At 64.1% G+C, this 54,080-nt stretch carries 59 protein-coding genes, 1 other RNA gene and 1 pseudogene (2 of these 61 running past the window's edge); 39 read left to right on the top strand and 22 right to left on the bottom strand.

Features of this window, described 5'->3' with window-relative positions; all coding sequences use genetic code 11:
• The 7 genes from HFGMBDPB_RS12205 to HFGMBDPB_RS12175 all read right to left on the bottom strand — a co-directional run.
• Positions 1-121 carry the 5' portion of a hypothetical protein gene (locus HFGMBDPB_RS12205; protein ID WP_212645464.1) on the bottom strand. It extends 782 nt beyond the left edge of the window, so only the first 121 of its 903 coding nucleotides appear in the window; the start codon lies at positions 119-121; its stop codon lies off the left edge, out of view.
• Complete coding sequence (locus HFGMBDPB_RS12200) at positions 114-413, bottom strand: hypothetical protein (RefSeq protein WP_212645463.1); 300 nt, start codon at positions 411-413, stop codon at positions 114-116. The genes HFGMBDPB_RS12205 and HFGMBDPB_RS12200 overlap by 8 nt, the downstream gene beginning before the upstream one ends.
• A complete protein-coding gene (locus HFGMBDPB_RS12195; protein WP_212645462.1) occupies positions 410-562 on the bottom strand; it encodes a hypothetical protein in 153 nt (50 codons plus the stop codon). The genes HFGMBDPB_RS12200 and HFGMBDPB_RS12195 overlap by 4 nt, the downstream gene beginning before the upstream one ends.
• Positions 555-845: a hypothetical protein gene (locus HFGMBDPB_RS12190; protein WP_212645461.1), complete on the bottom strand. Its 291-nt coding sequence runs from the start codon at positions 843-845 to the stop codon at positions 555-557. Before HFGMBDPB_RS12190 ends, HFGMBDPB_RS12195 begins: the two co-directional genes overlap by 8 nt.
• Positions 846-989: 144 nt before the next feature.
• Entirely contained in the window at positions 990-1,262 is a 273-nt protein-coding gene (locus HFGMBDPB_RS12185; RefSeq protein ID WP_212645460.1) for a hypothetical protein, read from the bottom strand.
• 151 nt (positions 1,263-1,413) lie between these two features.
• On the bottom strand, positions 1,414-1,773 hold the full coding sequence (locus HFGMBDPB_RS12180) for a hypothetical protein (protein ID WP_212645459.1): 360 nt from the start codon (positions 1,771-1,773) through the stop codon (positions 1,414-1,416).
• Positions 1,766-2,026 (bottom strand): hypothetical protein, encoded by a 261-nt coding sequence (locus HFGMBDPB_RS12175; RefSeq protein ID WP_212645458.1) that lies wholly within the window; start codon positions 2,024-2,026, stop codon positions 1,766-1,768. Before HFGMBDPB_RS12175 ends, HFGMBDPB_RS12180 begins: the two co-directional genes overlap by 8 nt.
• Positions 2,027-2,102: 76 nt before the next feature.
• On the opposite strand from HFGMBDPB_RS12175, the gene HFGMBDPB_RS12170 reads away from it, so the two are divergent.
• The 12 genes from HFGMBDPB_RS12170 (at position 2,103) to HFGMBDPB_RS12115 (ending at position 9,240) form a co-directional block, all read left to right on the top strand.
• Positions 2,103-2,483: a hypothetical protein gene (locus HFGMBDPB_RS12170; protein ID WP_212645457.1), complete on the top strand. Its 381-nt coding sequence runs from the start codon at positions 2,103-2,105 to the stop codon at positions 2,481-2,483.
• Positions 2,484-2,937: 454 nt separating this feature from the next.
• On the top strand, positions 2,938-3,660 hold the full coding sequence (locus HFGMBDPB_RS12165) for a hypothetical protein (protein ID WP_212645456.1): 723 nt from the start codon (positions 2,938-2,940) through the stop codon (positions 3,658-3,660).
• 141 nt (positions 3,661-3,801) lie between these two features.
• Positions 3,802-4,281 (top strand): helix-turn-helix domain-containing protein, encoded by a 480-nt coding sequence (locus tag HFGMBDPB_RS12160; protein ID WP_212645455.1) that lies wholly within the window; start codon positions 3,802-3,804, stop codon positions 4,279-4,281.
• A gap of 324 nt (positions 4,282-4,605) precedes the next feature.
• Positions 4,606-4,902: an excalibur calcium-binding domain-containing protein gene (locus HFGMBDPB_RS12155; protein ID WP_212645454.1), complete on the top strand. Its 297-nt coding sequence runs from the start codon at positions 4,606-4,608 to the stop codon at positions 4,900-4,902.
• A gap of 223 nt (positions 4,903-5,125) precedes the next feature.
• On the top strand, positions 5,126-5,467 hold the full coding sequence (locus tag HFGMBDPB_RS12150) for a hypothetical protein (protein ID WP_212645453.1): 342 nt from the start codon (positions 5,126-5,128) through the stop codon (positions 5,465-5,467).
• A complete protein-coding gene (locus tag HFGMBDPB_RS12145) occupies positions 5,457-5,729 on the top strand; it encodes a hypothetical protein (RefSeq protein ID WP_212645452.1) in 273 nt (90 codons plus the stop codon). The genes HFGMBDPB_RS12150 and HFGMBDPB_RS12145 overlap by 11 nt, the downstream gene beginning before the upstream one ends.
• Positions 5,726-5,887, top strand: a complete 162-nt coding sequence (locus tag HFGMBDPB_RS12140; RefSeq protein WP_212645451.1) for a hypothetical protein — start codon at positions 5,726-5,728, stop codon at positions 5,885-5,887. Before HFGMBDPB_RS12145 ends, HFGMBDPB_RS12140 begins: the two co-directional genes overlap by 4 nt.
• Before the next feature lie 108 nt (positions 5,888-5,995).
• On the top strand, positions 5,996-6,952 hold the full coding sequence (locus HFGMBDPB_RS12135) for a YqaJ viral recombinase family nuclease (RefSeq protein WP_212645450.1): 957 nt from the start codon (positions 5,996-5,998) through the stop codon (positions 6,950-6,952).
• 3 nt (positions 6,953-6,955) lie between these two features.
• On the top strand, positions 6,956-7,990 hold the full coding sequence (recT, locus tag HFGMBDPB_RS12130) for a recombination protein RecT (protein ID WP_047471952.1): 1,035 nt from the start codon (positions 6,956-6,958) through the stop codon (positions 7,988-7,990).
• Complete coding sequence (locus HFGMBDPB_RS12125; RefSeq protein WP_212645449.1) at positions 7,987-8,214, top strand: hypothetical protein; 228 nt, start codon at positions 7,987-7,989, stop codon at positions 8,212-8,214. Before recT ends, HFGMBDPB_RS12125 begins: the two co-directional genes overlap by 4 nt.
• On the top strand, positions 8,204-8,902 hold the full coding sequence (locus tag HFGMBDPB_RS12120; RefSeq protein WP_212645448.1) for a hypothetical protein: 699 nt from the start codon (positions 8,204-8,206) through the stop codon (positions 8,900-8,902). The genes HFGMBDPB_RS12125 and HFGMBDPB_RS12120 overlap by 11 nt, the downstream gene beginning before the upstream one ends.
• A 53-nt stretch (positions 8,903-8,955) precedes the next feature.
• Positions 8,956-9,240 carry an H-NS histone family protein gene (locus HFGMBDPB_RS12115; RefSeq protein WP_212645447.1) on the top strand — a complete coding sequence of 95 codons (285 nt, stop codon included), beginning with the start codon at positions 8,956-8,958 and terminating at the stop codon, positions 9,238-9,240.
• Between the two features lie 82 nt (positions 9,241-9,322).
• Here HFGMBDPB_RS12115 and HFGMBDPB_RS12110 read toward each other — a convergent pair whose 3' ends face one another.
• A complete protein-coding gene (locus tag HFGMBDPB_RS12110; protein ID WP_212645446.1) occupies positions 9,323-9,946 on the bottom strand; it encodes a hypothetical protein in 624 nt (207 codons plus the stop codon).
• An 86-nt stretch (positions 9,947-10,032) separates the two neighbouring features.
• Here HFGMBDPB_RS12110 and HFGMBDPB_RS12105 point away from each other — a divergent pair.
• Positions 10,033-10,431 (top strand): annotated as a pseudogene (locus HFGMBDPB_RS12105) (DUF5131 family protein); the annotation flags it as partial.
• Between the two features lie 203 nt (positions 10,432-10,634).
• Here HFGMBDPB_RS12105 and HFGMBDPB_RS12100 read toward each other — a convergent pair.
• Positions 10,635-10,928, bottom strand: a complete 294-nt coding sequence (locus HFGMBDPB_RS12100) for a hypothetical protein (protein WP_212645444.1) — start codon at positions 10,926-10,928, stop codon at positions 10,635-10,637.
• 232 nt (positions 10,929-11,160) lie between these two features.
• Between HFGMBDPB_RS12100 and HFGMBDPB_RS12095 the strand changes: the two genes are divergently transcribed.
• The 3 genes from HFGMBDPB_RS12095 to HFGMBDPB_RS12085 all read left to right on the top strand — a co-directional run bounded on the left by HFGMBDPB_RS12095 (position 11,161) and on the right by HFGMBDPB_RS12085 (position 14,324).
• Entirely contained in the window at positions 11,161-12,999 is a 1,839-nt protein-coding gene (locus tag HFGMBDPB_RS12095) for a DNA cytosine methyltransferase (RefSeq protein WP_212645443.1), read from the top strand.
• Positions 13,000-13,068: 69 nt separating this feature from the next.
• On the top strand, positions 13,069-13,299 hold the full coding sequence (locus tag HFGMBDPB_RS12090) for a DUF4224 domain-containing protein (protein ID WP_212645442.1): 231 nt from the start codon (positions 13,069-13,071) through the stop codon (positions 13,297-13,299).
• Positions 13,296-14,324 (top strand): tyrosine-type recombinase/integrase, encoded by a 1,029-nt coding sequence (locus HFGMBDPB_RS12085; RefSeq protein WP_212645441.1) that lies wholly within the window; start codon positions 13,296-13,298, stop codon positions 14,322-14,324. The genes HFGMBDPB_RS12090 and HFGMBDPB_RS12085 overlap by 4 nt, the downstream gene beginning before the upstream one ends.
• A gap of 248 nt (positions 14,325-14,572) precedes the next feature.
• Here the strand turns inward: HFGMBDPB_RS12085 and trhA are convergent, their stop codons facing one another.
• On the bottom strand, positions 14,573-15,226 hold the full coding sequence (gene trhA / locus HFGMBDPB_RS12080; protein ID WP_052151651.1) for a PAQR family membrane homeostasis protein TrhA: 654 nt from the start codon (positions 15,224-15,226) through the stop codon (positions 14,573-14,575).
• Between the two features lie 204 nt (positions 15,227-15,430).
• Between trhA and HFGMBDPB_RS12075 the strand changes: the two genes are divergently transcribed.
• A complete protein-coding gene (locus HFGMBDPB_RS12075) occupies positions 15,431-15,850 on the top strand; it encodes a ribbon-helix-helix domain-containing protein (RefSeq protein ID WP_212645440.1) in 420 nt (139 codons plus the stop codon).
• Positions 15,851-15,860: 10 nt separating this feature from the next.
• On the top strand, positions 15,861-16,970 hold the full coding sequence (locus HFGMBDPB_RS12070; RefSeq protein ID WP_160852258.1) for an extracellular catalytic domain type 1 short-chain-length polyhydroxyalkanoate depolymerase: 1,110 nt from the start codon (positions 15,861-15,863) through the stop codon (positions 16,968-16,970).
• A gap of 644 nt (positions 16,971-17,614) precedes the next feature.
• Here the strand turns inward: HFGMBDPB_RS12070 and HFGMBDPB_RS12065 are convergent.
• Positions 17,615-17,902, bottom strand: coding sequence for an H-NS histone family protein (locus HFGMBDPB_RS12065; protein WP_016449500.1), 288 nt, complete (start codon positions 17,900-17,902; stop codon positions 17,615-17,617).
• Between the two features lie 655 nt (positions 17,903-18,557).
• On the opposite strand from HFGMBDPB_RS12065, the gene HFGMBDPB_RS12060 reads away from it, so the two are divergent.
• A complete protein-coding gene (locus tag HFGMBDPB_RS12060) occupies positions 18,558-18,992 on the top strand; it encodes a YbaY family lipoprotein (RefSeq protein ID WP_209802853.1) in 435 nt (144 codons plus the stop codon).
• A gap of 71 nt (positions 18,993-19,063) precedes the next feature.
• Here HFGMBDPB_RS12060 and HFGMBDPB_RS12055 read toward each other — a convergent pair whose 3' ends face one another.
• On the bottom strand, positions 19,064-19,687 hold the full coding sequence (locus HFGMBDPB_RS12055; protein WP_209802854.1) for a glutathione S-transferase: 624 nt from the start codon (positions 19,685-19,687) through the stop codon (positions 19,064-19,066).
• 101 nt (positions 19,688-19,788) lie between these two features.
• Here HFGMBDPB_RS12055 and HFGMBDPB_RS12050 point away from each other — a divergent pair, with 101 nt between their 5' ends.
• Positions 19,789-20,253 (top strand): ribonuclease HI family protein, encoded by a 465-nt coding sequence (locus HFGMBDPB_RS12050; RefSeq protein WP_074931549.1) that lies wholly within the window; start codon positions 19,789-19,791, stop codon positions 20,251-20,253.
• An 18-nt stretch (positions 20,254-20,271) separates the two neighbouring features.
• On the opposite strand, the gene HFGMBDPB_RS12045 is transcribed toward HFGMBDPB_RS12050, so the two are convergent.
• Positions 20,272-20,598, bottom strand: coding sequence for a tetratricopeptide repeat protein (locus HFGMBDPB_RS12045; protein WP_017406945.1), 327 nt, complete (start codon positions 20,596-20,598; stop codon positions 20,272-20,274).
• Positions 20,599-21,558: 960 nt separating this feature from the next.
• Positions 21,559-25,380: an ExeM/NucH family extracellular endonuclease gene (locus HFGMBDPB_RS12040; RefSeq protein WP_212645439.1), complete on the bottom strand. Its 3,822-nt coding sequence runs from the start codon at positions 25,378-25,380 to the stop codon at positions 21,559-21,561.
• 466 nt (positions 25,381-25,846) lie between these two features.
• Here HFGMBDPB_RS12040 and HFGMBDPB_RS12035 point away from each other — a divergent pair, with 466 nt between their 5' ends.
• Positions 25,847-26,143 carry an H-NS histone family protein gene (locus tag HFGMBDPB_RS12035; RefSeq protein WP_212645496.1) on the top strand — a complete coding sequence of 99 codons (297 nt, stop codon included), beginning with the start codon at positions 25,847-25,849 and terminating at the stop codon, positions 26,141-26,143.
• Between the two features lie 62 nt (positions 26,144-26,205).
• Entirely contained in the window at positions 26,206-26,424 is a 219-nt protein-coding gene (locus tag HFGMBDPB_RS12030) for a hypothetical protein (protein ID WP_047326836.1), read from the top strand.
• 76 nt (positions 26,425-26,500) lie between these two features.
• On the opposite strand, the gene ssrA is transcribed toward HFGMBDPB_RS12030, so the two are convergent.
• The 4 genes from ssrA to ompA all read right to left on the bottom strand — a co-directional run bounded on the left by ssrA (position 26,501) and on the right by ompA (position 29,029).
• Positions 26,501-26,878, bottom strand: a transfer-messenger RNA (tmRNA) gene (gene ssrA / locus HFGMBDPB_RS12025).
• Positions 26,879-26,890: 12 nt separating this feature from the next.
• Positions 26,891-27,556: an HAD-IA family hydrolase gene (locus HFGMBDPB_RS12020; protein ID WP_016449508.1), complete on the bottom strand. Its 666-nt coding sequence runs from the start codon at positions 27,554-27,556 to the stop codon at positions 26,891-26,893.
• 5 nt (positions 27,557-27,561) lie between these two features.
• Complete coding sequence (ubiG, locus tag HFGMBDPB_RS12015) at positions 27,562-28,284, bottom strand: bifunctional 2-polyprenyl-6-hydroxyphenol methylase/3-demethylubiquinol 3-O-methyltransferase UbiG (protein ID WP_017406940.1); 723 nt, start codon at positions 28,282-28,284, stop codon at positions 27,562-27,564.
• 85 nt (positions 28,285-28,369) lie between these two features.
• Positions 28,370-29,029 (bottom strand): outer membrane protein OmpA, encoded by a 660-nt coding sequence (gene ompA / locus HFGMBDPB_RS12010; protein WP_016449510.1) that lies wholly within the window; start codon positions 29,027-29,029, stop codon positions 28,370-28,372.
• Positions 29,030-29,258: 229 nt separating this feature from the next.
• Between ompA and gyrA the strand changes: the two genes are divergently transcribed.
• The 17 genes from gyrA to HFGMBDPB_RS11925 all read left to right on the top strand — a co-directional run bounded on the left by gyrA (position 29,259) and on the right by HFGMBDPB_RS11925 (position 49,342).
• Complete coding sequence (gyrA, locus tag HFGMBDPB_RS12005; RefSeq protein WP_046238042.1) at positions 29,259-31,925, top strand: DNA gyrase subunit A; 2,667 nt, start codon at positions 29,259-29,261, stop codon at positions 31,923-31,925.
• 123 nt (positions 31,926-32,048) lie between these two features.
• On the top strand, positions 32,049-33,158 hold the full coding sequence (gene serC, locus HFGMBDPB_RS12000) for a 3-phosphoserine/phosphohydroxythreonine transaminase (protein WP_016449512.1): 1,110 nt from the start codon (positions 32,049-32,051) through the stop codon (positions 33,156-33,158).
• Positions 33,159-33,175: 17 nt separating this feature from the next.
• The gene (gene pheA / locus HFGMBDPB_RS11995) at positions 33,176-34,276 is read left to right on the top strand and encodes a prephenate dehydratase (RefSeq protein WP_016449513.1); all 1,101 of its coding nucleotides are present in this window, start codon (positions 33,176-33,178) and stop codon (positions 34,274-34,276) included.
• Positions 34,276-35,154, top strand: coding sequence for a prephenate dehydrogenase (locus HFGMBDPB_RS11990; protein WP_016449514.1), 879 nt, complete (start codon positions 34,276-34,278; stop codon positions 35,152-35,154). Before pheA ends, HFGMBDPB_RS11990 begins: the two co-directional genes overlap by 1 nt.
• A 102-nt stretch (positions 35,155-35,256) precedes the next feature.
• The gene (locus HFGMBDPB_RS11985) at positions 35,257-37,284 is read left to right on the top strand and encodes a bifunctional 3-phosphoshikimate 1-carboxyvinyltransferase/cytidylate kinase (protein WP_016449515.1); all 2,028 of its coding nucleotides are present in this window, start codon (positions 35,257-35,259) and stop codon (positions 37,282-37,284) included.
• Between the two features lie 145 nt (positions 37,285-37,429).
• The gene (rpsA, locus tag HFGMBDPB_RS11980) at positions 37,430-39,154 is read left to right on the top strand and encodes a 30S ribosomal protein S1 (protein ID WP_255247313.1); all 1,725 of its coding nucleotides are present in this window, start codon (positions 37,430-37,432) and stop codon (positions 39,152-39,154) included.
• A gap of 90 nt (positions 39,155-39,244) precedes the next feature.
• On the top strand, positions 39,245-39,583 hold the full coding sequence (locus HFGMBDPB_RS11975; protein ID WP_017404723.1) for an integration host factor subunit beta: 339 nt from the start codon (positions 39,245-39,247) through the stop codon (positions 39,581-39,583).
• Between the two features lie 80 nt (positions 39,584-39,663).
• Positions 39,664-39,981 (top strand): LapA family protein, encoded by a 318-nt coding sequence (locus HFGMBDPB_RS11970; RefSeq protein ID WP_017404724.1) that lies wholly within the window; start codon positions 39,664-39,666, stop codon positions 39,979-39,981.
• Complete coding sequence (gene lapB / locus HFGMBDPB_RS11965) at positions 39,971-41,146, top strand: lipopolysaccharide assembly protein LapB (RefSeq protein WP_016449519.1); 1,176 nt, start codon at positions 39,971-39,973, stop codon at positions 41,144-41,146. The genes HFGMBDPB_RS11970 and lapB overlap by 11 nt, the downstream gene beginning before the upstream one ends.
• 260 nt (positions 41,147-41,406) lie before the next feature.
• Positions 41,407-41,808, top strand: a complete 402-nt coding sequence (locus tag HFGMBDPB_RS11960) for a ComEA family DNA-binding protein (protein WP_034363686.1) — start codon at positions 41,407-41,409, stop codon at positions 41,806-41,808.
• Between the two features lie 139 nt (positions 41,809-41,947).
• On the top strand, positions 41,948-44,926 hold the full coding sequence (locus HFGMBDPB_RS11955; RefSeq protein WP_212645438.1) for a monovalent cation/H+ antiporter subunit A: 2,979 nt from the start codon (positions 41,948-41,950) through the stop codon (positions 44,924-44,926).
• Positions 44,926-45,291 carry a Na+/H+ antiporter subunit C gene (locus HFGMBDPB_RS11950; RefSeq protein ID WP_016450499.1) on the top strand — a complete coding sequence of 122 codons (366 nt, stop codon included), beginning with the start codon at positions 44,926-44,928 and terminating at the stop codon, positions 45,289-45,291. Before HFGMBDPB_RS11955 ends, HFGMBDPB_RS11950 begins: the two co-directional genes overlap by 1 nt.
• Positions 45,288-47,084 carry a monovalent cation/H+ antiporter subunit D gene (locus HFGMBDPB_RS11945; RefSeq protein ID WP_017404727.1) on the top strand — a complete coding sequence of 599 codons (1,797 nt, stop codon included), beginning with the start codon at positions 45,288-45,290 and terminating at the stop codon, positions 47,082-47,084. Before HFGMBDPB_RS11950 ends, HFGMBDPB_RS11945 begins: the two co-directional genes overlap by 4 nt.
• Positions 47,081-47,572 carry a Na+/H+ antiporter subunit E gene (locus HFGMBDPB_RS11940; protein WP_016450497.1) on the top strand — a complete coding sequence of 164 codons (492 nt, stop codon included), beginning with the start codon at positions 47,081-47,083 and terminating at the stop codon, positions 47,570-47,572. Before HFGMBDPB_RS11945 ends, HFGMBDPB_RS11940 begins: the two co-directional genes overlap by 4 nt.
• A complete protein-coding gene (locus tag HFGMBDPB_RS11935) occupies positions 47,569-47,847 on the top strand; it encodes a K+/H+ antiporter subunit F (RefSeq protein WP_012206532.1) in 279 nt (92 codons plus the stop codon). Before HFGMBDPB_RS11940 ends, HFGMBDPB_RS11935 begins: the two co-directional genes overlap by 4 nt.
• Entirely contained in the window at positions 47,844-48,230 is a 387-nt protein-coding gene (locus tag HFGMBDPB_RS11930; RefSeq protein WP_017404730.1) for a monovalent cation/H(+) antiporter subunit G, read from the top strand. Before HFGMBDPB_RS11935 ends, HFGMBDPB_RS11930 begins: the two co-directional genes overlap by 4 nt.
• Positions 48,231-48,472: 242 nt before the next feature.
• Positions 48,473-49,342 carry an LOG family protein gene (locus HFGMBDPB_RS11925; RefSeq protein WP_016450495.1) on the top strand — a complete coding sequence of 290 codons (870 nt, stop codon included), beginning with the start codon at positions 48,473-48,475 and terminating at the stop codon, positions 49,340-49,342.
• A 70-nt stretch (positions 49,343-49,412) separates the two neighbouring features.
• Here the strand turns inward: HFGMBDPB_RS11925 and HFGMBDPB_RS11920 are convergent, their stop codons facing one another.
• From HFGMBDPB_RS11920 to HFGMBDPB_RS11905, 4 genes are all read right to left on the bottom strand, one after another.
• Entirely contained in the window at positions 49,413-50,594 is a 1,182-nt protein-coding gene (locus HFGMBDPB_RS11920) for an MFS transporter (RefSeq protein ID WP_016450494.1), read from the bottom strand.
• Between the two features lies 1 nt (position 50,595).
• A complete protein-coding gene (locus HFGMBDPB_RS11915) occupies positions 50,596-52,086 on the bottom strand; it encodes a DNA recombination protein RmuC (RefSeq protein ID WP_016450493.1) in 1,491 nt (496 codons plus the stop codon).
• A gap of 110 nt (positions 52,087-52,196) precedes the next feature.
• Positions 52,197-53,204 carry a 2-hydroxyacid dehydrogenase gene (locus tag HFGMBDPB_RS11910; protein WP_016450492.1) on the bottom strand — a complete coding sequence of 336 codons (1,008 nt, stop codon included), beginning with the start codon at positions 53,202-53,204 and terminating at the stop codon, positions 52,197-52,199.
• Positions 53,205-53,241: 37 nt separating this feature from the next.
• Positions 53,242-54,080 carry the 3' portion of a sodium:proton antiporter gene (locus tag HFGMBDPB_RS11905; RefSeq protein ID WP_016450491.1) on the bottom strand. The gene runs 589 nt beyond the window's last position, so only the last 839 of its 1,428 coding nucleotides appear in the window; its start codon lies beyond the right edge, outside the window — the gene reads right to left on this strand; the stop codon is at positions 53,242-53,244.

Genomic DNA, 54,080 nt, shown 5'->3' with positions numbered 1-54,080 from the left:
TGGAGTGCGGCGAGGTCATCAGGTACAGCGCGACCAGCGTGGCCTCGGTGCCCTTCTTGCGGATTTCCTTGCCGGTCTTGCCGGTCCAGAACTGCGGGCCGACCTTCGAGTAGTCACGCATTGGGAGCACCTCCCAGCGCACGCGCCATTTCGGTCTGACGCTCAGGCGAGCGGCGGCCGATCAGCGCATACATGGCCTTCTTGCCCTGGTCGGCACAACGGCGGTACATCAGGTTCTTGGTGCGCTCGAACGCCAGCATGTCGGCGCTCATCAACAAGGCCTGGGCCTGGATGCGCAGCTCCAGCTCCTGATCTGCGAGTGGCATGGAAACCGGCGTGGCCGCGAAGTCCACCACCAGCATGGGCTGGGGCGGCTGGCCATCGACACCGGCGAAACGGATCTGGATGTTCATGCCAGCTCCTGGCCCTCATAGGCGCGGGCGAAGGCCTGGCCAGCGGGCGTGGTGGCCGGCCAAGGGCATGCCTGTTCGATGGGCTGGCCAGCGGCGCGCGCGGCAGCCGCCAGGGCCTTGATGCGGTCGAGGCTGACGACTTCAGACATTGCCGCCCTCCCCGCCCTGCTCCGATTCCTGCAGCAACGGATTGATTGGCGCCAGGGCTACGGTCATAGTTGCCCTATGCCATTGCTCAGAAGCCCACGCCTCCAGGATCTCGTTGATGACCATGTTCCGGCTCGCGCCCGCGTCGGTGTGGCGGATGCGGTAGTTCACCTCGGCATCGATGACGTCCATGGTGAATTTGCGGACCGTGGCGCGCAGATCAGTGCGGTCCAGTTCAGGGTTGCGACTGCGCGCGAACTGCGGCATGGGGTTGTTCTGGTTCATGTCTTTGTCCTGGTGGCTGTGGTGGTCGTGGAGGACGAGGCCCTGGACGACGAATGGGACGTCAGCCGCAGGGAGCTGGATGCGTTGCTGTATGGGCTGGCGCGGCGGCGGGCTGGAGGTGTCGGTTGAGACATGGGCAGCACCTCAGGGCTTGGCCAGCGGGCGGTATGCCCAGGCATGGGCGATCAGGGAGGCGGGCAGCGCAGTCAGTACGATCAGCGCTTCGTCAACTGCTCCCCATGCGCCCAACATGAAGGCAATCACCAGGTGGCCAGCCAACAAGATGTCAGCCGCGTACCGGCGCAAGCGCTTCGTGCGCGCAGCCTTCATTCGGGCTTGGAGCCGGGTGCTTTCCCTGGCTTCGGCATTGGTGGTGCTGTTGTTCTTCATGAAGCCCACCGCGACAGGAATTGCCATTCAGGCTTGCTACGTCCTGGTCGCCATTGGCTACCTGTGGACGGACGTGCACTACGGATCAGAGGGGCTGCGCTTCCGCTACGAGAGCCGGAAGTCGCCACGCGAAGAGCGCGGCCCGTACCTGGAGCTGTAGGCATCAGGCACCTCCGTTCTACTGCGGCTTGCCGCCGAAGTCGCGCCCCATGGCGAACAGGCGCGCGGCCTCTTCAGGGGTCAGGCGCAGCTCGGAGAAGCCCACCTTGATGACGATGCGGTCGTCGAAGTCGGTGATGGAGATGGCGCGCGGCGGCAGAGATTCCGGAGCTGTGTAGCTCGCGCTCTGCAATGCCGCATGAACCGCTTCGTGGGCAGCACAGGCAGCATCAGCAGCTGCCTTTTCCGCCGCCCAACGAACCTCAGCTGCGCGCCACTCAGCCGTCTTGGCATCCCAGACTCGGTCCATTCGCTTCATCCTCAGCTTTGCCTGCCACGGCAGACGCCCGAAACGACGGGGCATGTTGGGCTTAAGCATGGCCGGGCTCCTGGGCGGGAGCTGGGGCCGGGGCTGCAGATGGCAGTTCGGGAAGTTTCCGTTCGCCGAGGTCAACGAGGCGGAAGTAGTCCAGAAGAGGCTGGATGGTCTGCACGCCGGGGTTGTCTCGGTCGTTGCAAGCGATCTTCCGGGGCAGCGTTTTCGCTACGCCGGCATCCGCCGCAATCAACTCCCAGCGCGCGGCGCCCGCCTCGCGAAGACGACGCTTGAGGAAAGAGATGATGGGTTCCATGGCTGCCGAGGATAATCCCAAATTTGGGACGAAGTCAATCCCATGTCTGGGATTCCGACTTCGGCAAACTTGTGGGATGAGTTCGGAACCAAGGCACATCCTTGCCAAAAACGTGCGCGCGCTGATGCAGGCCAACCCTCGGCTGGGAACGATCGTGCGACTGTCTGCTGCCTCTGGCGTATCTAAGGGAGTAGTCGAGAGGATGACCAAGGCCGAGGCCAACACGGGCGTCGATCACTTGGCGGGAATTGCGCGTGCCTTCCAATTGCCTATATGGGCATTGCTCTCTGAGGAGCTTGATCCGCTGCACGGGGTAGGCGCCTCGCCGTGGCCATTCGAGGACTTGACGCCGCAGCAATTCTCCGCGCTGCCAGACCGCCGGAAAGGCATGATTGAAGCGAAGGCGATCGATGTCTATCAGGAGTGGGAAGCCTCCAAAAAGGACGACACCTCGTAAATTCCACCGCAGCCATTCGGCCAAGCCTGGATCAAATGCCCGCACCAGCGGGCATTTCTTTGTCCCAAGGCCCCCGACTCACCCCCCATACCCAGTTACGGGAAAAAATTTGCATCAACTTCCCAAATTTGGGTTGACTTGCATCCCACATTTGGGAAGAATGCAACTCAACGGCTCACAAGCCGCTGACCGCGAAGACCCCGTCGACCCCAAAGACGGCCGAGTGCGAGAGGGGAGAAGGTTGAGCTGCGTGACCGCAAAGAACGCAGCAGACGCAGGGACGGTTCTGGAAGCCGGATAGATCTGCAGCGGTGCACGCCCGGGGGTCCGGGCACTGGATAGCCAAGGATGCGCCGCAGCCCAAACCTCAGTCTTGCGCGCAGGGCTGAGTTTTGCGAGAGTCCAGCGGCATGCAGACGCGCCAAGCATTGAAAACCACAAACCAGGAATTCCAATGATCTGGGACACGAAGCAACTGGAGGATCACGTCCGATCCTTGTATGGAGACCGCCTGAGCCGTCAACTGACGCCATCACTTCAGTCATGGAAGTGGCGGACCGGCTTTGCCCAGTACCACTACGACTCCGCGCAAAAGGAGATGCAGACGGGCCTCGGGGAACGGGATTCACAGGAAATTGTGAGCCTAATTCTGGGCTTTGAAGATGATGAAGCCTTGCACGCTTATCACGTTGCCCAGAGGAAAGCCTTGGCCAACTATGTCGCCTGCATTCAGAGCATGCATGCCCTCGCGGACACCTTTGCTCACGTCATCTACTTCGGACTTGCGCTGGAGTTGAACGAGGACACACGTCTCGAAGAGCGGAACATCAGTCTCTACCGTGTGGAGAAAAAGCTGGCCAATGTGCCGGATGCAGTCCACCTTTACGCGCTGGTTCAAGAGCTCAAGGATCATCCAGAGTTCAAGTATCTCAACCGCCTCACCAACCTTGCCAAACACCGCGCCATCGTAGATGCGCGCTACACCGTCTCTTGTGTCGACGGTGTGCCAGACGGTTTTCAACTGCCGGCCTTCTCAACAGACGGTGTCGCCTATCCAGCACGGACACTTGAAAATGTTCTGTCGGAAGAATTCCGTAGGCAAAACGTTCTGCAAGTCGATATCGGCTGCGAGCTGAACGATATCTTGGCCAAGCGTCTGAGCGCTTGCCCCCCATAGCAATCGCACAGAAACGCTCTACCCTAGCGCCACCAGCACTACGGATCTACGCCCGCCCCGAGCGTCATCGGGGCAAACAAAAGAGGCTTCTCGATTCGGGAGGCCTCTTTTGTTTCTCAACCACCACCACAAAGGAAAGCCATGGCGAACACCTTCGGGGCGCGCCTGATCCGCGCTCGAATCGAAAAGGGGCTGAGCCAGTCGGACCTGGCCGCGATCAGCAGCATAGCGCCCGCGCAGGTCTCGCGATACGAGGCCGACAAGAACCAGCCCCGCCTGCACATCCTGCACAAGCTGGCGGCGGCACTGTCGGTGGAGCCCGACTGGCTTTTGGCCGGAGAGGAGGGAGACGCCAGCGAGGACAGCGAAGGCACCGTGCGCTCCCAGTTTCGCGTGCCAGCGCCTATCCACGAAGCCATAGCGCGTCTGGCAAAGGCCTCAGGCCGCAGCCTCAACGCCGAGATCGTCCACCGCCTGGCCCAGACCCTGGGCGAGGGCTTCGCTGCAGAGCAGCCAGCTGCGCAGCCGGTGCTGTCCGAGATGCTGGCCCAGATGCGCGTGCAGACCGAGTATTTGCGCATGCTGGTGGAGCTGGCGCGCGACGCTGCCAATCCCGATTGAGCGGATTGACAGCGGGATCAAAACGTCCCGGCCAAGTGCCAGGGCCATCACAGATAGGGAATGCGCAGGCTGATGCGACAGAAGGAACCTCGGGCGGATAGGACAAACGGGTCGCAACCGTACCTTGTAACGCCGCCAAGCCGGAGATCAGCACCGGCCCCTATCTGTGATGGCCAATCGTGACGGGTAGTTGCCCACCCGCAAGCGTTGAGAGTCCGCCAAACCGTTGTAGAGGGAAAGCCGGGGCGAATACGGCCGGCCATCTTCATTTCCGACTGCGATACGATGCCCGACATATCAATCACAACAAGAGAGGGGCATTCAATGCTGAGGCTCATTGTTTACGTGCTGATCGCGGTGGCGGCCTGGAAAGCGTACACGGCATATCAAGCCAAGACTGGCGGCCTATCGCCCACCCTGCTGCTGACGGAGCCACGGCCTCGCAGCATCGACGTGGGCAGCAGCACATCCAGCACGCCCAAATACACCTGCGACGGGCGCACGCACTGCTCGCAGATGACCTCCTGCGAGGAGGCAAAATTCTTCTTGCGCAACTGCCCCAACACGAAGATGGACGGGGACAACGATGGCATCCCTTGCGAGCGTCAACTCTGCAACTGATGCCAACGATCTTTTACCTCCCGTACATGTTTTCCTGATCATGTCCGGGCCATACTGAGTTCAACAGTTTCACGCCGAGCCTGGGTTTCCTCCTCCCTCCCTCTCTAATTCTCAGGCACGCCTTTCAGGCATCGGCACTTTCCACCAAAGGCCCGCAGCTATTCAGCTCGCGGGCCTTTTTCATTCCCGGCCCGCAGCGGCCGCCACCACAGGAGATTCAGCCATGCTGATGAGCGCCAACCCCTGCGCGGATGCGGAGCGCTGGGAGAACGAGATGGACCGCCGCGCCGCTGCGGCTGATGAAGACAGGGCCCGCGCAATGCAGAAGCTGCAGCGCGCCGCGGCCTTCATGACGCCCACCGACTGGTTCCACGAGCGCATGCCCGGCCCCTTCGGCCTGCCCATGTCGTTCGACGAGATGCTGGCCGAGGCCATCGCTGACGGGGACCACGACAGCATAACGGCGCTCGGCACGCTGATGGTCAGCCAGCCGGCCCTGCAGCTGCGCACCGCCGTCATGGCCCACATCGCCAACCGCTACCCGGAGGGCATCAATGCTGCCTGATACCCGCCCTCCCATCCAGCTGCAGCAATTGCCCCGCCGCAAGAAGCCCGCCCTCAAGCGGGCTTCGCTGCTTCTGGGCCTCGCCTCCCTGGTCGTGCTGCTACTGCTGGCCCTGGCCGGCTGCAGCCAGGCCGGCGCGCAGCAGCCCCAGCCCACGCCGCAGGAGCAGCGCACTGCGCGCGCCGCGGCCCGGGCATGCCAAGGCCTCACCCCCGTCTGGCAAGACGACGGCTCGCACATCTGCCTGAAGGAGCGCCCGTGATCAATCTGGCCGAACTCACCGACACCGAGAAAGTCCCGCTCCTTCTCGAATGGCTTGAAGAAGCCGCACAAAAGCTGGATAGGGCCTGGCCCGCTGGCGGCAGTCGCTACCTGGAATTCGTCAGGGAAATGCGCGGCGAACCTCAGGACCCCGAATGAACGCCCTACTCCACCTCTTCCTCTGGCTCGGCCTGAGCACCGTCTCGTTCGGCCTGGCCGCCCTCACTTCCGGCGCCTTCTGAGCGCCGCTTTCATTTGGAGGCCTGTATGGCACTGCAAACCATCGCGCCCGGACATGACCGGGCCAAGTACCTGGGCGGCTCCGACATCGCCGCCGTGCTGGGCATCAGCCCCTGGAAGACCCCGCTGGACCTGTACCTCGACAAGATCAAGCCCAGGGCCGAGGGTGAGCGCAAGCAGGTGCTCACGCGGGGTATCCGCTGGGAAGGCGTCGTGTCGGAGATGCTGGTCGAACGCCTGGAGGCTGATGGTCACTCGGTTGAAATCGTTGGAAGCAACAACCGCTACCGTGACCCGCAGCACGATTTCATGGCCGCCGAGATCGATTTCGAGGTCCGGCTCGACGGCGCCGAAGAGATCACCAATGTCGAGTTGAAGACCGTGCACCCCTTCAAGATGAAGGAATGGGGCGAGTCCGACACGGACCACATGCCCACGCACTACACGGCCCAGGTGATGTGGGGCCTGGGCGTCACGGGCAGGAAGAACGGCATTCTCGCCGCGCTCTTCGGCGCCGACGAGCTGCGCGCCTATCCGGTGGACCGGGACGAGGAGACCGTGCAGGCCCTGCGCAGCCGTGGCGCTGACTTCTGGGGCAATCACGTCCGAGCCGGCGTGCCGCCTGAGCCCATCAGCATCCGCGACACCGACCGCCTCTTCTCCGAGGACGGCGTGGCCGACGCGTTGCAAGCCGACCCAGCGTTGTCCGAATGGCTGATGCGCATGCGCTTCATCCGCGCCGAGATCAAAGCCCGGGAGGCCGAAGCCGAGGTCCTGGAGTTCCAGATCCGCAAGGCCATGGGCACGAATACGCAGGTTCTCATGCCCAACGGAAAGGCCGCGTGCGAATGGAAGGTCCGTACCGGCAGCTACATCGATGAGGCCGAGCTCAAGAAGGCCCATCCCAAGATCGCCCGCCAGTTCACGCGCAAATGGGAAAAGCGCGTGTTCAACCTCAAGCACTTCGACACCACAGGGATTTAAGCCATGTCCACCCAAGCTCTCAAGGCCGCCGCGACCGGCGGCGTGACCCGAAACACCAAGCCCCAGACGCTGGCCGACCTGATCACCGGCGACAGCATGAAAAAGCAGTTCGCCCTGGCTCTGCCAAAGCACCTAAATGCAGAACGCTTCACCCGCGTGGCGCTGACCGAGCTGCGCAAGGTGCCCAAGCTGATGCAGGCCGACCCGGCTTCGTTCATGGGCGCCGTCATGCAGTGCGCGCAGCTCGGCATCGAGCCAGGCGGCGCCCTGGGGCATGCCTACCTGCTGCCGTTCGACAACCGTCGTTCCGGCAAGACCGAGGTCCAGTTCATCCTCGGCTACAAGGGCATGATCGACCTGGCCCGCCGCAGCGGCCAGATCGTCAGCATTGAGTCTCGGGCCGTGTATGAGCGGGACATGTTCTCCGTGAAGTTCGGCCTGGACCCGGACCTGCAGCACGAGCCCGCCTGGGAAGACGATGACCGGGGCGCCCTGCGCGCCGTGTATGCGGTCGCCAAACTCCAAGGCGGAGGCGTCCAGTTCGAGCTGATGGGCCGCGCCGAGATCGAGCGGATCATGCGCGAGTCCCAGGGCTGGAAGGCGGCCGAAGCCAGTGCGCGCAAATACGGCCGCGAGCCGAACTCGCCATGGCACACGAATTTCGATGAGATGGCGAAGAAGACGGTGCTGCGCCGGCTCTTCAAGTACCTGCCCGTCAGCATCGAATACATCGACGCTCAGGAGCGCGAGGACCGGGACAGCAGCCTGGCCGACATCGAAGTCGATGCGCACACGATCATCGACAGCGGCGCGACCGAGATCATTGACACCCCGGCGGGTGAAGACGCAACAGCCGCAGCCCCGCCAGCAGCCATCGGCTACACCGCTCCTGAGCTGCTGGACCAGATGCTCAAGGCGAAGACCCCGGAGCGTCTGGACGAGGTAGCCAGCTTCATCGGCGACCTGCCCGACCAGGAAGACCGGAAGAACCTGAACGCCAAGTACGAGGCCCTGCGCGCGGAGATGCCCGGGGCATGACCGCCGCCACCATCCCGGCCGCCGAGTTCGCCGCTCGGCTGGCAGGCCTGATCACGGGCCTGCCCATCGGCGCGGACAACTTCACGCATGAGCAGGTCGCCCGCGCATTCCTGCGCGTCTCCCTGGAGGCCGAAAAGCTCGGCCGCGAGTACGCCGCCCAGGCCCTGGGCCAGCCCATCCCTGTTTCCACCACCACCACCGAGGACCATCCCCATGGCATTTGAACTTGCCGAATCCACGGCCGTCACCATCACCAACGCCAACCCGCGGCGCGAGCTGCACGGCGATGAAAAGGTGCGCGCCATCGACATCTCGTTCACCCTCAAGGGGGAGAACATCCTGCTGGACCTTCTGGAGCCCGGCCTGCGTGAGCACCACTACTTCAACAAGGCGGTAAAGGACGGTCAGGTCGCACTGCCGGGCGTGCTTATCCCGTTGCCGAACCTACGCCACCCCCTGCTGCCCACCAGCTTCGAATACGCGCGCAAGCAGCGGTGGCGCGGCTACCGTTTCATTTGGGACTGGGGCATTGAAGGCGCGCGCGTGGACTTCTCGGACGCAGTGCTGACCGGCCTGCACTACGACCTGTTCGAGGGTGGCAGCGTCACCATCAAGGGCAAGGTCCAGTACAACGGCGACGAGTTGCTGGACAACGACCTCTTCGGCGAGCTGTCCGGCCTGGCAGCCGAGGGAGAGATCTACATCAAGCTGCTGGCCCCGGCCGAGCTGCTGCAGGCCAAGAAGGGCTACCGCGCCGGCAAGCCGGACACGCCCGCCAGCCAGCCGGACAACGAGGACCAGCAGGAGCTGCGCGAGGAAGGCGAGGACGAGCCGCCGACCGACCCGAACCACCCTGTGAACCAGACACCGGAAGACGCCTTCGCGGCGGCCGTGACCGGCGAACCGGCCTGAACCATCCACTGAACCATCCACGGCGCCCGCGCGGCGCCACGAAAGGAAACCCGATGTCCGAATATCACAACCTGCTGGCCCGCAAGGCCGAACTCGACGCCCAGATCGCAGCTGCTCAGGCAGAGGCCAAGGCGCAAGCCGTCGCCCAGGCCCGCGCGCTGATCGCAGAGCACGGCCTGACCGCTGCCGATGTCTTCCCGCCATCGAAGGCGAAGGGCACCGTGGGCGCCCCGAAGTACCGCGACCCTGCCACGGGCGCCACCTGGACCGGAAGGGGCAAGCCACCGAACTGGATAGCCGGGAAGGATCGGGTGCCATTTCTGATCACGCCCACTTGACCAAACGCATCCGGCCGGAGCCCTGCCTGGGCTCTGATTGCTTCAGTACCTATAAATTGAGAACCGTAGTTACAAGAATATCTCACCTAAACACTCGATGCTTTCTCTGAAACGCTTCAAGTTCTTTCTGTGCAATAGAACAGAACTTACCAGCTTTAGCAGCTGAATCGCTAACATTCCACATCGCCTGTACTCCACGCTCAGTAGACTGGTTATTTTCCGAGAAAAAAGAATCTACATATACTCTAGTCTGCTTAACGTGGGCTGCAGCTTCAAATGCTTTTTGAAGATATTTAACACCAAGTGGCGAGAGGGTGGCATGATCATCCAAGCTCGGAAATGCCATTCCTGGAACGTTGCGAATCACTTTAATCGGGTCATCGAATCCTGGTATTTTCAGAATCCAATTTTCACTTTCCTCCGCGAGCTGATTCAATTTTCTGCAAAGATCTTTCAACTGTTCATCTACAGACATCGCAAGTAAAAGGGCATTCACATTTTCTCGCCTTGCCGCGATATTGTGCTGCAAAAGTGGCACGGCTATAGCCACGCATATGGCCAAAACACTGAAAACCGCTTGAGCCCACGCAGCCCACTCCGATCTATTCATGCACCAAAAAGCCCAGCACACATCCGCCGGCGGAGGCACTGCCTTCATTGCTTTCATCGCCTGAATAGAGCTATCCATCCATTGATAAACATCCATCGCCCTCTCCTTTCATGAGCGGCGAATCCTAACCTCGCATAGCCCGTTTGGCAGTCGCCTCTCGGGCTTTTTGCATGGAACCCACAATGTCCGAGAACAGCAAGATCGAATGGACCGACCACACGTTCAACCCCTGGGAAGGCTGCCAGAAGGTGGGACCGGGCTGTGACCACTGCTATGCCGAGACCCGCAACGCGCGGTTTGCCGGCGGCCAGGCCGTGAACTGGGGCCCAGGCGCGCCGCGCCGTCGCACCAGCCCTGCCACCTGGGCCATGCCGCGCCGCTGGAACGCGCAGGCTGATGCATTCATGGCGCATCATGGACGCCGCCAGCGCGTGTCCTGCGCATCGCTGGCAGACGTGTTCGACAAAGCTGTGGACCCGCAGTGGCGCGCGGACCTGTTCACCCTGATCCACCAGACGCCGAACCTCGACTGGCTGTTACTCACGAAGCGCATCGGGAACGTGGTGCCCATGCTGGCCGAACTGGCCCATGGCAATGACCATGACCTGAAGCTGCTGGCAGTGCCGGCGCGCGCGCCCTTCACCTCGCACCCAAAGTGGCACGCCTTCCCTGACGGCCAGCAGCTGGCACGCATCGGCAAGAAGGCCGCCGGCCGCCAGTTGGAAGGCCGCACCTGGGACGAGACGCCCGCCACCTGACCCCAGAGGCATGAGAACAGGGCTGCCTATTTCACATAGACGACACCGAATTCGCGCATGTGGGTCTCAATTGCTGACCAAACTTCCTGAGCGGAACGGAACTCCTTCTTCGCCCAAGACAATGGCACATATAGGTGGCCTTTGAAGGAAGCAATTGATACGCCATCAAAGTTGGCTGCCATCAGCACTTTATCTTCGCTACCAGCAGCTGCCGCCGGCACGTAGTATTCGCCATCCGCACTGACGCCATAGCTGCGCTGCCAAGCAGTTAATTTAGGCGCCACTTCAGGATCCAGCGTATGAAATTGAACCTGTGACATGGCTTCTCCTTTTAGGTAGATAGAGCAGCATACGACAGTCGCTGCCACAAGTACTGTCTATAAAAACAGACCCATCCCATGAGGCGATGGAAGGACTGCAGCGCAGCCGCATAGGCGCCCAGGAAACCTGCATTCATCCAACCACAGCCCGCCCAGCGCGGGCCTTTCTAACTCCGAAGCCGCCCGGCCCTGCCGCGTGCGGCTTTTTTTGGCCCAAATTTCAAGGAGCCGCATGCTAACCCCTCAATTTCTCCTGCCCCTCGCGGCCAAGCTGGTGATCGACCTGTTTGCCGGCGGCGGCGGCGCATCCACCGGCATCGAGCAGGCCATCGGCCGGCCCGTGGACGCGGCCATCAACCACGATGCCGACGCCATCGGCATGCACGAAGTCAACCACCCGCAGACACGCCACTACCGCGCCGACATCCGCGAGGTGGATCCGCTGGCCGTGACCAAGGGTGAGCTGGTGGGCCTGCTGCACGCATCCCCGGACTGCACGCACCACAGCCAGGCCCTGGGCGGCCAGCCGCGCAACGGGGAAATCCGGTCGCTCGCATGGATCGTCATCCGCTGGGCCGGCAAGACCAAGCCCGATGTCATCACGCTGGAGAACGTCGAGCAGATGATGCAGTGGTCCCCGCTGATTGCGAAGCGCGATCCAGCCACCGGCCGCGCCATCACGCTGGACCGCATCACGGACCCCGCCACGGGGAAAGCCACCTTCCGCGTGGCCGAACCCGGCGAGGTGGTGCCGCGTCGCAATCAGTTCCTGGTGCCGGACCCGAAGCACAAGGGCCGCAACTGGCGCCACTTCATCCAGGCCCTGCGCGACCTGGGCTACAAGGTGGAATGGCGGGTGATCTGCAATGCAACACTGGGCTCGCGCAGCACCCGCACACGGCTGTACCTGATCGCGCGCCGCGACGGCCTGCCCATCGTGTGGCCAGCGCAGACACACTGGAAGCATCCGAAGGCGGGGCAGAAGCCATTCCGCCAGGCAGCCGAGTGCATCGACTGGAGCATCCCCGGGCAAAGCATCTTCGGGCGCAAGAAGGAACTGGCGCCGGCCACCATGCGGCGAATCGCGCATGGCCTGGACAAGTTCGTGCTGAATACCCTCCAGCCGTTCATCATCAACATGGCCCACGGCGGGAAGATCGAGCTGCTCAATCGGCCCATGAGCACCATCGCCACGGAGAAAGGCGGCTGCCGCGCCCTGGTGTCGCCCACCCTGATCCAGATGGGATACGGCGAAGCCAAGGGCAAGGCCCCGCGCGTGCTGGATCTGTCCCAACCCCTGGGCACGGCCGTGGCCGGCGGCATCAAGCACGCCGTCAGTTCGGCCTATCTGGTGCAGGCCGGACACGGTGAAGGCAAGGACGGCGGCAAGCGCTGGAGCCACGGCGCCAACGACATCAAAGGTCCTCTGGGCACCGTGACGGCCAGCGGCGGCGGCCAGAGCCTGGCATCCGCGTTCATGGTCCAGGCCAACGGCGGGTTCAACAGCACGCCGGCCCGCGACCTGCGCGAACCTGTATCGACCGTGACCACCAGCGGCAGCCAGCAGCAGCTGATCGCCGCCCACCTCACGGCGCTCGGTCAGAACGCGATCGGCAGCGATCTGCGAGACCCTGCACAGACAGTCCTCGCCGGAGCGACACGCTTTGGCCTGGACCAGTACCACCTGTCGCCCGAGCAGGAGGCCGGCGCCCTGCGCTGCGCAGCCTTCCTGATGCGCTACCACGCCAGCGGCGGCCAGTGGGCGGACCTGCGGGACCCGATGACCACCATCACCACGCGCGACCGCCTGGCGCTCGTGACGGTCTGGCTCAAGGGCGAGCCCTGGGTGATCGTGGACATCACGCTGCGCATGCTGGTGCCGCGCGAGCTCTACAACGCTCAGGACTTCCCTGAAAGCTATGTGATTGACCGGACCGCCTCCGGCAAGCCCCTGACGAAGACCGCCCAGGTGCGCATGGTCGGCAACTCCGTGAGCCCCGTACCCATGCAGCAGATCGTCTCGCTCAACTCCCCCGAGTCCACGGCCTGGCAGCTGCGCCGCGCGGCTTGACCAAACGATTCCACCTACAACCCGGGCCCGCGTCACGCGGGCCGCTCTATTTCCAGAAAGGTGCCCACCATGAGCATCAGCCTGACCCTCTCTGAAGACGAAATCAGGGAGCTCACCCACTACCAATGGCCCTCCATGCAGCTCAAGGCGCTGCACAAGCGCGGATTCTTCCGCGCCCGCATCAGCGAACGCACGGGGAAGGTACTGCTGGAGCGTGACCACTACCTGGCCGTGTGCGCTGGCCCAGCGCCGTCCACCGCGCCGCGAGTGCGGCCGCCGCATATGCGGAGGCCAGCATGAGCAAGCGCCGCAGCGACCTGCCCAAGCGGGTCTATGAAAAGGGAGGCGCCTACTGGCATGTCCGCGCCGAAGGAAAAAAGCGGATCTGGACGCGCCTGTCCACCATCCGTGACGGCCTGCCCGCTCTGTACCGCGCCCTGTCCGATATGGAGCAGGCAGACCAGGCCCGGGACAGCATGGCCGCGCTGATCGCGGACTGGCTAGCGGAGGTCGGTAGCCGGCACAGCGTGAAAACGCAGGCCAACGACGCCTACCAAACGCGCACGATCTCCGAATCGTTCCAGGAGTTTCGCGCGCAGGAGGTCACCGCGCCGGCCATTGTGGAGTTCCTGAAACACTTCAGCGACAAGCCGCGAACCTACAACGCCTACCGCTCCATGCTGCGAGAGCTGATGCGGTTCGCCGAAGAGAAAGGCTATCGGCCGCCCGGCACGAACCCAGTGGACAGCCTCAAGACCATGTCCGTGAAGGCGCGCACGCGGTACATCACGGATTCCGAGGTGCGCCGCATCAAGGTTGCCGTGATGTACGGGGACGATGGCAAGCGCACGCGCTCCGGCCACACGATCTGTGCGTTGATCGACATGGCGTACCTGACCGGGCAGCGCATTGGCGACCTGCTGACCTTGCGGTGGAGCGATGTGGGCAAGCAGGGCATTGCGTTCCAGCCGGCCAAAACCGAGGGCTCGACCGGCGCCCAAGTCCTGATCGCATGGACGCAGCGCCTGCGTGACGTTGTGGACCGCTTGCGAGCGCTCCCCAACCAAAGCCCTGATTTCGTGTTCTGCACGCTGCAGGGCCAGCCCTACACCTACTCGGGCGCGTCCACCGCCTGGAAACGGGCAGTGAAGCGGGCCGGCGTCAAGGACTGCCATTTCCACGACCTCCGCGGCAAGGCCCTGACCGATGTAGACCGTGGGCGCGGGATCATGGAGGCGCAGCGCATGGGCGCCCATTCCACCCAGTCCCAGACCGCCGACTATGTGCGCCACAAACGCGCGTTGAAGGTGGATGCGACACGCTGAAATTCTTCTAACGCGCCTCTGCGCTGCCTACGGCGGACAGCAGCATTTGCAGATGCGCGCGTTAGAAGAAAACGGTGCAAGTCATTGATTTCAATAATTCGAGCGGCTGCTTTGGGAGCAGAGGGTCGCGAGTTCGAATCCCGCCGCTCCGACCAAATGATTCAAGCCCCTGGTTCGAAAGAGCCAGGGGCTTTTGTCTAACAGAATCCAAAGCGTCTAACGCAGCGCCGCCAGCACGAGCCCTCGCTTCAGGCCAGCAAACCGACCACCGCGACGGTATGGCAGGCGCTGCCGGCAACCACGAACAGGTGCCAGATGCCATGCGAATGGCGCATGCTCGAAAGGCTTCGGTAGAACACCGTTCCTGCCGAATAGAGCAGTCCGCCCGCGAGCAGCCAGGCCAGGGTCTGCGCACCGTGGCGCAAGGCCATCGGCACCGCGCCCCCCAAGCTGAGCCAGCCAAGGCTGATGTACAGGGACAGGCGCGGCGGCGAATCGAAACCAAGTGCACGTATCGCGCCCTGCAATGCGAGCGCCCATACACCGGCAAGCAAGGACCAAGCCCACAAGCCAGAGGGCGCCATCAAGGCAAAAGGCGTGTGGCTGCCGGCAATCAGCAGGTAAATGCAGGCGTGGTCGACGCGCTGCCAAAAACGCTTGCGTGCCCCGGTGCAGCCATGAAAGAGGGCCGAGGCACCGAACAGCGCCGCCAGAGAGAGGCCAAACACCACAGAGCCCGCAATCTTGCGCGCATCGCCGCCGGCCACCGTTTCGCAGATGAGGCCCACACTGGCCACCACGCCCACGAGCAGGGCCGCCAGATGACTCCAGGTATTGAACCGCTCGCCGGGCTGGCACCAAACGCTCGTGCCGCTCGGCAAGCCTGCCTGCAAGTCTGGCATGAAGCCTCCTGTCGCACGACCAAGGAACGCCGGACGCCGTGCCCGGCTCCGCCACCTTACGGCTCAGACGTGACAGGGCAATGATTGCAACTCACACGCTGCAGCGCCGTCCGCCGGATACCCCACGACGTGCCGCGTCAAATTGCAACGCCAGGCCTTGAAACCATCCCTAAACCATCCATATGGATGGCATAGGGATGTTCCATGGCCGCAAACACAACCACCTCCAACCCTCGCGTGAGCGAATCTGAGAAGCTCACCATCAATCTGGGCTATGTCGACCTGGGCCAGATCGACCTGCTGGTCGCCGAAGGCTTCTACGCCAACCGCAGCGATTTCATCCGCACAGCGATACGCAATCACCTGCGCAGCCATGCGGACGCGGTGCAACAGGTCGTCGCCCGCAAGATGCTGGTCCTTGGGATGCAGCATTTCTCCCACGCCGATCTCATGCGGGTGCATGCTGCCGGGGAAAAGCTGCAGATCCGCGTGTTGGGCCTGGCCAGCATCGCGCAGGACGTGCCTGCGCAACTTGCCGCCGAAACCATCGAATCCATCACGGTGCTGGGAGCGCTCCAGGCCAGCCCCGCCGTTCGTGCCGCTCTGGCCGGCCGCATTACCTGAGAACCATTCCATGAAACAGCTTTTTCAAGACATGCTGGGCGAGGCGACACGCCTGACGCGCACCGGCAATCTGCTGGAAGCCACCGAGCTGATTCAGCGCACGCTGCGAGGCCAAAGTGCGCCCACACCCCACGACAAGCCAGCCGCAACCAGTCATCGGGATGCAGGCTGGATCGTCGATGCCGAAGCCCGCTTCATCGACGATGCTCCCGAACTCGCCGTGCCTGCGGGCACATCGCAGGCAGGCACCTCCAGCGACGAGCAATGGCTGCTCGGCAGCTACTCTCACGGAGGCCGGCAGCTGGCCTATCGGCTGTACGTGCCGCCAGGCAGTGCCCTCGAAGCGGGACCTCGCCCGCTCATCCTCATGCTGCACGGCTGCACCCAAGGGCCGCAAGACTTCGCCGCCGGCACGCGCATGAATGACCAGGCGCGCAGCGCTGGCGTACTGGTGCTCTATCCCGAACAAACACAGCATGCAAACTCGCAAAAGTGCTGGAACTGGTTCAAGGCCCAGCACCAGCAACGGGGCCGGGGCGAGCCCGCACTGCTGGCAGGCCTCACGCGCCAGGTGATGGCCGACCATGGCGCGGACGCATCGCGGGTCTATGTCGCCGGACTTTCGGCCGGAGGTGCAATGGCGGACATATTGGGACGCACCTATCCCGAACTGTTCGCCGCCGTGGGCGTGCATTCGGGCCTGGCCGCCGGTGCCGCGTCCAATCTGCCCTCAGCCCTCGAGGCGATGCGAAGAGGCGCAGCATCTGGCTCGGCCAGCGGCCCCAGCGTGTGTCCAGTGATCGTGTTTCATGGTGACGCGGACACCACGGTACATCACGACAACGGCGCGGCCGTCGTGCATGCTGCACGCAGCGCGCAAAGCCCCACAGGCGCACCTCGCGTCAGCCAGGGCCATGCGCCGAACCGCCAACGGTTCACCCGCTCTGCCTATATCGCAGCCGATGGCAGTACCGCCATCGAGCACTGGCAGCTGCATGGCGCAGGCCACGCCTGGTCCGGCGGCAGCGCTGCGGGCAGCTACACCGCGCCGGGAGGAATCGACGCCAGCGCCGAGATGCTGCGCTTTTTCCTTTCGCACCAGCGTGCGCGCAACTGCTGATTCGGCGCCGCTGCTCGCATTCGCCAACCACATGATTTCAAAGGCTCACAAGGGTTAGGAATGGTTGCGCTTGGGCCTATTACTCCGGAAGAGCAGGCTCAGCAATAAATGGGCTGGCCAGGACACCAAGGGCCCCCAGGGCCCTTTTTTGCCTGCATGGAGTCAAGCTGCCTCGAAAGGCATGGGAAATCACCGCCAGACACAAGAGACAAGGCAGCCATTTGAAATTCAATGATGGGTCGAAAGCTCTGCCAGATGAGATAAGCACAGCCCTGACCATTTCGGAAGCTGGAATGCAAGAGCCTTGTCCATCCTTGTCCATGCTGGAGACCTTGATAAGTCCAGCTACGCCTGCGAAGGATATGCAGTGAAAGCCAGGCAGAACGTACAGGATTTCCTTGGAGGCCTGGCCTGCAGGCCCCCATGGGAGCAGATGCTGCGCAGTAATACGCGGTGGACGCACTGCCAGCGCCAGCGGCATGGTCCGCGAGAGATACCTTTACCGCGCTCTTCCACATGTCCAGCTCGGTCTGGGAGACCTTCGGGCAAGACAGCGCTCACTCGCACTTTCCCGGACAGCTGCCGGCCGATCGATCCCACACGGGGACCCACAAAAGAAAAGGCCCGCGACTGCGGGCCCTTGATCAGATCTCGAAAGCGGTTCGGTCCGCTGCGTCCTTGATCCAGCCGGGAGGCTTGCCCCGGCCGGTCCATGTTGCGCCAGTAGACGGATCACGGTACTTGGCCACACCTGTGCCAGCAGGAGACTTGCGCTTACCGGTAGCAAACACGTCTTCCTGGGTCAACTGGAACTGCTGGACCAGTTCACGGACCTTGGCGATGGCACCGCCTTTTTCGGCTTTGAGGACCTCGGCAATGCGAGCCTCGATCTCGGCCTTTTGCTGAAGGAGAGTCTTGTAATCAGATGTCATGGCTTTTTCTTTGGATGCATGCTAGCAAAAACGCATTCTATTCAAAAAATGCTCCGCACCCCAAAGCACAAGCTTTCCACAGCCGTGTGCTGGGACAGAGAAGCCCTTCCGCGCGGCACGCCACACCCGTGGGCGAGGCTCCGTGGCCGACGCGGCGGCTGCCCAGATCGATCGCTGCCGCACCTCTGCACACTTGCGCACACCTCTTCGCGCCAAGGAGTCAGCCCCTTGGGCTGCAATGACTTGCCCTCGGCAGCCGCGATGTGGGGAGAGTTGCCCCGACACGTCAAAAGAAACGGTGCTCTCGCCTGCGGCGAGCGATGGCAAAAGCAAGAACGATTCACCGCCCAAAGAGGAGCGGCGGATTGATGAGAAGTAAAGCAAATAGATCGGGACGCTTGACCCATCGCTCTTGGCATGGCGCAGGCCTCGAACGATGCAGCCCCCTCCGAAACCCTGTGGACTGTCTGGCAGCGTCCTTCATGCGCCGGCGCGACCTGATCTTTCACACGCCCGTCGCCCTGGCTGGCAACCCGACCGCAGATCGGCGTATGCGACTTTGGGAAATGGCAGCAGCCTCTGTGGAACCCGTTCCTACAGCCCTCCAGAATGCGCCAAGCCAGACTGGGACCTTTCCAATCAAGAAGGAATTCCCATGAATCCCAACATCCTCCAGCGCCGAACCTCTCTCGCCATCGTGATGACCGCCGCACTTTTGGGCGCATGTGCCCAGTCCCAGCCCTCACCCAACGCGCCGGTCACCGCCGTCATGGGCACGGTCGATCTGAGAGAGCGCATGCCGCTCCCGTCCGATGCCGTGCTGGTTGTGGAGCTGCAGGACACCTCTCGCGCCGATGCCGCCGCCTCCGTGATATCTCAGCAATCCGTGCGGCTTGAAGGCCTCAAGCCCCCGTTCAGCTACAAGCTGCCCGTGGAGCCCAATCGCCTCAATCCTGCGGCGCAATATACGGTGACCTCACGCATCACCCAGGGCAACCAGCTCATCTTCACCAATGACACCGTCCACCCGGTCCTGACCCGTGGAGCAGGCCCGAAGGCCGATATGGTGCTGGTGCGGGTTGCCCCCTGACCTTCCCTAAAAAGACAAAGCCCGCAGGACATTCCGGCGGGCTTTTTCGCGCAGAGGGCACCAGGCGGCCATCAAGGCATGCCGTTGGCACCATGCTTGCGAAAGCCTGGGCGCTCGCAAAGCCGCTCATAGTACGCACGGACTGCGGGCAAGTCAGGGCGCTCCATCGGGGCAGACAGCCAGCGGTGGGCAGACAGGCCCAGCACGATGTCGGCAAGGGTGAGTTGCGCGCCTGCAGCAAAGGCGCCTGTGCGCGACAGTTGCTCCTCCAGTATGCGCATGTGGCAATGCCAGTTCGCCATGCTGCTGGCCAGCAGCGCAGGATCCTGATGCTCCGGACTGTTTCTCACCAATCCCATGAAGGCATAGCGCCAGGAGTTGTTCAGTTCGGTCGCCTGCCAGTCCATCCATTGCTCGACGCGTGCGCGCTCTGCGGGTGCTGCAGGCAGCAGGTCATGCCGAGCCTGGCGCGCGGCAAGATAGCGGCAAATGGTGTTGGACTCCCACAGCACCAGCGCCCCATCAAGCAGCACGGGAACCATGGCATTCGGGTTGAGTGCAAGAAATCCCGGCTCCTGCGTTGACCGATGGCCCGAACCCCACTCTTCCTGTTCGAACGAGACTCCCAGCTCCACGCAAAGCCACAGCACCTTGCGCACATTGATGGACGATGACTTTCCCAGAATCCTGATCATTCGCAGCCTTCTTCGGTTTCGGTGATTTGCAATCCTGCATTGTCCCGTCCAATCCGATGAGGAATGCGGTCAGATTCCCACTGCTGCCGCATGATGCAGACATGCCTCTGGAACAGCCGTCATCCCGCCGAAACCACTCTGGCCCTTCTCCGACCGACACAGACCTGTGGACTGCATACATCGATGCAAGCGCACTGCCCAACCCGGGTCGCATGGCCTTGGGAGCCGTCATCACGGCGCCCGACGGAACACGGCAGCTTCTGTCCCAGGTCTGCCCCGACCAAGGCTGCAACAACGAAGCCGAGCTGCGGGCCTTGATGGCTGTGCTGCAGACCCTGCTAGGCCTGCAGGCTCGCCGGCTGGCCATCTTCACGGACAGCAGCGTCCTGGTAGAGCAGTTGGCGCCATCGCCCCGCCCCACCAGGCCCATCGTGCGGCTGGCCGACCTTTTCGATCAGGCCCGCGCCATGCTGGCCGAGTTCGAGCATGTGCAACTGCGCTGGATTCCTCGTCACCGCAACACCGAGGCCGACGCGCTGGCCAGAGCGGCCCTTTTGCAGCCGTGACCCTGCGCTTAGCCGCACTCAGGCGGACTGCTGCCTGTCCAGCCGCTTGAGGAACACACCAATCTCCTTGACGACCTGGGCATCTCCCTTTTCCTCAGCACAGGCCAACCCCGTGCTCCACGCTTGCCGAGCCCCCGAAGCATCGTCCAGCGCCAGCAATGCCCGGCCCAGAAGCTTCCATGCCACCGAATAGCCGGGATCGAGTTCAGTGGCGCGCTGCAGGTGCGAGTGCGCCACAGCAGGCGCATCGCCATCAAGATACGCCTTGCCCAACGTACAGCGCATCAAAGCCGAGTCCTTGCCGGACGCCAGGAGGCCCTCGAGCCTTTGCGTCATTTCGTTCATGGTTTCATCCTTTGGTGGCAATGCATGTTCTCGATCCAGCTGAAATTGCGGTCATGCTACAATCTCGCGGTTGTCTGCGCAGACAATGCTGTATCTCACGCCGGCGCGTCGTGCACTACGACGAAAAAAACAACGGTGACAGCCGCAGAGACGTTCTGCCGTAAAACGATGGTCGCGTAAGAGCCATCGTCCACATCACCCGCAAAAAGCCCGCTTTCAAGCGGGCTTTTTGCATTCCCACTGCCTGGCTGGTCTCACGATGGCGTGTGAAAAACAGGATTTACGACTCAGTTGCATGCAACTTCACCCGAGTTAGTTCCGTCAAGCACCTTGTTTCAATTTACACTTGACAACCAGGAAGGACCGGAGGCGCCAGACGCCAGCGCTCCCATTTCAAACTCTTAGCATGTGTCCTTCCTGGATTGATCGCATGGAACGCTCCATTCAGCGCCCCGGCCGCCTCCGCAGCCGGGGCGTTTTTTCTTGACGACGATCGCTCAGGCGCCCTGGCAACAACCGAAACGGGCACAAAGGCAAGTTTTTTCTCAATTCCAGAGAAAAGCACAGGTTTATTTGAGAATGATTCTTGTTTGCGTGTATGATTCAACCCATGCTGCAGTATTCATGGTGTTGCAGCAGTTCAGTTTCATCGTGGGGCGACTCGTCAGGCCAGTTCAGCCTGCAGTCGTTTTTGCCAGCCAGCGGTATGCCGGTTAGCCAGGCTCTTTTTTAAAGCACGATCATTTCTGGATATTCAATGCATCAGTTGCACTGAGCAGCGTCCACAGCAGGCGCTTTTTCTTCGCCTCAACACTGCCATCGCGCACCGGCCTGCGACTGCACGCCAAATTTCTCTGAACTCCATCGCATCCAGGCAATGCCCTGGCTGCAGATTTCCTTCGCGCAATGCAACAGGCCCGGCCCGCGCCAAGCGCAAGCCGGGCCTTTCCCGTTGCCGGATCAGGAACCGCGACGGCGCAAACGGATGGCCAGCCCGCCCATCATCAGACTCAGCAGAGCCACAGCCCATTCGCTCAGTGAAGGAATCGCCGCTGGCGTGCCGCCGCCGACCGCCGCAGCAGGCACAACCAGTGCAGAGGGATCTTCCACCCGGCCGTTGGCCACCAGATCGTCATCACCCAGGCCACCATCGCGCAGCACGAAGGAGACGACGCGCCCCTGCAGCGTTGCCGGTATCCGATACCAGTGCTGCGTGGCGTTGTCGCTTGTGCGCCCCCACTTCCAGTACTCGGCACCGCTGGGCAGATCACTGGGATAGGTCAGCTTGACAGTCACGAGCGCACCCGCATCACAGCCATCGGTATTCAGCTTCAGCAGTCCGTGGGGCACCACAGCCCCCGGACGCGGTGTGCCAGGCGCCGCCATGACCTGAGGCGGCTCGGCCAGGCGGCAGTTGATACCGCCGCCGGCGACTTCGCCCGATACCGCCATCTGGCCCGACCCGGTGATGTTGAAGCGGTTGGCCTGGTCCACAGGACCTGCAGCAGCCGCCAGCAACGGATAGCTGGCAGTCACAGCCGCATGGACCCCATCGCTCACGCTCAGTTGCAAGCTGGCCGAACCGGCCACCGATGCCAGATAGACGGCGGAGCGAAACTGCTCCGACACCTGAGCGGGGCTGCCGCGCAACTGTATGCCCGGCTGCGCGGCATCGGCGTCCTCCAGTCCAAGCACCTGCCCGTTGCTGGCAACAATGGACAGCGTCACGACAGGGCTGTCGGCATCTGCCACCTGCACATCGGCCAGATCGGCCGCCTGGCCAACCACCACGGATTGCGCATTGGCGGGCAAGCCACTGAGCGATGGCGCCTGCCCACCGAAATTCAGACCCAGCAAAATCGGATTGTGGTCGCTGGAACGATAGGCCGTCGGCGCATAGAAGCTGGCCTGCTGGTCCAGCGACTTGAACTCGAGGTTGTAGTCCAGGACTTCAGGCTCCTCGGCATTGATGGCCCACTTGACCGCGCGCCCCACGCTCGGCTGCAGGCTGGCACTTACCAGCACATGGTCCAGCGAGCCCCACATTCCATCGAACGCATAGGACAGGCCCTGAGACACCTTGGCGTAGCCGCCATCCTCCAGCGCCTTGATGGGGTCCTCCTTCGAGTACGCATTGAAATCCCCGACCAGCACCACATGCGGACTGGTCGTGCCTGTGGGCCGGGTTGCCAGCCAGCTGCTCAGTTGCTCGGCCGTCTTCACACGCGCGGCGTTGTTGGCGCCCTGGCCGTCAAGTGCGTCTGCATTGCCGGGGCTGCTGAGCACACTGCCCTTGGATTTGAAGTGATTCACCACCAGCGTGAACTGCTCCGTGCTGCCGCCTACCGCAAAAGTCTGTGCAATCGGTACGCGAGCGCCGCCAACGCCTGGGTTGAAGGCGTCGTAGGTGGTGACGCTGGGTGCCGCTGCGCTGCCCACCGGTGTGACACGATCGCTGCGATAGAGGATGGCCACGGTGATCGCATCCGTGCCAGCACCCGCCACCGTACCTGAAGCCTCGCTGAAAGGCGCCTTGACCACCGCATACACGGCGCCGGCAGGCTTGTCCGCACTCGCGTTCAAGGCGTCGGCCAGATCCTGGATGGCGCTGCCCGGGCCAAAGCCGTTGTTCTGCACCTCCATCAGGCCATACACATCGGCGCCCAGCCCCAGCAGATTGGCCACGATCTTGGCGCGCTGCCTGTCCAGCTCGGCAATGCTGTTGGCACCACGAATACCCTGCTGATTGCCCAGGGGCGTGCTGAACATCACCTGGGAAGAGCCGCTGGTGGCGCCCGTCAGGTTGAAGAAATTGAGCACGTTGGCCGAGGCAATCTTGAGCGATGCCGCCCCCACAGCCTGCTGCAACTGAGCAGCCGAGGGACGCACCGCCCCCGAGAACTGCGGCGTCTGCGTGGGCTGTACGCGGTAGCTGGTCAGATACGGCTCGCTGGCAGCTGCATCCGAGAACTGATCGAGCACGCCGATGACACGGTCCACGCCATCGCCGGCACGCAGCGTGTTGGAGGCCGACAGAGACTGTCCGCCGCGGCCCGGCACAGAGGCTGGATTCTGTGCGCCAGAGCGATCATCCAGAATGATCTGGCTGCGCTGCAATGTCTGCACATAGGCGGCATAGCCCGTCACGCTGGGCGCATTGAGTTCGGTGTACTGCGCCAGCGGCGCGTCGGCAGACAGCGTGACATTGCCGTAGCGGCCCAGCGTGCGGTTGTCGCTCACCACCAGCTTGCCGCCCGCAGTGGCGGACGCGACCTCCACACGCATCCCCTCCAGACGCTCCCACTGCCCCATGTCGCTGACAGGCAGCGTGACGCGCACGGGCACCGGCAAGGCGGCCGCGCCACGGACCACGAAGTCCGTGACGGCGCTGAGCTGGGTCTGGTTGCGAAACTCGCTCACCGAGGCGGAGACCTGCACCAGCTTGCCTACCGTGCCCTCATCCACCCCGGGATTCGCATTGCCGTAATAGACGAAGACGCCCTCCGAGGTGGCAGCATCGCCATCGGAATCCGCCTCCTCCTCCTGCACGAAGAAGCCACTCAACCCTGGCATATAGGCCGTTACCACGGCGCTCACTGTCACCTTCTGCCCCACCAGGGGAGACTGGTCGCCGGAACCCTGGAGTGCAGAAATTCTGGTGATGGGCGGCTCGTCCCCCGTCGTGAAGCCCAGCGCCGTGCCGGTCCACACATTGCCCGAGGTATCCAACACCGGCTCGCCCACGGGAACCAGGCTGTAGGACGTATTGACCGCCAGCCGCACACCGGCGTTGAGCGTGATGGTCGAGCCACTGAATTTCACCTTCGCCGCATCGCCAGCCTGCAGCATTGCCACCACGGTGCTGCCCTGGCGCAGTTCGAAGCTGCCGCTACCGGGTTTCACCGCCTCATCAAAGCTCAGCTTGATTTCGGGATTCAGCGCCACCCCGGTTGCCGCCGCAGCAGGAATGGTGGCCTGCACAGTGGGTGGCGTGGTATCGGGCAGTGCCAGGGCGATGGAGACATCGTCAACGGCCAGGCCGTGATCGTTGCCCACATCATTGAGCTCGATCCAACGCAGCCACAACGTGGCGCCTGGCGCCCAGCCCAGACCGCGCAGATCGCCGCCCACATCATTCACCCGTCCGGCCACATTGCCATCCACCGGGGCGGCAGTACCGGTAGCGATCGGCGATTTCCAATTGAAATTCGCACCGGCAGGCAGCCATTCAGGCACATCGGCAAAGGTCGCGCCCATGCCGTACTCCAGCTCCATGGGCTGCTCGGAGGTGTTGCCGCCATTGCGCCATTGCTCGCCACTGAATCGCAGGCTGATGCCATCCACCGCGCCGCCCGTGTCATTGCGCATCGCCAGCGCAATCCAGCCGGCCACGGCACCCTGGGAGGGGCTGCCAAAGTAAGCTCCACCCGATGCCACGCCACCCAATGCACGGTCCGCATCCAGTCCCAGGCTGTAGAAGCTGCCGGCATTGGACGCGCCATTGCCTGCCGCATATGCAGTGATGCCCGCCAGGTTCCTGTTGAAGAGAAACCAGCCCGGCAGGGTGCTGTCATTGGCCCAGGCCAGCCCCGCCCCGGACGCGGCCAGGGTGTCGAAATTCTGCGCATAGGTGCCAATGAAAGGAACCTGCGCCCATACGCTGGCGGAGGCCGAAAGAAGCAAGCCTGCACCATACAGACGCCAACGATGGCGCTGCAGCGGCGGACTCATCGGATTGGCCGGATTGAATACAAACGGAATCAGCGTGCGGGCAATGGACATGGATGTGCAATAAAAAAATAATGCGCATCCCCCCGTGGTTGCGCAACTTTCGGTTTATCGCGCATGGACATGACCAGCCTGTGACTCGGCGGATGCTCCCGCGTCCTACGCGCAGACTGGCCGCTCACCCATCTGCCAACCCCGATACGCCATGCATCATTGCACCCAGTTTCTGAATCGTTTCATTGCCGGCCCTGGGGCATTTCCTCCTCCCTCCCTCTCATTCCCCCAGGAAGCCTTCAAAAAGGCACCGGCTCTTTCTTCCCAGGCCAGCGCAAGCCGCTGGCCTTTTTCTTGGGCGCGCCTCGTCGCCACAACCATCCTCGTCACCCGTCTTGAACGCGCCATGTCGCTGGTGGCTTTTCGTGCGTCCGCACACTCCCACACTCTTTTTCTTACTCATAACTTACAAAAAATTCATTCCCGTGATATACACGCGCATCTCCCACTGAAAATCATCATCGCCATGACATCCGACTACAGGGCCCTGCTGCAACAAAAAGCCGATCTTGAGAAAAAGATCGACGCTCTGATCAAGCACGCAAGAACGGATGCGATCACTGAAGCAAAGGCCATGGTGCAGCAATATGGCCTGACGAAAGAGGATGTCTTCCCCTCCGCCAGGATCAAACCTCGCACGACCGGTCAGCGCAGCGTGGGCGAACCCAAATTCCGCAACCCCGAAACCGGCGCAACCTGGACAGGCCGCGGAAAGCCGCCCAAGTGGATAGAAGGCAAGGACCGCGCAAGCCTCGCCATCTGATCGCCAGCCATATTCAGGCGCGATGCCATACCATGTGCTTCCATCACCAGGAGGAAGCACACATGAGCAAACAGAACTCGGACACACTGTTGGCTGCAGAACTGGCCGACCACTTCATAGAAGTCATTTTGTCGACCAAGCCCGAATTGCTGGTGTCGGGCATCGGCGGAGTGGCAGACCTGCACCACATACAGCACGGAGCCAAGGCCCTGGCACATTTCCGCCTGACGCTGATCCAGGAACTGTCCCAGCAGCCCATGCCCGACATGAACAGCCACTGAGGCGGGCGCGAGGCAACGAACAGGCAAGAAAAAACCGCCACACACTGAGGTCTTCAGTGTGTGGCGGTGTCTTGGATGGTGGAGCTGGCGGGAATTGAACCCGCGTCCGCAAGCCTTCGCCGGGCAGATCTACATGTTTAGCGTTCTGTTTTGAGTCTCGCCTCCCGAGTCGCGCAGGCGCACGCTACCCGGGATGCCAGCTTCCTTCGATCTTGCCACGTACTAAGAAGCCCAGCACGCAGCCAGCTGATGTGAATTCCCTTGCAGCCGGGAGGTATTGCTACCCCCTTGCCCAGCCCATCAGCGTGCTGTTGCAAGGCTCACCGGATTTAAGCGGCGAGTGCGAAACGTTCGTCGTTTGCAGTTAGTTTTTTGAATGGAGATTTACGAGCGTCAATCAAGCTCGACATGCACCACACCGGTCCCGAACCCACGTCGAAACCAGGACAGCCCCAAGGCTCCTATCTTAGCCTCTTTCCAGCAGTTTCAAGAGCTCCAGCGGAGAATTGATTTGCGCATCCGCCTGCCAGTGCAGCGTATCGCCGGCTGCGCCAAGGTAGCCGTAGCAAGCCGCCACGGTCTTCATGCCTGCGGCCTTGCCTGCAACGATGTCGCGCTCGTCGTCACCGACATAGACAAAACTCTCGGGAGGAAGGCCGATACGCGCGGCAGCCTCCAGCAAGGGTGCAGGATGGGGCTTTGCGTGGGGCGTGGTGTCGCCGCTGACGACGGCTGACGCAGTTGCGAACAGCGGCATCTGTTGCGTCAGCGGATCGGTAAAGCGCATGGACTTGTTCGTGACCACGCCCCAGGGCATGGACACAGCCTGGAGTCGTGCAATCAGTTCCTCGACACCCTCGAACGCATAGGTGCGCTCTGTCATGCATTGCTCGTAGTTGCGGAAGAACTCCTCGCGCATCTGCGCAAACTCGGGCGAGTCGGGCGTGAGCCCGAACCCCACCCCCAGCATGCCCCGCGCCCCCGCGCCCGCCATGGGTCGATATCGCTCATAGGGAATTGAAGGCATCCCCCGATCCGTACGCATCCTGTCTGCGGCTGCGCCCAGGTCAGGTGCACTGTCGATCAAGGTGCCGTCCAGATCGAACAGCACGGCTCGGACTTCTTTCCACATGCGGCTTACCCTTCGGCCCGGCGCGTGGCCAGCATGTAGTTCACAGATGTGTCTGCACTGAGCCAGTAGCGCCCTGTGATGGGGTTGTGCTGCAGGCCCTTGCTGGCCTGCAGATCAAGGCCTGCCTGACGGGCGAACATGGCGAGTTCGCTGGGCTGGATCAGTTTCGCGTACTCATGCGTACCCTTGGGAATCATCTTGAGCAGGTATTCTGCCGCGACGATGGCCAGACCGAAGGCCTTTGCACTGCGGTTGATCGTGGAGAAGAACACCCAGCCGCCAGGCTTGACCAGCTCAGCACAGGCCGATACCACAGAGGCGGGATCGGGCACATGCTCCAGCATCTCCATGCAGGTCACCACATCAAAGGAACCAGGCTGCTCCTGGGCCAGACGCTCCACACTCACTTCGTGGTAGTGAATGTTGGGCGTACCCGTCTCCAGTGCATGCAGCTGGGCCACGCGCAATGCCTTGGTGGCCAGATCGATGCCAACCACTTCGCGCGCACCCTTGCGCGCCATGGAGTCGGCAAGGATGCCGCCGCCACACCCGACATCCAGAATTCTGCGCCCCTTCAAGGGAACTTGCGCATCGATCCAGTCCAGCCGCAGCGGATTGATCTGATGCAGGGGTTTGAACTCACTTTCCGGGTCCCACCAGCGATGGGCCAGGCTGGAGAATTTCTCCAGCTCCGCCGGGTCGGCGTTGAGGTTGATTGCGTTGCTCATGGCGTCGATTGTCGGCGATTGCGGCGACCGTTCAGCCATAAAAAAAGCCCCGTTGCCGGGGCTTTTGCGAGAAGCAATCGAAAGATTACTGGGCGGCGCGGGTGCCGACCACTTCGATTTCCACGCGACGGTTCTTCGCGCGGCCTTCCTTGGTCTTGTTGTCGGCGATAGGCTGCTTTTCGCCCTTGCCTTCGGTGTAGACGCGGTTCTTTTCGATGCCCTTGGACACCAGGTAAGCCTTCACAGCTTCAGCGCGGCGGACCGACAGCTTCTGGTTGTAGGCGTCAGAGCCAACGGAGTCGGTGTGACCCACGGCGATGACCACTTCCAGGTTGATGCCCTTGACCTTGGAGGCCAGGTCGTCCAGCTTGGCCTTGCCTTCGGGCTTCAGAACCGACTTGTCGAAGTCGAAGAAAGCGTCGGCAGAGAAGGTCACCTTGGAGGCCACGGCCGGAGCGGGTGCCGGTGCGGGTGCGGGAGTTGCCGGAGCGGGCGTTGCGGCGGGAGCCACAGCGGCGGCCACAGGCTTCAGAGCGCCGTCGCAGTCAGCAGCTGCAGTGGCGGGCGTCCAGTTGGCATCGCGCCAGCACAGTTCGTTCGTGCCGTTCTTCCACACCAGTTCGCTGGTGCCGTTTTGCCAGTTGTCGATGGTCTTGCCACCGTCAGCAGCCTTCACTTGTGCGCCAGCGGCCGTTGCGAGGGCGGCAGAGGCAAACAACATCGCCACTTTGTTCAGTTTCTTCATGGTTCTCCTCTTGGGGAAAAAGCCGCAGCAGGGCTGCGAATCTGTGGACGTCATCAGTGACCATCACCAAAAACGTTGAATTGATTGTGCCATACGTCACATGCAGACGGACCGCCAAGCGGGGGCCAACAAGTAGGACAGCGGCGGAATTCCAGGGTTATGTTGCTCGGCTGCTACACGTCATTCGACCTAAAATGGGCCTTTTCCCGCCGTCAGAGTATCGCCACACATGACCCAGTTTGCTAAAGAAACCCTGCCCATCAGCCTCGAAGAGGAGATGCGTCGCAGCTATCTCGATTACGCAATGAGCGTGATCGTGGGCCGGGCGCTGCCCGATGCGCGAGATGGTCTCAAGCCTGTGCATCGGCGCGTGCTTTTTGCCATGCACGAGCTCAACAACGACTGGAACCGGCCGTACAAGAAGTCGGCGCGTATCGTCGGTGATGTGATCGGTAAATACCACCCGCACGGCGACAGTGCGGTGTACGACACCATCGTGCGCATGGCGCAGGATTTCTCGCTGCGCCACATGCTGGTGGACGGTCAGGGCAACTTCGGTTCGGTGGACGGGGACAGCGCGGCGGCGATGCGTTACACCGAAATCCGCCTGTCCAAGATTGCCCATGAAATGCTGGGCGATATCGACAAGGAAACGGTCGATTACGGCCCGAACTACGACGGCAGCGAGCGCGAGCCGCTGGTGCTGCCTGCGCGGCTGCCCAATCTGCTGGTCAACGGTTCCTCGGGCATTGCCGTGGGCATGGCCACCAATATTCCACCGCACAACCTCAACGAGGTGGTGGACGCCTGCCTGCACCTGCTGCAGACGCCCCAGGCCACCATCGACGAGCTGATGGAGATCATCCCCGCGCCCGACTTCCCGACGGCCGGCATCATCTATGGCATCAACGGTGTCAAGGAGGGCTATCGCACGGGTCGCGGACGCGTGGTGATGCGTGCCAAGTGCCACTTCGAGGACATCGACCGCGGCCAGCGCCAGGCCATCATCGTCGATGAGCTGCCCTACCAGGTCAACAAGAAGACGCTGCAGGAGCGCATGGCCGAGCTGGTGCACGAAAAGAAGATCGAGGGCATCAGCCACATCCAGGACGAGTCCGACAAGTCGGGCATGCGCCTGGTGATCGAGCTCAAGCGCGGCGAAGTGCCCGAGGTCGTGCTCAACAACCTGTACAAGCTGACCCAGCTGCAAGACACCTTCGGCATGAACATGGTGGCGCTGGTCGATGGCCAGCCCAAGCTGTGCAATCTGAAGGATCTGGTCGAGGTCTTCCTGCAGCACCGCCGCGAAGTGGTCACGCGCCGCACGGTCTATGAACTGCGCAAGGCGCGCGAGCGCGGCCATGTGCTGGAAGGCCTGGCGGTCGCGCTGGCCAACATCGACGACTTCATCGCCATCATCCGCAACGCACCCACGCCACCTGTGGCCAAGGCCGAGCTGATGACGCGCAACTGGGACAGCAAGCTGGTGCGCGAGATGCTGACGCGCACCCGTACCGATGGCGGCGTGGTCAATGCCGACGACTACCGCCCCGACGGCCTGGAACGCGAATTCGGCATGCAGGCCGATGGCCTGTACCGCCTGTCCGAGACCCAGGCCCAGGAAATCCTGCAGATGCGCCTGCAGCGCCTGACCGGCCTGGAGCAGGACAAGATCGTCGCCGAGTACAAGGACGTGATGTCCGTCATCGAGGACCTGCTGGACATCCTGTCCAAGCCCGAGCGCGTGTCGGCCATCATTGGCGACGAACTCAAGCAGATCAAGGCCGAGTTCGGCCAGAGCAAGGTCGGAGCCCGCCGCAGCACGGTCGAGTACAGCGCGCAGGACCTGTCCACCGAGGACCTGATCACGCCCACCGACATGGTGGTCACGCTCAGCCACACGGGCTACATCAAGAGCCAGCCGCTGTCCGAGTACCGCTCGCAAAAGCGCGGCGGGCGCGGCAAGCAGGCCACGGCCACCAAGGAAGACGACTGGATCGACCAGCTGTTCATCGCCAACACGCACGACTACCTGCTGTGCTTCTCCAACCGCGGCCGCCTGTACTGGCTCAAGGTCTGGGAAGTGCCGGCGGGCTCGCGCGGTTCGCGTGGCCGCCCCATCGTCAACATGTTCCCTCTGCAGGATGGCGAGAAGATCAACGTGGTGCTGCCGCTGACGGGCGAGTACCGCAGCTTCCCGGCCGACCACTATGTGTTCATGTCCACCAGCATGGGCACCGTGAAGAAGACGGCGCTGGACGAGTTCTCCAACCCGCGCAAGGCCGGCATCATCGCCGTGGGCCTGGACGAGGGCGATTTCCTGATCGGCGCAGCCCTCACCGACGGCAAGCATGACGTGATGCTGTTCAGCGACGGCGGCAAGGCCGTTCGATTCGACGAAAACGACGTGCGCCCCATGGGCCGCAATGCGCGTGGCGTCAAGGGCATGACCCTGGAAGAGGGCCAGAGCGTGATCGCAATGCTGGTGGCCGAGGACGAATCGCAAAGCGTGCTCACGGCCACGGAAAACGGCTACGGCAAGCGCACGTCCATCGTCGAGTACACGCGCCATGGCCGAGGCACCAAGGGCATGATTGCCATCCAGCAGTCCGAGCGCAACGGCAAGGTGGTCGCCGCCACCCTGGTCCACGCCGATGACGAAATCATGCTGATCACCGACACTGGCGTGCTGGTGCGTACCCGGGTGTCGGAAATCCGCGAACTGGGCCGAGCCACCCAGGGCGTGACGCTGATCTCGCTGGACGAAGGCGCCAAGCTGGGCGGCCTGCAGCGCATCGTCGAAAACGATGCCAACGAGGTCGAGGGCGAGGCCACGGGCGAGGAAGCCCCGGGCGGCGACGAAGCCGCTGCCGAAGGCACGGGCGAGCCCGCCTGATGACCCGGCCGCCGCTGGGGCTGCCTCCCACACCGGGAGTGCAGCCGTAGCGGCGGCCCAGATTTTTGACAGTTGCAGGCCCGGCCCGAACTGGCGCCTGCGCGTGACTTGACAGTGAACTCCATGAACCGCCCTTACAACTTCTCCGCCGGCCCTGCCGCCATTCCCGCCGAAGTGCTGCAGCAGGCAGCCGCCGAAATGCTCGACTGGCACGGGTCCGGCATGAGCGTGATGGAGATGAGCCACCGCGGCAAGGAGTTCATCTCCATCTACGAACAGGCCGAGGCCGATCTGCGCGAGCTGCTGGCCGTGCCGCCCGAATTCAAGATTCTGTTCATGCAGGGTGGCGGCCTGGCCGAGAACGCCATTGTTCCGCTGAACCTGTCGCGCGCCGGCACGGTGGACTTCGTGCTCAGCGGCAGCTGGAGCCAGAAGTCGGCCAAGGAAGCACGCAAGTACGTAGCCGATGCACACATCGCAGCCAGCGGCGAGGACAGCCAATTCACCACCCTGCCCGCCCCTGAAAGCTGGCAACTGAGCCGTGGCGCCAGCTACGTGCACATCTGCAGCAACGAAACCATCCATGGCGTGGAGTTCCAGGAACTGCCCGACCTGAAGGCGCTGGGCTGCGATGCTCCGCTGGTGGTTGACTTCTCCTCGCACGTGGCCTCGCGCCCCGTCGATTGGAGCCGCGTGGGCCTGGCGTTCGGCGGTGCGCAAAAGAACCTGGGCCCGGCCGGCCTGACCCTGGTCATCGTGCGTGAGGACCTGCTGGGCCACGCCCTGCCCGCCTGCCCTTCGGCTTTCGACTACAAGACCGTGGCCGACAACCAGTCGATGTACAACACGCCGCCCACCTGGGGCATCTACATCGCGGGCCTGACCTTCCAGTGGATCAAGCGCCAGACCGAAGGCGGCCTGACCGGCGTGGCGGCCCTGCAGGCGCGCAATATCGCCAAGGCCGACCTGTTCTACCAGTACGTGGACCAGTCCTCGTTCTACGTGAACAAGGTCGCTGCCAATTGCCGCTCGCGCATGAACATCCCTTTCTTCCTGCGCGACGAGTCGCGCAATGACGCCTTCCTGGCCGGAGCCCGGGAACGCGGCCTGCTGCAGCTCAAGGGCCACAAGTCCGTCGGCGGCATGCGTGCCAGCATCTACAACGCCATGCCCATCGCTGGCGTGCAGGCGCTGGTGGAGTACATGCGCGATTTCGAACAGCGCAACGCCTGACCGACCACACCCCTTCCATGAGCACCCCACCCCAAGCCTCTCCCGATCTGGCGCATCTGCGCGTGCAGATCGACGATATCGACCAGCAACTGCTGGATCTGCTGAACCGACGCGCCCGCGTGGCCGAGCAGGTCGGCGAGGTCAAGAAGCGGGAAGGCACGCCCTTCTTCCGCCCTGACCGCGTGGCCCAGGTCATCCAGAAGATCGAGTCCGCCAACCCCGGCCCGCTCAAGAACGCCCATGTCTCGGCGATCTGGCGCGAGATCATGTCGGCCTGCCTGGCTCTGGAGTCACCCCAGCGCGTGGCCGTGCTGGGCCCGGCGGGCACGTTCTGCGAGGAAGCGGCCATCCAGTATTTCGGCGGCGCGGCCGACCTGATGTACTGCAACAGCTTCGACGAGGTGTTCCACGCCACGGCCGCGGGCAGCGCGCAGTACGGAGTGGTGGGCGTGGAGAACTCCAACGAAGGCGTGGTCACGCGCTCGCTGGACATGTTCCTGCATACGCCCTGCCACGTGGTGGGAGAGGTCAGCCTGCTGGTGCGCCACAACCTGCTGCGCAGCACCAGCACGACCGAAGGCATCAAGGTGGTTGCAGCTCACCCCCAGGCCCTGGCCCAATGTCAGGGCTGGCTGTCCAAGCATCTGCCACATGCCGAACGCCGCCCGGTGTCCAGCAACGCCGAAGGCGCCCGCCTGGCGGCGCTGCACCCCGACATCGCCGGCCTGGCCAGCGAACGCGCGGCCCAGCAATTCGGCCTGCACGTGGTGGCGCATGCCATTCAGGACGATGCCTACAACCGTACGCGCTTCGCCGTCATCTGCCTGCCGCATACGCTGGCGACGCCCGCACCCAGCGGGCAGGATTGCACCAGCATCATCATCTCCGTGCCCAACCGTCCCGGCGCCGTGCATGACCTGCTGGTACCGCTCAAGCGGCACGGCGTCTCCATGACGCGCTTCGAATCGCGCCCCGCACGCACCGGCCAGTGGGAGTACTACTTCTACATCGACCTCGAAGGTCACCCGGCCCAGCCCAACGTGGCCAGCGCGCTGCAGGAGCTGCGCGAGCTGTGCGCCTTCTACAAGGTGCTGGGCACCTATCCGGTCTCCAAGTGATGCAGCCGTTCGAACAACTGGGGTTGATCGGCTGCGGCCTCATGGGCGGCTCGTTCGCGCTGGCGCTCAAGCAGGCCGGGCTGGTCAAGCGTGTCGTGGGCTACAGCAAATCCCCGTCCACCACCGAGCGCGCACGCCAGATGGGCGTCATCGATGTGGAGGCACCCTCGGCCCTGCTGGCCGCCGCCGGCGCAGACCTGGTGCTGCTGGCGGTGCCCGTGGCGGCCACCGAGGCCACGCTCAAGTCCATCAAGCACCTGGTCACGCCCGGGATGATGATCATGGACGTGGGCTCCACCAAGGTCGACGTGGTGCATGCCGCCCGCTCGGCATTGCGCGACCAGCTCGGCTCCTTCGTGCCGGCCCACCCCATTGCGGGCAAGGAAGTCTCGGGCGTCGAGCATTCCGACCCCCAGCTGTACAAGGGCGCACAGGTCATCCTGACGCCCACGGAACGCACACTGACCGAGCACCTGCAAAAGGCCCAGTCCCTGTGGGAGCTGCTGGGCTGCCGCGTGCGCGCCATGTCGCCAGAAGCCCACGACAGCGCCTTTGCCACGGTCAGCCACCTGCCGCATCTGCTGGCCTTCGCCATGATGCAAAGCGTGATCACCCAGCCCGATTCCGATGAGGTGCTGTCCCTGGCCGGCCCCGGCTTCCGTGACTTCACGCGCATTGCAGCAGGCGACCCCAAGATGTGGCGCGATGTGCTGCTGGCCAACAGCGAACAGGTGCTGGCGCAGTCGCGCCAGTTCCAGCAGGCGCTGCAGCAACTCGAATGCCTGATCCAGGCCGGCGACGGCCAAGGCCTGGAAGACCACCTGACCCTGGCCAGCGCGGCGCGTGCCCACTGGCGCATGGGCGTACCGCGCCGCTGACGCGCAACGCCGGCCGCGCTCCAAGCGCCCCCAAGCGCATCTGTGGATTGCGGCCAGCGCGGCCGCAATGCCTTCCGACAGCCTGTTTGCCTCCGAATTGCCATGTTCAGTACCGCCTTCCTCGATATCCCCCCTCTTTCCCGCGCGCAGGGCACGGTGAGCCTGCCAGGCTCCAAGAGCATCTCGAACCGCGTGCTGCTGCTGGCAGCGCTGAGCCAGGGCACGACCGTGGTCCACGACCTGCTTGACTCGGACGACACGCGCGTCATGCTCCGTGCCCTGCAGCAACTGGGCTGCACGGTGGAGCCCGCGACCATCACCCTCGGCCAGCCTGTGCGCATCACCGGCCTGGGCGGCGTCCTGCCCTCCGGCGCCAGTGCCGAGCTGTTCATGGGCAACGCCGGCACGGCCATGCGGCCGCTGACAGCAGCCCTGTCCGTGCTGGGCGGCGACTTCCAACTCAGCGGCGTGCCGCGCATGCATGAGCGCCCCATCGGCGATCTGGTCGATGCGCTGCGCCAGCTCGGCTGCCGCATCGACTATCTGGGCAACGAGGGCTTTCCTCCGCTGCACATCCGCCAGCCCGATTTCTCGCAGCTGCCGCACAGCCCCATCCAGGTGCGTGGCGATGTCTCCAGCCAGTTCCTGACCTCGCTGCTGATGGCACTGCCGCTGCTGGCCACCACGCGCGACATCACCATCGAAGTCGTGGGCGAGCTGATCTCCAAGCCCTACATCCATATCACGCTGGAGTTGCTGGCCCGCTTCGGCATCGCCGTGCACAACGAGAACTGGCAGCGCTTCACCATCCCGGCCGGCAGTCGCTACCGCTCGCCGGGCGAGATCCATGTCGAGGCAGACGCCTCGTCGGCGAGCTACTTCATCGCACTGGGCGCCATCGCCTCGGACAGCGCCGAAGGCATCCGCATCCTCGGCGTGGGACTGGATTCCATCCAGGGCGATATCCGCTTTGTCGAAGCCGCGCGCGCCATGGGCGCCGAGGTGGAGGGAGGCCCGAACTGGCTGCGCATCCGCCGCGGCGCCTGGCCGCTCAAGGCCATCGACCTGGACTGCAACCACATCCCCGATGCCGCCATGACGCTGGCCGTCATGGCCCTGTATGCCGATGGCACGACCACGCTGCGCAACATCGCAAGCTGGCGCGTCAAGGAGACCGACCGCATCGCGGCCATGACCAAGGAGCTGCGCAAGCTGGGCGCCGAAGTCGAGGAAGGCGTGGACTTCATCCGCGTCACACCACCCGCATCCACCGCCGCATGGCGCGCGGCCAGCATCCACACCTACGACGATCACCGCGTGGCCATGTGCTTCTCGCTGGCGGCCTTCAACCCGGCCGCCCTGCCGGTGCGCATCGAAGACCCCAAGTGCGTCGCCAAGACCTTCCCCGACTACTTCGAGGCCCTGTTCTCGGTCTGCGAGACCGCCCGTGCCCGCATCCCCGTGATCTGCATCGATGGCCCCACCGCCTCCGGCAAAGGAACCATCGCCGCCGAGGTGGCCGAGGCCCTGGGCTACCACCTGCTGGACTCGGGCGCGCTGTACCGCCTCACAGGACTGGCCGCGTCGCGGGCCGGCATGGTGCTGGACGAATCCCACGCCCCGCAGATTGCCGCGCTGGCGCGCGCGCTGCCCGTGCGCTTTGATGCCGAGCAGCGCATCTGGCTGGGCGACGAGGATGTCACCCTGATCCTGCGCAGCGAGGAGTCGGGCATGAACGCCTCGCGCGTCTCGGCCCTGCCGGCCGTGCGCGATGCACTGGTGGACCTGCAGCTGTCCTTCCAGCAGCTGCCGGGGCTGGTCGCCGACGGCCGCGACATGGGCACGGTGATCTTTCCCCATGCTCCCCTCAAGGTCTATTTGTCGGCCTCCGCCGCCTGTCGCGCCGAGCGCCGGCATAAGCAGTTGATTTCCAAAGGAATTGCCGCTAACATAAGCGCCCTTCGGGCAGACCTTGAAGCACGTGATGCGCGGGACATGAACCGCAGCGTTGCACCCCTCAAGCCCGCCCAGGATTCCATGCTGCTTGACAGCTCCGAGCTTTCCATCGAAGAGGTGGCAGAGCAGGTGCTTTCATGGTGGCAGGAACGCCAGCCGTTCGGCCGCGACTGATTGCCAGTTGCGCCGCACGGTCGGCAACCCGCCCTTAGGGCCCAGACATGGCGGCACCGCCCCGTGTACGGCCCGAGGTTCATAGACTCCAACCCCGTGGTTGAACCCACAACACCTCCGCAAACAGTCCTAGAAACGCTTGGCAATGGTGCCAACGGAAACCTGTTTGCGGGCAAGGAAATACATGTCTGAATCTTTTGCCTCCCTGTTTGAAGAATCGCTGCAACGCACGGAAATGCGTCCTGGCGAGGTCATCACCGCTGAAGTCGTGCGCGTCGAGCACAACTTCGTCGTCGTGAACGCTGGCCTGAAGTCGGAAGCCTATGTGCCGATCGACGAATTCAAGAACGACCAGGGAGAAATCGAAGTCCAGGTGGGCGACTTTGTGTCGGTCGCCATCGGCTCGATCGAAAACGGCTACGGCGACACCATCCTGTCGCGCGACACCGCCAAGCGCCTGGCCTCGTGGCTGGCTCTGGAAAAGGCCCTGGAATCGGGCGAATTCGTGACCGGCACGACCTCCGGCAAGGTCAAGGGCGGCCTGACGGTGCTGGTCAACGGCATCCGCGCCTTCCTGCCCGGTTCGCTGATCGACACCCGTCCGATCAAGGACCTGACTCCGTACGAAAACAAGACGATGGAGTTCAAGGTCATCAAGCTGGACCGCAAGCGCAACAACGTGGTGCTGAGCCGCCGCGCCGTTGTCGAAGCCTCGATGGGCGAAGAGCGCGCCAAGCTGATGGAAACGCTGAAGGAAGGCGCCATCGTTCAAGGCGTGGTCAAGAACATCACCGAATACGGTGCGTTCGTGGACCTGGGCGGCATCGACGGCCTGCTGCACATCACCGACATGGCATGGCGCCGCGTGCGTCATCCCTCGGAAGTCGTGCAGGCTGGCCAGGAAATCACCGCCAAGATCCTCAAGTTCGACACCGAGAAGAACCGTGTCTCGCTGGGTCTGAAGCAAATGGGCGACGACCCGTGGATGGGCGTTTCGCGCCGCTACCCCTCGAGCACCCGCCTGTTCGGCAAGGTCACGAACATTGCCGACTACGGCGCGTTCGTCGAGCTGGAACCCGGCATCGAAGGCCTGGTGCACGTCTCCGAAATGGACTGGACCAACAAGAACATTGCTCCGACCAAGCTCGTGACCCTGGGTGACGAAGTCGAAGTCATGGTGCTGGAGATCGACGAAGACAAGCGTCGCATCTCGCTGGGCATGAAGCAGTGCAAGGCCAACCCCTGGCAAGAGTTCGCGCAGAACACCAAGCGCGGCGACCGCGTCAAGGGCCCGATCAAGTCGATCACCGACTTCGGCGTGTTCGTGGGTCTGGCTGCCGGTATCGACGGCCTGGTGCACCTGTCCGACCTGTCCTGGAACGAGCCCGGCGAAGCTGCCGTGCGCAACTACAAGAAGGGCCAGGAAGTCGAAGCCATCGTGCTGGCCGTGGACGTCGAGCGCGAGCGCATCTCCCTGGGCATCAAGCAGCTGGACAGCGATCCCTTCACGACCTTCGTGACCGTGAACGACAAGGGCCAGATCGTGTCGGGCAAGGTCAAGACGGTGGACGCGCGCGGTGCTGAAATCGACCTGGGCGAAGACATCGTCGGCTACCTGCGCGCTTCGGAAATCGCCGTGGACCGCGTGGAAGATGCCCGCTCGGTGCTGAAGGAAGGCGACGAGATCACCGCCGTGGTGGTCAATGTGGATCGCAAGACCCGCAACATCCAGCTGTCGATCAAGGCCAAGGACCAGGTTGACCAGCAAGAAGCCATGGCTTCCCTGTCCGCCCAGTCGGCCAAGGAAAACGCCGGCACGACCAGCCTGGGCGCCCTGCTGCGCGCCAAGCTGGACAACTCCGACAAGTAATCAGCAGCCAGTCTGCTGACCGCTGAAGGTCGGATGCGACGGGTGCCTCCGGGCGCCCGTCGCCATTTCAACCCCTGATTCCTATCCTTGATGACCCGATCCGATCTCGTCGAAGAACTCGCAGCACGCTTTGGCCAACTGAGCCAGCGCGACGCCGAGCAGGCCGTCAAGACGATTCTTGACGCCGTCAGCGATGCCCTGGTGCGCGGCCATCGCATCGAAATCCGCGGCTTTGGAAGTTTCTCGGTCAACCACCGCCCGCCCCGCATGGGCCGCAATCCCCGCAGCGGCGAGGCCGTCCACATTCCGTCCAAGCGCGTGCCGCACTTCAAGCCCGGCAAGGCCTTGCGCGAAGCCGTGGACCTGCGCCCCGGCGCGGCGCCCGACACGGTTGCCGCCAGCTCCGCAGGCACCGGCCCTGCCGCCTGAAAGCCGGCTTGCCGGCTGCGCGCACTGCAGCCGTCGTCACCGCCAGGCTCTAGAATCGTTCCCGTCACACAAGGGAACACATGAAGTACTTCCTGTGGCTGCTCAAGGCGGCCATTTTTTTTACGCTGTTCGCCTTCGCACTGAACAACCAGCAGGACGCGACGGTGCACTTCTTCTTCGGCACCTCCTGGACTGCGCCGCTGGTACTGGTGGTGCTGGCGGCCTTTGCACTGGGCCTGATCGTGGGCGTTCTGGGCATGGTGCCGCGCTGGCTCAAGCACCGCAATGCAGCGCGCTCGACCCAGGTCACCGCGCCTGCAGCCGAAGGAGCGGCGCCAGCCACGGCGCCCAAGGCGCCCCCCTCCCCCATCCTACCGGGCGACGTGCATGGAATTTGATCTGAGCTGGATATTGCTTGGCCTGCCCGTCGCCTTCGTGCTGGGCTGGCTGGCCTCGCGCTGGGACCTGCGGCAGATCCGCGCCGAAAACCGCCAGGCACCCAAGGCCTACTTCAAGGGATTGAACTTCCTGCTCAACGAGCAGCAGGACAAGGCCATCGACGCCTTCATCGAAGCCGTGCAGAACGACCCCGACACCTCGGAGCTGCACTTCGCCCTGGGCAATCTCTTTCGCCGCCGCGGCGAATACAACCGCGCCGTGCGCGTGCATGAGCACCTGCTGTCGCGCGGCGACCTCAGCCGCGTGGACCGCGACCGCGCCCAGCACGCGCTGGCCCAGGACTTTCTGAAGGCAGGCCTGCTCGATCGCGCCGAGGACGCGCTGCGCCGCCTGGAAGGCACGGCCTTCGAGGCCGAGGCCCGCCTGGCCCTGCTGGCCATCTACGAGCGCTCGCGCGACTGGACACAGGCCGCCGCCATTGCTCGCCGCATGCAGGATGCCAACCAGGGGGACTTCAGTGGCCGGCTGGCGCACTACCTGTGCGAAGACGCCCAGTCCTTGCTCACGCAGGGCCAGCAGGCCGAGGCGCTGCAGCGGCTGCAGCAAGCCATCACCACAGCACCCCAGGCTGCGCGACCGCGCCTGGAGCATGCCCAGTTGCAGCATCGCATGGGGCAATCGGCCCAGGCCTTGCAAACGCTGGAAAGCCTGGCCGAGCAGTCCCCCGCCGCGCTGCCGCTGGCAGCCCAGTTGCTGGTGGACATCGCAGCCGCCACAGGCCAACGCCAGCATGTCCACCAGCTGCTCAGCCAGCAATACGCCCAGGCACCTTCGCTGGACCTGCTGCAGGCGTTGGTTGCGCTGGACGCTCAAATTGAAGAACAGAGCACCGATGGTGAAACCAAGGCACCGGGACGCGCCCGCCTGGTCCAGCATCTGGACCGGGAACCTTCCCTGGTGGCTGCTGCGCAGTGGCTGGCTGGCGAGAAACTGTCCGAGGAGCAATACCACCCAGCCGTGCAACGCGCGCTGGACCACGCCGCCAAACCGCTGACCCGCTATCGCTGCGCGGCCTGCGGCTTCGAGGCTCGCCAGCATTTCTGGCACTGCCCCGGCTGCCAGAGCTGGGACAGCTACCCGGCCCGGCGCGTCGAGGAGCTGTGATGGGCCGGGGTGGCGAAAGGCGGCCATATCCCCAGCACCGCGTCACCCCCATTGGCAAACACGGCATGGCCAGTGTATTTTCAGAGTATTCCTAGAAACCGCCCTGGAGGGCGCGTGGCCATTGGCTTTGGGCGCGTGCGGCCGTGCCTGCGCCGGCCTCCTGGAGCCCGCGACTGCCTGGCGGCACGCCAGAGGCCTGCATAAGATGCTTCTGGGTCGCAATGTTGCGGCCCTCAACATTGAGGGATCAGGAGGTTTGTATGTTCAGAAAATTGATGGCTGGCTTCATTGCGCTGCTGTGGTCCGTGATGGCTTTGGCCGCTGTGGAAGCCAACAAGGCGAATGAAGCCGAACTGACATCCATCAAGGGCATAGGCCCGGCCATGTCGGCACGCATTCTCGAGGAACGCAAATCCGCCCCCTTCAAGGACTGGCCCGACTTCATCGCACGGGTCAAGGGTGTGGCCGAACCGACAGCCACCAAGTTTTCGGGCGAAGGCCTGACTGTCAACGGCAGCAGCTACAAAGGCCACAGCGCCAAGCCTGATGCCAAGGACACTGCGGCCAAGGGGGGCAAGGACACGGCGGCCCAGGGCACCAAGCCGACCAAGGAGCAGGCGGCAAAGCCGGCCACTCCAGCCAAGGCCGGCTCGGCCTCCTGAAGACGCGAACTGTCTCTATCCAACCCGCTTCGGCGGGTTTTTCATGCGTACGACCCTCGGGGTATGCGCGGCCATAGCCTGAAACATGCTCAGGTTTTCATAGCGAAGCAAAAAACCTTGCCCGTAAAATGGACCGCCCATGCCCCTGATCACCCTCATACTCCTACCCTTCATCGGCAGCCTGATTGCCGCAATGCTGCCCGCCAATGCGCGCAATACGGAGTCGACTCTGGCTGGCGTGATCGCATTGGGCTGTGCCATACAGACCGCATTGCTGTTTCCACAGATCGCCGATGGGGAAGTGCTGCGCCAGGAGATCGAGTGGCTGCCGGCACTGGGACTGAACCTGGTGATCCGCATGGACGGCTTTGCCTGGATGTTCTGCATGCTGGTGCTGGGCATAGGCTCGCTGGTCGTGCTGTATGCGCGCTACTACATGTCGCCGGCCGATCCCGTGCCGCGCTTTTTCTCGTTCTTTCTGGCCTTCATGGGCGCGATGGCTGGCGTGGTGCTGTCGGGCAACATCATCCAGATTGCCTTCTTCTGGGAGCTGACCAGCCTCTTCTCCTTTCTTCTGATCGGATACTGGCACCATCGCAAGGATGCACGCCGCGGCGCGCGCATGGCGCTGACGGTGACGGGCACAGGCGGCCTGGCCATGCTGGCCGGCATGCTGGTGCTGGGCCACATCGTGGGCAGCTATGACCTGGACAACGTGCTCATCGCCGGCCAGCAGGTGCGTGACCACCAGCTGTACCTGGTCGCCCTGGTGCTGATCCTGCTGGGCGCGCTGACCAAGAGTGCGCAGTTCCCCTTCCACTTCTGGCTGCCGCACGCCATGGCCGCGCCCACGCCGGTGTCGGCCTATCTGCACTCCGCCACCATGGTCAAGGCCGGCGTGTTCCTGCTGGCGCGCATGTGTCCCGTGCTCGGTGACACCGATGCCTGGTTCTGGCTAGTGGGCGGAGCCGGCGCGGCAACCCTGCTCATCGGCGGCTATCTGGCCATGTTCCAGCACGATCTCAAGGGATTGCTGGCCTATTCGACGATTTCCCACCTGGGCCTGATCACGCTGCTGCTGGGCCTGAACAGCAAGCTGGCCGCCGTGGCTGCGGTGTTCCACATCATGAACCACGCGACCTTCAAGGCCTCGCTGTTCATGGCCGCGGGCATCGTCGACCATGAAAGCGGCACGCGTGACATCCGCCGGCTTTCGGGCCTGCGGCACATGATGCCCATCACGGCCACGCTGGCCTGCGTGGCCAGCGCGGCCATGGCGGGCGTACCGCTGCTCAACGGCTTCCTGTCCAAGGAGATGTTCTTCGCCGAGACCGTCTACCTGGATGCCGCTCCCTGGGTGCGCACGGCCTTGCCGGTGGCAGCCACGGTGGCGGGCATGTTCAGCGTGGCCTATTCGCTGCGCTTCACCATCGACGTCTTCTTCGGCCCCAAGGCCACCGACCTGCCGCATGACCCGCACGAGCCTCCGCACTGGATGCGCGTGCCCGTCGAGCTGCTGGTGCTGGCCTGCCTGGTGGTGGGCATGCTGCCGGCGTGGGCGGTGGGCAGCTTTCTCGCAGCGGCCGCCACGCCCGTGGTCGGCGGCGACCTGCCCGAGTACAGCCTGGCCATCTGGCACGGCTGGAACATGCCCTTGATCATGAGCCTTGTGGCGTTGATTGGCGGCATCCTGCTGTACATGCTGCTGCGCTGGCAGCGCCAGGCCGGCCATATGGATACCGCGCCGCTGGTGGGCACGCTCAGCGGCCAGCGTGTTTTCGAGAACCTGCTGGCCCGCCTGTCCCTGCTGGGCCGCTGGTCGCGCCGGCGCCTGTCCACCATGCGCCTGCAGTGGCAGATGCTGTGGCTGGTCTGCACCGCCGTGCTGGCGGGCGTTCTGCCGCTGTGGCTGCAAGGCATCAAGCTGGGAGACCGGAGCATGCTGCCGCTGTCGCCCGCCTTCGTGATGCTGTGGGCCGTGGGCATTCTCTGCGCCCTGGGTACGGCCTGGAAGGCCAAGTACCACCGGCTGACGGCGCTGATCATGCTGGGCGGCGCCGGCCTGTGCACCTGCCTGACCTTCCTGTGGTTCTCGGCGCCTGACCTGGCGCTGACCCAGCTGGTCGTCGAGGTCGCCACCACGGTGCTGATGCTGCTGGGCCTGCGCTGGATGCCCAAGCGCGACAAAAGCCTGCACATTCCCGTGCTGTCCGCCGAACTGCGCGCCCGCTCGCGCCGCATGCGTGACCTGCTGCTGTCGCTGGTTGCAGGTGGCGGCATGGCCTGGCTGGCCTTCGCCATGATGAGCCGCCCCTTCTATGACGGGGCCTCCACCTTCTTCCTGGAACATGCGCTCAGCGATGGCGGCGGCACCAATGTGGTCAACGTCATGCTGGTGGACTTCCGGGGCTTCGACACCTTCGGCGAGATCGTGGTGCTGGGCATCGTGGCCCTGGTCGTCTATGCTCTGCTCAGGCGCTTTCGCCCGGCCCGCGAGACGCTGGACCTGCCCGAGCAGCAGCGCTACATGCCTGGCGACCTGCAGACCGATCTGTTCAATCCGCGCAACGCAGGCGATACGGCCGTGGGCTACCTGATGGTGCCCGCCGTGCTGGTGCGGCTGCTGCTGCCGTTTGCTGCCCTGGTTTCCGTCTACATCTTCATGCGCGGCCACAACGAGCCCGGCGGCGGCTTCGTGGCCGGCCTGGTGTTCTCGGTCGCCTTGCTGATGCAGTACATCATCTCCGGCACGCAGTGGGTCGAGGCCCACCTGCCGATCTTCCCGCGCCGATGGATCGGTGTCGGCCTGCTGTTCGCACTGGGTACCGGCATGGGCTCCATCGTGGCCGGCTATCCCTTTCTCACCAGCCACACCTTCCATATGACCCTGCCAGTCGTCGGCGACGTGCATCTCGCCAGCGCCCTGTTCTTCGACATCGGTGTGTTCTCGCTGGTGGTCGGCGCGACCATGCTCATTCTGACGGCCATCGCCCACCAATCGGTGCGCAGCCACCGCTACCACGCCCGTCTGCTGGAGGAGCAGCAGCAACAGGCCGAGGAGGCCGAAGCCGCCGTGCAGCAGGCCACCGCTGCAGCGCTTGCACGAGGAGGTTTCTGATGGAAGTCGTGCTTGCCATTGCCATCGGCGTACTGACGGGCTCGGGCGTGTGGCTGCTGCTGCGCCCACGCACCTACCAGGTCATCATGGGCCTGGCCCTGCTGTCTTACGCAGTCAACCTGTTCATCTTCAGCATGGGCCGCCAGGGCCTGGCCATCGACAAGGAGCCCGTGCTGCGCGCCGGCGTGCCGCAGGATCTTGCGCACTATGCGGACCCCATGCCGCAGGCGCTGGTGCTCACGGCCATCGTGATCGGCTTTGCCATGACGGCACTGTTCTTGGTGGTGCTGCTGGCCTCGCGCGGCACCACGGGCACCGACCATGTGGACGGAGCCCATTCCCGCACCGAGCAGGAGATGCCATGAACGAGCTGACCGCCCGTCTCATGCCGCACCTGATGCTGGCGCCCATCGTGCTGCCCATGCTTTCGGCAGCGCTGATGCTGTTGCTGCGCGAAGAGCGCCAGCGCCTCAAATTCGCTCTTGGACTGGTATCCACCCTGATGGGGCTGGGCGTGGCCGTGATGCTGATGCTGTGGACCGACCAGGCCGGCGCGCCCGTCAACCTGGGCGTCTACATGCCGGGCAACTGGCCCATGCCCTTCGGCATCTCGCTGGCACTGGACCGCCTGACCGGCATGATGCTGGTGCTGACCTATACGGTGGCCCTGGCCTCGCTGGTCTTCTCCAGCGCCCGCTGGCACCGCGCGGGGATGCACTTTCACTCGCTGTTCCAGTTTCAGCTGATGGGCCTGAGCGGCGCCTTCCTCACGGCGGACCTGTTCAACCTGTTCGTGTTCTTCGAGATCATGCTCGCGGCCTCCTATGGACTGGTCCTGCATGGTTCCGGGCGGACACGCATCCAGGCGGGCCTGCACTACATCGCCATCAATCTTGCAGCCTCGTCGCTGTTCCTGATCGGCGTGTCCATGCTCTACGGCCTGACCGGCACGCTGAACATGGCCGACCTGGCACGTGCCATCCCCCAGGTCAGCAGCGACGACCGCGGGCTGCTGCATTCGGCCGCTGCCATCCTGGGCATTGCGTTCCTGACCAAGGCAGCCATGTGGCCGCTGAACTTCTGGCTGGTGCCGGCCTACAGCGCAGCCACCGCTCCCGTGGGCGCCGTGTTCGCGCTCATGACCAAGGTGGGCGTCTACGTGGTGCTGCGGCTGTGGACGCTGCTGTTCAGCTCCGAGGCCGGCGCCTCCGCCCTGTTCGGCAGCACCTGGCTGATCGTCGGCGGCATGCTGACCATGGCCTTCGGCGGCCTGGGCATGCTGGGCTCGCAGCGCCTGACGCATATCGCGGGCTTTGCGGCCGTTCTCTCTTCGGGCACCTTGCTGGCCGCCACGGGCTTTGGCCAGAACGCCTTGACGGCCGGGCTGCTGTACTACCTGCCCAGCTCCACCCTGGCCGTGAGCGCCCTGTTTCTGATCGCCGACGTGGTGGACCGCTGGCGCGTGGATGACGATGCGGGCGAGCCCTATGAGGATGACGAGGCTCCCTTCCTCAACGCCGAACTGCTGCCCACGGAGGGCTTCAACCTCGACGAATCCGAAGAGGTGCTGATCGGCCGCGCCATTCCCGCAGCGGCCGCCTTCATCGGCCTGAGCTTCATGCTGGCCACCCTGGTGGTCACCGGCCTGCCCCCGCTTTCGGGCTTTGTGGGCAAGTTCGCCATGCTGTCTGCCCTGCTCAACCCGCTGGGCCTGGGCAACTCCAGCGGCTTCCAGGCCGGCTGGGCCGGCTGGGTGCTGGTGGCGCTGATGATCGCCACGGGACTGCTCGCCCTGCTGTCGCTGGTGCGCGCCGGCATACGCCATTTCTGGGCGACCGAGGAGCAGAACTCGCCCTCGTTGCGTGTGGCCGAAGGCCTGCCCATCGCCGTGCTGCTGGCCTGCTGCGTGGCGCTCACCGTGCAGGGTGGCCAGCTGATGGGCTACACGCAGCGTGCGGCCGATGCGCTGCTGGCGCCCGATGTCTATGTGCGCTCCGTCATGGGCACGCAGCCGGAGCCGAGCCCGGCAGAAAAGAAGGCGCGGCTGGAAGCCGGCCCCGAAGGCGCCGCGCGCGCCGCGGCCCAGGCCAGCGGCGCCCCCATGCCCGCAGGCATAGGCGATGCAGGCCCAACGGCCGGCAAGGAGGATTCCCGATGATGAAAACCCTGCTGCCCGCGCCGCTGCTGTCGGTGGCGCTGTTCCTGCTGTGGCTGCTGCTCAACCGCTCGTTCAGCAGCGGCCAGATCCTGCTGGGCGCCTTGCTGGGCCTGTTGCTGCCGCTGCTGCTGCGCGGCCTGCGCCCCTTGCCCGTGCGCGTGCGCCATCCGCTGACCATCGTGCGCCTGGGGCTGCGCGTGGTCTGGGACACCTCGGTGTCCAACTTCAACGTCGTGCGGTTCATGCTGTTTCCGGGCATGCGCAAGCACCCGGCCAACTTCGTGCGCATCCCCCTGGAACTGCGCGACCCCAACGGCCTGGCCGTGCTCGCCATGATCGTGTGCATCACGCCCGGCACGGCCTGGGCCGAGATCTCGCGCGACCGCTCCCAGCTCATGCTGCATGTGCTGGAGGTCGATGATCCCGAAGAGATCGTCCAGCACGTCAAGCGCTCCTACGAGCGCCCCCTGATGGAGATTTTCGAATGATGCCCTGGTTCCACTGGACTTTGATGTTCGCGCTGGGCCTGCTGGTCGCCGCCATGGGCTGCGCCGTGCTGCGCCTGCTCAAGGGCCCGCACGCCCAGGATCGCGTGCTGGCGCTGGACTGCATGTACCTCAACGGCATGCTGGCCATGCTGCTGATGGGCATCATCTATGACAGCACCAGCTATTTCGAGGCCGCCCTGCTGGTTGCGCTGTTCGGCTGCGTGGGCTCCACGGCCATGGCCAAGTTCCTGCTGCGCGGCGAGGTGATCGAATGATGCCGGAAACCACCACGCTGCCGCTGTGGTGCCAGATCCTGGTGGCTGCGCTGGCGCTGGGCGGCGCCATCATCGCCTTTCTGGGCTCCATGGGCCTGTGGCGCCTGGACAGCTATTTCGAGCGCGTGCATGCGCCTTCCATCATCGCCACCATGGGCTGCTGGCTGATCATGCATGCCACCTGGATCTACTTTTCCGTCAGCGGACAGAGCCTGGCCGTGCATGCGCTGCTGATTGCGGTGTTCATCTCGGTGACCGTTCCCATCACGACCATCTTCCTGATGCGTGCAGCCCTGTTCCGCGCACGCCGTGCGGGCCAGGACGTGCCGCCGCCGCTGAGCAGCGTCGTGCGCAACGAGCCGGCCGAACACCCGGACGTCTGAAGCGCAATCGGGCCTGAAAATACCCGCCGATGCGGCAGGCAGCGGCAGGCAAAAGCCCTACTGCCAACTGTCCAGCATACGAATTCGCCCACGGCTGCGTCAATGCGCCAAAGCACCCGGTGCGCGAGCCCCGCGGCTATGAGTTTGTGAGCGTATAGTGCAGTCATCATCTGCGCTGGCAACGTATTTGATGGAACGGCCACAGGCGTGGCCGCCCTGGTTTTTCCTGTGTACGAGGGTTCATGCAAATCTCTTCCCCCCTGACCGATACCGATCTGGCCAACGGCTGGTCGGCCCTTCACAACCAGGCACACAACGGCATGGCATTGCAGCAGAACTCCAATCGCCTGGCCTTCGCGGACCCGGAATTCATGTTCCGCCGCGAAACCCGCGGCATCCGCATGCAGCTGGAGCTGCTCAAGCCGGACCTGGCCCAGATCGAGCGCGGCATCGAGCACACCGTCGTGGTCTATGGCAGCGCCCGCTTCGTGGACCTGGAGCAGGCCGAGCAGCAATTGGCCGACGCACAGGCCAGCGGCGATCCCCAGCGCGTTGCCTTGGCCGAGCGCGCCGTGCGCAATGCGCACCGCTATGAACAGGCCCGCGCCTTCACGCGCATCGTGGCCGCCGACAGCCTGAACCAGCCGCCCGAGGAGCGCCTCTACATCTGCACCGGCGGCGGCCCCGGCATCATGGAGGCGGCCAACCGAGGCGCCCATGACGTGGGCGCGCCCAGCATCGGCCTGAACATCGAGCTGCCGCACGAGCAAAACGGCAACCGCTTCATCTCGCCGGACCTGAGCTTCAAGTTCCACTACTTCGCCCTGCGCAAGATGCATTTCATGATGCGCGCCAAGGCCCTGGTGGCCTTCCCCGGCGGCTTCGGCACGCTGGACGAGCTGTTCGAGGTGCTGACCCTGATGCAGACCGGCAAGACGCATTCGGTGCCCGTGATCCTGTTCGGCACCGAGTTCTGGAAGCGCCTGCTCAACATCGACCTGATGATCGAGGAAGGCACGATCTCGCCCAAGGACCTGCAGCTGTTCCGCTATACCGATGATCCGGTCGAGGCCTGGGCGCTGATCAAGCAGTTCCACGCTGGCGGCTGGTAAGCCGCAGCGGCCGGCAGGCCGCCACCGCATCGCAAGGCGATCTGCGCACCAAGGCGCAGGTCGCTTTTTTTCATTCCGGCTTGCGCGGCGTCAGCCCCATGAACCAGGCCGTGCGGATGCCCGAGGCCACGGCCGCGCCCACCACCCAGAACAGCGCAGACACGCCGATCAATGCCCCCGCCGAGCCGAACAGCACGGGCATGGCTACGCTGGAGGCATTGATGGCCATGAGCCGCAGGCCCAGTGCCTCGCCATGGCGGTGCTCGGGCGTGATCTGGTGCAGCATGCTCATGACCATGGGCTGCACAGATCCCAGTGAAAAACCCAGCATCACCGAACACATGCCCATGGTCAGCGCCGAGTCCATGAAGGGGTACAGCGCAAAGACGAAGGCGGTGATGGCCATGGCACCGGAGATCACGGCGCCTTCGCGCAAGCGCTCGGCCACCAGCGGCATGGCCAGGCGGATGGCGGCGGCCGCCACGGCAAAAATGCCCAGCAGCGTGCCGATGACCGAGGCGCTCAGGCCCTTCTCATGGCCCAGCAGCGGCAGCACGAAGGTGTGCACGTCCCAGCATGCGGACTGCAGCCAGTTGACCAGCAGCAGGTTGCGGAAATTGCGGTCGCGCAACAGGTCCCAGGCATGCTGCTTGGGACCGCCGATGGGCGCGCGCACGGGCGGCAGCTCCTGCGTGTGGCGCACCCAGCTCCAGGCCAGCACGGGCACCAGGGCCAGCAGGCCGAAGGCGACGCGGTAGCCCATGGTGCTGCCCTCGCCGCCAAAATTCGCGTGATCGATCAGCAGCCCGGTGCTGAAGGGCCCGATGAAGTTGGAGATGGCCGGGCCTATGGCCAACCAGCTGAACACCTTCTTGAGCGCCACCGCATCGTGGGTGACACGGCCCGCATGGCGCTGCACGGCAATCACCACGGCGCCGCTGGCTCCGCCCGTCAACAACGCCGCAAGGCATAGCACCGGATACAGCGGCAATGCCAGCGCCAGCGCGCAGCCCCCGCTGGCCGCCAGCATGGACAGGAAAAACGGCTTTCGAAAACCATGCTTGTCCGCGAAGCGCCCGGCCGGCAGCGCCAGGAACACCTGGGTCAGCGCGAACAGCGCCAGCAAGATGCCCACGGCCGCCGCGCTATAGCCCTGCTGCAGCGCCAGCAAGGGCGCTGCCAGCCGCATGCCGGCCATGGTGGCATGCACGCTGACCTGCGCCATGATGACCTTGAACAGGGCCAGGTTCATCTCAATCCTGCTCCGATCCCGGCTCCATTCCGGCCGCTGCGTCCTTGTCATCCGGCAGGCCGGGCCGCGCTGCACTAGAGGTCGGCGCGGGCAACTCCTGCACGTCGCGCAGCTGGCGCTGGATGGCGCGCGTGCGCACGCCCACCTGCTCGAAGCGCTTGGCCGCCGCGTCTATGGACTTGCGCGTGGCATCCACCACTTCGCCGAACTTGGCGAACTCGGTCTTGACCTGACCGAGCACCGCCCAGACCTCGGACGAGCGCTTTTCGATGGCCAGCGTCTTGAAGCCCATCTGCAGGCTGCTGAGCATGGCGGCCAGGTTGGCCGGGCCGGTGACCATCACGCGGCAGCCGTTTTGCACGGCCTCGACCAGGCCGGGGCGGCGCATGACCTCGGCAAACAGGCCTTCGGTGGGCAGGTAGAGCACGGCAAAGTCCGTGGTGTGCGGCGGGCTCACGTACTTGCCGTGGATCTTGCGCGCCTCGAACTTGATCGATGCCTCGAAGGCATTGCCTGCCGCGGCAATGGCCGCCTTGTCCGCCGCATCCTGGGCGTCGAGCAGGCGCTGGTACTGCTCCACCGGGTACTTGGCGTCGATGGGCAGCCAGACCGGAGCCTCGTCGCTGCGTCCGGGCAGGCGGATGGCGAACTCCACCATGTCGTCGCTGCCGGGCACGGTCTTGACGTTGCGCGCGTACTGCTCGGGCGTGAGCACGTTCTCGATGATGGCGCCCAGCTGCAGTTCGCCCCAGGTGCCGCGCGTCTTCACATTGGTCATCACGCGCTTGAGATCGCCCACGCTGCCGGCCAGCGTCTGCATCTCGCCCAGGCCCTTGTGCACCTGCTCCAGCCGGTCGCTGACCAGCTTGAACGATTCGCCCAGGCGCTGCTCCAGCGTGGCATGCAGCTTCTCGTCCACCGTGCGCCGCATCTCTTCCAGGCGCGCCGCGTTGTCCGACTGGATGGTGGCCAGCCGCTCGTTGAGCGTGCCGCGCAGCTGCTCGGCATGGACCTGGCTGGATTGCGCCAGCCCGCCCAGCTGCTGCTGGATGTCGTTCTTGAGGGAGTCCAGCGTGCTGCGCGTGGTCTGCGCCAGCGCCTCGAAGCGCTCCTGCACATGGGCGTTGAAGCGCTGCGTGCTTTCGCCCTGGGCCTCGCGGGCCTGGGCGCTGTCGGCGGCCAGCCGCACGGTGAGCCGGCCCAGTTCCATTCGAAAGGCTGCCAGCGCCTCGCCCTGCTCGCGCCGCGCCGCCTGGGCATCGAGCTGGGCCTGGGCCAGATGGGCCTGCAGCTGCTGCGAGACGCGGTCCAGCCCGCCATCGCTCTTGGCCACGGCCATCTGCGTGGCCTGGGCACCGCGCTCGAGCTGCTGCAGCCGCACGTCCAGCATCTGCAGCGCCTGCAGCACCTGCTGGGGCGCCACCCCGTCCTCGCGCTGCGCCGAGCGCCTCCACAGCAGCCAGATCACGGCCGCCTGCCCCAACAGCAGCACGGCCCAGGCCGCCCACCACACTCCGGATATCTGGGTCAAGATTTTGCTTGCGCTCCATGCAGCGGGAAGCGGCCAGGGCCAGCCTTCCCGCGATTGTCACAACACGGTGTTCAGGCCTTGGCGCGCGCGCCGGCGGCCGCCGCTTCGGGCTGGTTCACGGGCGTGCGCGGGCCCTTGCCGGACAGGAAGTCGATCAGGTTGTCGGCCGCCAGCTCGGCCATGGCGCTGCGCGTGCCCATGGTGGCGCTGGCGATGTGCGGGGTCAGCACCACGTTGGGCACGGTCAGCAGATCCGGATGGACCGAGGGCTCGCCCTCGAACACGTCCAGGCCTGCTGCAGCAATGGTCCTGTCGCGCAGTGCCCTGGCCAGCGCCGCGTCATCGACGATGCCGCCGCGCGCGATGTTGATCAGCGTGGCCGTGGGCTTCATCCGGGCGATCTCGGCCGCGCCTATGGTGTGGTGGTTTTCCTTGGTGTAGGGCAGCACCAGCACCACATGGTCGGCCATGGCCAGCAGTTCATCCTTGCCCACGTAGCCGGCCTTGCATTCGGCTTCCAGCTCGGGCGACAGGCGCGAGCGGTTGTGATAGACCACCTTCATGCCGAAGCCATGCGCCCCGCGTTTGGCGATGCCCTGGCCGATGCGGCCCATGCCGATGATGCCCAGCGTGCTGCCGTGCACTTCCGAGCCCGCAAACAGGTCGTAGCGCCAGGAGTTCCACTTTCCGGCGCGCAGGTAGTGCTCGCTCTCTGTCACGCGGCGGGCCGTGGCCATGAGCAGAGCGAAGCCGAAGTCGGCCGTGGTCTCGGTCAGCACGTCGGGGGCATTCGTGCCCTGCACACCTGCAGCCGTCATCGCAGGCACGTCGAAGTTGTTGTAGCCCACGGCCATGTTGGCCACCACCTTCAGGCGCGGGCAGGCGGCCAGCAGCGCCGCATCGATGGTCTGCGAGCCCGTGGTCAGCACGCCATCCTTGTCCTGCAGATGCCGGGCCAGTTCCTGCGGGCTCCAGACCACGTCATCCTGGTTGGACTCGACCTCGAAGTGCTGCTCCAGCTTGCGCACCACTTCGGGCGGGATGGCGCGGGCGATCAGGATGCGGGGTTTGCTTGCCATGTCTGTCTCTTTCCTTGTCTTGGCGGGAGGCGGTTCTTCAGCGGAACCAGATGAAGCTCATCAATACGAACAGCGGCACCAGAATGCCTAGCGACCAGGCCATGTAGCCGAAGAAGCTGGGCATCTTCACGCCGCGCTCCTCGGCAATGGCCTTGACCATCAGGTTGGGCGCGTTGCCGATATAGGTGTTGGCACCCATGAACACCGCGCCCGCGGAGATGGCCGCCAGCGTGGAGGCCATCGTGGTCATCAGCTGCGCGGCGTCGCCCCCTGCGGTGTTGAAGAACACCAGGTAGGTCGGCGCGTTGTCGAGGAAGGAGGACAGCAGGCCCGTGGCCCAGAAGTACATCAGCGGATCGGGCGTGCCGTCGGCGCGCGTGACGGCGCCCACGATGGCGCCGAACGGCCCGCCCGTGCCCGCCTTGAGCATGGCGATCACGGGAATGATGGTCAGGAAGATGCCCGCGAACAGCTTGGCCACTTCCTGCATCGGCCCCCAGCCGAATTCGTTGGCCTGGTGCACGCTGCGCGGCGTGAGCCTGAGGGACAGCACAGTCACTGCGACGAGGCCCGCATCGCGCACCAGACCCGGCAGGCCCACATGCGTGCCGGCCAGCACCAGGCCGGCATCGGTACGCCACAGGCCGCTCATCAGCACCAGTGCCACCACGGCCAGCAGCAGCACGAAGTTCACGCCGCCATCAAAGCCCAGGCGGCTGGCGCGGCCCAAGGCATCGACGCTGGGCGTGGGATCGGGCAGATCCGCTTCGCCGGCCTTGCGCAGCAGCCAGGCATCGATTGCGTAGAACAGCGCCAGCAGCGCGCCCACCAGGAACAGCGTCTCGGTGAAGATGTGGCGTACCGTCCAGAAGAAAT

Origin of the sequence: Delftia sp. PE138, assembly GCF_018320755.1 — a bacterium.
GTDB lineage: Bacteria > Pseudomonadota > Gammaproteobacteria > Burkholderiales > Burkholderiaceae_C > Comamonas > Comamonas tsuruhatensis.
Note: the sequence above shows the minus strand (reverse complement) of the source record. Positions and strands in the feature narration are given on the sequence as shown.

Excerpts from the sequence above, each read along its gene's own strand:
- HFGMBDPB_RS12030 (WP_047326836.1), top strand. The coding sequence starts at position 26,206 with ATGAGCAAACAGAACTCGGACACACTGTTGGCTGCAGAACTGGCCGAC.
- HFGMBDPB_RS11910 (WP_016450492.1), bottom strand. The coding sequence starts at position 53,204 with ATGGCAAGCAAACCCCGCATCCTGATCGCCCGCGCCATCCCGCCCGAA.
- serC (WP_016449512.1), top strand. The coding sequence starts at position 32,049 with ATGAACCGCCCTTACAACTTCTCCGCCGGCCCTGCCGCCATTCCCGCC.
- HFGMBDPB_RS12045 (WP_017406945.1), bottom strand. The coding sequence starts at position 20,598 with ATGAACGAAATGACGCAAAGGCTCGAGGGCCTCCTGGCGTCCGGCAAG.
- HFGMBDPB_RS12050 (WP_074931549.1), top strand. The coding sequence starts at position 19,789 with ATGCCTCTGGAACAGCCGTCATCCCGCCGAAACCACTCTGGCCCTTCT.
- HFGMBDPB_RS12095 (WP_212645443.1), top strand. The coding sequence starts at position 11,161 with ATGCTAACCCCTCAATTTCTCCTGCCCCTCGCGGCCAAGCTGGTGATC.
- HFGMBDPB_RS12175 (WP_212645458.1), bottom strand. The coding sequence starts at position 2,026 with ATGGAACCCATCATCTCTTTCCTCAAGCGTCGTCTTCGCGAGGCGGGC.
- HFGMBDPB_RS12020 (WP_016449508.1), bottom strand. The coding sequence starts at position 27,556 with ATGTGGAAAGAAGTCCGAGCCGTGCTGTTCGATCTGGACGGCACCTTG.
- HFGMBDPB_RS12070 (WP_160852258.1), top strand. The coding sequence starts at position 15,861 with ATGAAACAGCTTTTTCAAGACATGCTGGGCGAGGCGACACGCCTGACG.
- HFGMBDPB_RS12195 (WP_212645462.1), bottom strand. The coding sequence starts at position 562 with ATGTCTGAAGTCGTCAGCCTCGACCGCATCAAGGCCCTGGCGGCTGCC.
- HFGMBDPB_RS11975 (WP_017404723.1), top strand. The coding sequence starts at position 39,245 with ATGACCCGATCCGATCTCGTCGAAGAACTCGCAGCACGCTTTGGCCAA.
- gyrA (WP_046238042.1), top strand. The coding sequence starts at position 29,259 with ATGACCCAGTTTGCTAAAGAAACCCTGCCCATCAGCCTCGAAGAGGAG.
- HFGMBDPB_RS12040 (WP_212645439.1), bottom strand. The coding sequence starts at position 25,380 with ATGTCCATTGCCCGCACGCTGATTCCGTTTGTATTCAATCCGGCCAAT.
- HFGMBDPB_RS11970 (WP_017404724.1), top strand. The coding sequence starts at position 39,664 with ATGAAGTACTTCCTGTGGCTGCTCAAGGCGGCCATTTTTTTTACGCTG.
- HFGMBDPB_RS12075 (WP_212645440.1), top strand. The coding sequence starts at position 15,431 with ATGGCCGCAAACACAACCACCTCCAACCCTCGCGTGAGCGAATCTGAG.
- HFGMBDPB_RS12150 (WP_212645453.1), top strand. The coding sequence starts at position 5,126 with ATGCTGATGAGCGCCAACCCCTGCGCGGATGCGGAGCGCTGGGAGAAC.
- HFGMBDPB_RS12035 (WP_212645496.1), top strand. The coding sequence starts at position 25,847 with ATGACATCCGACTACAGGGCCCTGCTGCAACAAAAAGCCGATCTTGAG.
- HFGMBDPB_RS12090 (WP_212645442.1), top strand. The coding sequence starts at position 13,069 with ATGAGCATCAGCCTGACCCTCTCTGAAGACGAAATCAGGGAGCTCACC.
- HFGMBDPB_RS12135 (WP_212645450.1), top strand. The coding sequence starts at position 5,996 with ATGGCACTGCAAACCATCGCGCCCGGACATGACCGGGCCAAGTACCTG.
- HFGMBDPB_RS11925 (WP_016450495.1), top strand. The coding sequence starts at position 48,473 with ATGCAAATCTCTTCCCCCCTGACCGATACCGATCTGGCCAACGGCTGG.
- lapB (WP_016449519.1), top strand. The coding sequence starts at position 39,971 with ATGGAATTTGATCTGAGCTGGATATTGCTTGGCCTGCCCGTCGCCTTC.
- HFGMBDPB_RS12060 (WP_209802853.1), top strand. The coding sequence starts at position 18,558 with ATGAATCCCAACATCCTCCAGCGCCGAACCTCTCTCGCCATCGTGATG.
- HFGMBDPB_RS12165 (WP_212645456.1), top strand. The coding sequence starts at position 2,938 with ATGATCTGGGACACGAAGCAACTGGAGGATCACGTCCGATCCTTGTAT.
- HFGMBDPB_RS12200 (WP_212645463.1), bottom strand. The coding sequence starts at position 413 with ATGAACATCCAGATCCGTTTCGCCGGTGTCGATGGCCAGCCGCCCCAG.
- HFGMBDPB_RS12185 (WP_212645460.1), bottom strand. The coding sequence starts at position 1,262 with ATGGCAATTCCTGTCGCGGTGGGCTTCATGAAGAACAACAGCACCACC.
- ubiG (WP_017406940.1), bottom strand. The coding sequence starts at position 28,284 with ATGAGCAACGCAATCAACCTCAACGCCGACCCGGCGGAGCTGGAGAAA.
- HFGMBDPB_RS12085 (WP_212645441.1), top strand. The coding sequence starts at position 13,296 with ATGAGCAAGCGCCGCAGCGACCTGCCCAAGCGGGTCTATGAAAAGGGA.
- HFGMBDPB_RS12145 (WP_212645452.1), top strand. The coding sequence starts at position 5,457 with ATGCTGCCTGATACCCGCCCTCCCATCCAGCTGCAGCAATTGCCCCGC.
- HFGMBDPB_RS12160 (WP_212645455.1), top strand. The coding sequence starts at position 3,802 with ATGGCGAACACCTTCGGGGCGCGCCTGATCCGCGCTCGAATCGAAAAG.
- HFGMBDPB_RS11955 (WP_212645438.1), top strand. The coding sequence starts at position 41,948 with ATGCCCCTGATCACCCTCATACTCCTACCCTTCATCGGCAGCCTGATT.
- HFGMBDPB_RS11985 (WP_016449515.1), top strand. The coding sequence starts at position 35,257 with ATGTTCAGTACCGCCTTCCTCGATATCCCCCCTCTTTCCCGCGCGCAG.
- HFGMBDPB_RS12120 (WP_212645448.1), top strand. The coding sequence starts at position 8,204 with ATGGCATTTGAACTTGCCGAATCCACGGCCGTCACCATCACCAACGCC.
- HFGMBDPB_RS12180 (WP_212645459.1), bottom strand. The coding sequence starts at position 1,773 with ATGCTTAAGCCCAACATGCCCCGTCGTTTCGGGCGTCTGCCGTGGCAG.
- HFGMBDPB_RS11930 (WP_017404730.1), top strand. The coding sequence starts at position 47,844 with ATGATGCCGGAAACCACCACGCTGCCGCTGTGGTGCCAGATCCTGGTG.
- HFGMBDPB_RS12065 (WP_016449500.1), bottom strand. The coding sequence starts at position 17,902 with ATGACATCTGATTACAAGACTCTCCTTCAGCAAAAGGCCGAGATCGAG.
- HFGMBDPB_RS12170 (WP_212645457.1), top strand. The coding sequence starts at position 2,103 with ATGAGTTCGGAACCAAGGCACATCCTTGCCAAAAACGTGCGCGCGCTG.
- HFGMBDPB_RS12110 (WP_212645446.1), bottom strand. The coding sequence starts at position 9,946 with ATGGATGTTTATCAATGGATGGATAGCTCTATTCAGGCGATGAAAGCA.
- HFGMBDPB_RS11920 (WP_016450494.1), bottom strand. The coding sequence starts at position 50,594 with ATGAACCTGGCCCTGTTCAAGGTCATCATGGCGCAGGTCAGCGTGCAT.
- trhA (WP_052151651.1), bottom strand. The coding sequence starts at position 15,226 with ATGCCAGACTTGCAGGCAGGCTTGCCGAGCGGCACGAGCGTTTGGTGC.
- pheA (WP_016449513.1), top strand. The coding sequence starts at position 33,176 with ATGAGCACCCCACCCCAAGCCTCTCCCGATCTGGCGCATCTGCGCGTG.
- HFGMBDPB_RS11950 (WP_016450499.1), top strand. The coding sequence starts at position 44,926 with ATGGAAGTCGTGCTTGCCATTGCCATCGGCGTACTGACGGGCTCGGGC.
- ompA (WP_016449510.1), bottom strand. The coding sequence starts at position 29,029 with ATGAAGAAACTGAACAAAGTGGCGATGTTGTTTGCCTCTGCCGCCCTC.
- HFGMBDPB_RS11945 (WP_017404727.1), top strand. The coding sequence starts at position 45,288 with ATGAACGAGCTGACCGCCCGTCTCATGCCGCACCTGATGCTGGCGCCC.
- HFGMBDPB_RS12055 (WP_209802854.1), bottom strand. The coding sequence starts at position 19,687 with ATGATCAGGATTCTGGGAAAGTCATCGTCCATCAATGTGCGCAAGGTG.
- HFGMBDPB_RS12115 (WP_212645447.1), top strand. The coding sequence starts at position 8,956 with ATGTCCGAATATCACAACCTGCTGGCCCGCAAGGCCGAACTCGACGCC.
- HFGMBDPB_RS12100 (WP_212645444.1), bottom strand. The coding sequence starts at position 10,928 with ATGTCACAGGTTCAATTTCATACGCTGGATCCTGAAGTGGCGCCTAAA.
- HFGMBDPB_RS11935 (WP_012206532.1), top strand. The coding sequence starts at position 47,569 with ATGATGCCCTGGTTCCACTGGACTTTGATGTTCGCGCTGGGCCTGCTG.
- rpsA (WP_255247313.1), top strand. The coding sequence starts at position 37,430 with ATGGTGCCAACGGAAACCTGTTTGCGGGCAAGGAAATACATGTCTGAA.
- HFGMBDPB_RS11940 (WP_016450497.1), top strand. The coding sequence starts at position 47,081 with ATGATGAAAACCCTGCTGCCCGCGCCGCTGCTGTCGGTGGCGCTGTTC.
- HFGMBDPB_RS12155 (WP_212645454.1), top strand. The coding sequence starts at position 4,606 with ATGCTGAGGCTCATTGTTTACGTGCTGATCGCGGTGGCGGCCTGGAAA.
- HFGMBDPB_RS12190 (WP_212645461.1), bottom strand. The coding sequence starts at position 845 with ATGAACCAGAACAACCCCATGCCGCAGTTCGCGCGCAGTCGCAACCCT.
- HFGMBDPB_RS11960 (WP_034363686.1), top strand. The coding sequence starts at position 41,407 with ATGTTCAGAAAATTGATGGCTGGCTTCATTGCGCTGCTGTGGTCCGTG.
- HFGMBDPB_RS12125 (WP_212645449.1), top strand. The coding sequence starts at position 7,987 with ATGACCGCCGCCACCATCCCGGCCGCCGAGTTCGCCGCTCGGCTGGCA.
- HFGMBDPB_RS11990 (WP_016449514.1), top strand. The coding sequence starts at position 34,276 with ATGCAGCCGTTCGAACAACTGGGGTTGATCGGCTGCGGCCTCATGGGC.
- recT (WP_047471952.1), top strand. The coding sequence starts at position 6,956 with ATGTCCACCCAAGCTCTCAAGGCCGCCGCGACCGGCGGCGTGACCCGA.